31 protein-coding genes are annotated in these 45,854 nt (G+C 39.3%); 8 read left to right on the top strand and 23 right to left on the bottom strand.

Features of this window, described 5'->3' with window-relative positions:
* The first annotated feature begins 971 nt into the window (after positions 1–971).
* The gene (locus FJR37_RS03520; protein ID WP_168465312.1) at positions 972–2,138 is read left to right on the top strand and encodes a pyridoxal phosphate-dependent aminotransferase; all 1,167 of its coding nucleotides are present in this window, start codon (positions 972–974) and stop codon (positions 2,136–2,138) included.
* A 3-nt stretch (positions 2,139–2,141) separates the two neighbouring features.
* Here the strand turns inward: FJR37_RS03520 and FJR37_RS03525 are convergent, their stop codons facing one another.
* From FJR37_RS03525 to FJR37_RS03570, 10 genes are all read right to left on the bottom strand, one after another.
* Entirely contained in the window at positions 2,142–3,416 is a 1,275-nt protein-coding gene (locus FJR37_RS03525; RefSeq protein WP_168465313.1) for a glycosyltransferase, read from the bottom strand.
* A 279-nt stretch (positions 3,417–3,695) separates the two neighbouring features.
* Positions 3,696–5,573 (bottom strand): excinuclease ABC subunit UvrC, encoded by a 1,878-nt coding sequence (gene uvrC / locus FJR37_RS03530; RefSeq protein WP_053539485.1) that lies wholly within the window; start codon positions 5,571–5,573, stop codon positions 3,696–3,698.
* A gap of 256 nt (positions 5,574–5,829) precedes the next feature.
* Positions 5,830–6,585, bottom strand: a complete 756-nt coding sequence (locus tag FJR37_RS03535) for a YebC/PmpR family DNA-binding transcriptional regulator (protein ID WP_039200743.1) — start codon at positions 6,583–6,585, stop codon at positions 5,830–5,832.
* Between the two features lie 298 nt (positions 6,586–6,883).
* Positions 6,884–7,138 (bottom strand): type II toxin-antitoxin system VapC family toxin, encoded by a 255-nt coding sequence (locus FJR37_RS03540; RefSeq protein ID WP_039200744.1) that lies wholly within the window; start codon positions 7,136–7,138, stop codon positions 6,884–6,886.
* The gene (locus tag FJR37_RS03545; protein WP_039200745.1) at positions 7,135–7,443 is read right to left on the bottom strand and encodes a hypothetical protein; all 309 of its coding nucleotides are present in this window, start codon (positions 7,441–7,443) and stop codon (positions 7,135–7,137) included. The genes FJR37_RS03540 and FJR37_RS03545 overlap by 4 nt, the downstream gene beginning before the upstream one ends.
* Before the next feature lie 701 nt (positions 7,444–8,144).
* Entirely contained in the window at positions 8,145–8,792 is a 648-nt protein-coding gene (locus FJR37_RS03550; RefSeq protein WP_039203310.1) for a Uma2 family endonuclease, read from the bottom strand.
* A gap of 44 nt (positions 8,793–8,836) precedes the next feature.
* Entirely contained in the window at positions 8,837–9,439 is a 603-nt protein-coding gene (locus FJR37_RS03555; protein WP_027401100.1) for a hypothetical protein, read from the bottom strand.
* 406 nt (positions 9,440–9,845) lie between these two features.
* Complete coding sequence (locus tag FJR37_RS03560; protein ID WP_039203311.1) at positions 9,846–10,871, bottom strand: glucokinase; 1,026 nt, start codon at positions 10,869–10,871, stop codon at positions 9,846–9,848.
* A gap of 75 nt (positions 10,872–10,946) precedes the next feature.
* Positions 10,947–11,594 carry a histidine phosphatase family protein gene (locus FJR37_RS03565; RefSeq protein ID WP_168465314.1) on the bottom strand — a complete coding sequence of 216 codons (648 nt, stop codon included), beginning with the start codon at positions 11,592–11,594 and terminating at the stop codon, positions 10,947–10,949.
* A 33-nt stretch (positions 11,595–11,627) separates the two neighbouring features.
* Complete coding sequence (locus FJR37_RS03570) at positions 11,628–12,794, bottom strand: pyridoxal phosphate-dependent aminotransferase (RefSeq protein ID WP_168465315.1); 1,167 nt, start codon at positions 12,792–12,794, stop codon at positions 11,628–11,630.
* 815 nt (positions 12,795–13,609) lie between these two features.
* Between FJR37_RS03570 and gntT the strand changes: the two genes are divergently transcribed.
* Positions 13,610–15,067, top strand: a complete 1,458-nt coding sequence (gene gntT / locus FJR37_RS03575; RefSeq protein ID WP_217355177.1) for a guanitoxin biosynthesis MATE family efflux transporter GntT — start codon at positions 13,610–13,612, stop codon at positions 15,065–15,067.
* Positions 15,068–15,142: 75 nt separating this feature from the next.
* Here gntT and FJR37_RS03580 read toward each other — a convergent pair whose 3' ends face one another.
* From FJR37_RS03580 to FJR37_RS03620, 9 genes are all read right to left on the bottom strand, one after another.
* The gene (locus FJR37_RS03580) at positions 15,143–16,114 is read right to left on the bottom strand and encodes a hypothetical protein (protein ID WP_168465316.1); all 972 of its coding nucleotides are present in this window, start codon (positions 16,112–16,114) and stop codon (positions 15,143–15,145) included.
* Positions 16,115–16,142: 28 nt separating this feature from the next.
* Entirely contained in the window at positions 16,143–17,159 is a 1,017-nt protein-coding gene (locus FJR37_RS03585) for a methyltransferase (RefSeq protein WP_148760636.1), read from the bottom strand.
* A 34-nt stretch (positions 17,160–17,193) separates the two neighbouring features.
* The gene (locus tag FJR37_RS03590; protein WP_168465317.1) at positions 17,194–18,624 is read right to left on the bottom strand and encodes a GNAT family N-acetyltransferase; all 1,431 of its coding nucleotides are present in this window, start codon (positions 18,622–18,624) and stop codon (positions 17,194–17,196) included.
* A 164-nt stretch (positions 18,625–18,788) separates the two neighbouring features.
* The gene (locus FJR37_RS03595; protein WP_039203516.1) at positions 18,789–19,070 is read right to left on the bottom strand and encodes a chorismate mutase; all 282 of its coding nucleotides are present in this window, start codon (positions 19,068–19,070) and stop codon (positions 18,789–18,791) included.
* A gap of 357 nt (positions 19,071–19,427) precedes the next feature.
* Positions 19,428–20,072: a cupin domain-containing protein gene (locus tag FJR37_RS03600; RefSeq protein ID WP_039203518.1), complete on the bottom strand. Its 645-nt coding sequence runs from the start codon at positions 20,070–20,072 to the stop codon at positions 19,428–19,430.
* A 55-nt stretch (positions 20,073–20,127) separates the two neighbouring features.
* Complete coding sequence (locus tag FJR37_RS03605) at positions 20,128–20,706, bottom strand: hypothetical protein (RefSeq protein ID WP_039203520.1); 579 nt, start codon at positions 20,704–20,706, stop codon at positions 20,128–20,130.
* Positions 20,707–20,709: 3 nt separating this feature from the next.
* Positions 20,710–22,875 carry an aminodeoxychorismate synthase component I gene (gene pabB / locus FJR37_RS03610; RefSeq protein WP_168465318.1) on the bottom strand — a complete coding sequence of 722 codons (2,166 nt, stop codon included), beginning with the start codon at positions 22,873–22,875 and terminating at the stop codon, positions 20,710–20,712.
* Positions 22,876–23,123: 248 nt separating this feature from the next.
* The gene (locus FJR37_RS03615) at positions 23,124–32,504 is read right to left on the bottom strand and encodes a non-ribosomal peptide synthetase (protein WP_168465319.1); all 9,381 of its coding nucleotides are present in this window, start codon (positions 32,502–32,504) and stop codon (positions 23,124–23,126) included.
* 341 nt (positions 32,505–32,845) lie between these two features.
* The gene (locus FJR37_RS03620) at positions 32,846–33,448 is read right to left on the bottom strand and encodes a DUF3318 domain-containing protein (protein ID WP_053541292.1); all 603 of its coding nucleotides are present in this window, start codon (positions 33,446–33,448) and stop codon (positions 32,846–32,848) included.
* 74 nt (positions 33,449–33,522) lie between these two features.
* Between FJR37_RS03620 and FJR37_RS03625 the strand changes: the two genes are divergently transcribed.
* Complete coding sequence (locus FJR37_RS03625) at positions 33,523–33,777, top strand: hypothetical protein (RefSeq protein ID WP_039203522.1); 255 nt, start codon at positions 33,523–33,525, stop codon at positions 33,775–33,777.
* A gap of 502 nt (positions 33,778–34,279) precedes the next feature.
* Here the strand turns inward: FJR37_RS03625 and FJR37_RS03630 are convergent.
* The 3 genes from FJR37_RS03630 to FJR37_RS03640 all read right to left on the bottom strand — a co-directional run bounded on the left by FJR37_RS03630 (position 34,280) and on the right by FJR37_RS03640 (position 39,292).
* Positions 34,280–35,089, bottom strand: a complete 810-nt coding sequence (locus FJR37_RS03630; protein WP_039203524.1) for a DUF874 family protein — start codon at positions 35,087–35,089, stop codon at positions 34,280–34,282.
* Positions 35,090–35,765: 676 nt separating this feature from the next.
* Complete coding sequence (locus FJR37_RS03635; RefSeq protein WP_039201042.1) at positions 35,766–36,170, bottom strand: hypothetical protein; 405 nt, start codon at positions 36,168–36,170, stop codon at positions 35,766–35,768.
* Between the two features lie 95 nt (positions 36,171–36,265).
* Positions 36,266–39,292 carry a valine--tRNA ligase gene (locus FJR37_RS03640; protein WP_168465320.1) on the bottom strand — a complete coding sequence of 1,009 codons (3,027 nt, stop codon included), beginning with the start codon at positions 39,290–39,292 and terminating at the stop codon, positions 36,266–36,268.
* 323 nt (positions 39,293–39,615) lie between these two features.
* Here FJR37_RS03640 and FJR37_RS03645 point away from each other — a divergent pair, with 323 nt between their 5' ends.
* The 5 genes from FJR37_RS03645 to FJR37_RS03665 all read left to right on the top strand — a co-directional run bounded on the left by FJR37_RS03645 (position 39,616) and on the right by FJR37_RS03665 (position 44,282).
* Complete coding sequence (locus FJR37_RS03645; RefSeq protein WP_168465321.1) at positions 39,616–41,862, top strand: DUF1796 family putative cysteine peptidase; 2,247 nt, start codon at positions 39,616–39,618, stop codon at positions 41,860–41,862.
* Between the two features lie 179 nt (positions 41,863–42,041).
* On the top strand, positions 42,042–43,214 hold the full coding sequence (locus tag FJR37_RS26795; RefSeq protein WP_168465322.1) for a TRM11 family methyltransferase: 1,173 nt from the start codon (positions 42,042–42,044) through the stop codon (positions 43,212–43,214).
* A 20-nt stretch (positions 43,215–43,234) separates the two neighbouring features.
* Complete coding sequence (locus FJR37_RS26800; protein ID WP_254434499.1) at positions 43,235–43,426, top strand: Bpu10I family restriction endonuclease; 192 nt, start codon at positions 43,235–43,237, stop codon at positions 43,424–43,426.
* Between the two features lie 201 nt (positions 43,427–43,627).
* Positions 43,628–43,852 (top strand): hypothetical protein, encoded by a 225-nt coding sequence (locus FJR37_RS03660; protein ID WP_168465323.1) that lies wholly within the window; start codon positions 43,628–43,630, stop codon positions 43,850–43,852.
* On the top strand, positions 43,845–44,282 hold the full coding sequence (locus tag FJR37_RS03665) for a putative toxin-antitoxin system toxin component, PIN family (RefSeq protein WP_168465324.1): 438 nt from the start codon (positions 43,845–43,847) through the stop codon (positions 44,280–44,282). The genes FJR37_RS03660 and FJR37_RS03665 overlap by 8 nt, the downstream gene beginning before the upstream one ends.
* Before the next feature lie 36 nt (positions 44,283–44,318).
* Here the strand turns inward: FJR37_RS03665 and FJR37_RS03670 are convergent, their stop codons facing one another.
* A complete protein-coding gene (locus tag FJR37_RS03670; protein WP_168465325.1) occupies positions 44,319–45,815 on the bottom strand; it encodes an acyl-CoA synthetase in 1,497 nt (498 codons plus the stop codon).
* Positions 45,816–45,854: the final 39 nt, after the last annotated feature.

A 45,854-nucleotide genomic window follows, 5' to 3' on the forward strand; every position in this document is an offset into this window, starting at 1 on the left:
TTTTTATTTGTCTGAATCAGGATTTCCAGGATATTCAGGTAATGATAATATCATAATCTTGTATATCCTTTAATCCTGTACTTCTACTTCGCTCAGTATATAACCAGATATCCTGATTCTGACAATCCAAAAATTTACTATAGTGACATACTCAACACACTTCCTTTCAGGTGAGTGTGGGCAACGAGCGCGACTCTTCTATGAAGACATTAACTGAGCTTTAAGACCGTGTGTCCCACGGTTCTTTGGTTAAGCCAAACAATTAGCTTTTATTTTGATAGGCTGCTTTTGGTGCATTTAATTGAGTTACACCTAGTGTTGGAAATTATATCAAATATTTGAAAAAAAATCAAGAAAGTGTTCATTCCGCACTTCGTGCCGCTTCGCTAACATCGCCCAACAACACTGATTAAGCGCAGCTTAATCAGTGTTGTTGGGCAATTCCTGACTCGCGCGTATTGTATTCATCTCATCACTTCCCTATCGGGTAGGTGAGAGGCTTCTACTGTTTAAGCTAAACACGGTTCAGACATGGACTTTTACAAAATTACGAAAAACCTCAAGTCGTCTCATTCCCAGTCTCTGACTGGGAATGAATTCTAGAAGGCTCTGCCTTCAATGATATTAGAGGCAGAGCCTCATCAACTGCATTCCTAGTCAGAGACTAGGAACGAGATGTGGTAGGGATTTGAGCTTAAGTTGACACATATCAGCTTTTGCTTTACCCCTACTACACATCTGGGTTCTTTGTCATTTGGCAAAAGTTTAAATCTCACCCGTGTTTAGTATATATATGCGCGGACAGATTTCTACTAATAACATAAGTGTAAACCAAAATTTTCGTCTTGTCAAGTCTTGAAGTAAATTAAATTGTCCCCATCTGGGAGAGAAAAGAATTTAGAAAGGGCAAATCTCGGATATGATTCTGGGATATCCTTAGATAGAAAGGATATTGGCGAAATTAAAGTAGAATGAAGCTGGCAGCAAGAGTAAGTCAGGTAACACCCTCCATCACTTTAGCCATCGCAGCTAAAGCTAAGGCTATGAAGGCCGAGGGGATAGATGTTTGTAGTTTTAGCGCTGGTGAACCGGATTTTGACACCCCGGCGCATATCAAAGCCGCAGCCGCAAAGGCTTTGGATGAAGGTAAAACCAAGTATGGTCCAGCCGCTGGTGAACCAAAATTACGGGAAGCGATCGCACACAAGCTGAAAAATGATAATGGTCTTAATTATAAGTCAGAGAATGTCCTTGTCACCAATGGCGGTAAGCATTCTCTGTATAATTTGATTGTGGCACTGATTGACCCAGGTGATGAGGTGATTATTCCTTCACCCTACTGGTTAAGTTATCCCGAAATGGTGACATTAGTTGGTGGTAAGTCGGTGATTGTGGAAACAGATGCTTCCACTGGCTACAAAATCACCCCAGAACAGCTAAAAAAAGCTATTACCCCAAAAACAAAGTTGTTTGTCCTTAACTCCCCTTCTAACCCTACGGGAATGGTCTACACGCCGGGGGAAATCAAAGCCTTGGCGCAGGTAATAGTTGATGCAGATATCTATGTTGTGTCTGACGAGATTTATGAAAAGATTCTCTATGATGGTGTAGAACATATCAGCATAGGTTCTTTAGGTGAGGAAATCTTTTCTCGCACCTTAATTAGTAACGGTTTTGCTAAAGGTTACTCCATGACCGGTTGGCGTTTGGGTTATTTAGCTGGACCTGTGGAAATTATCAAAGCCGCCAGCAATATCCAAGGACATAGTACATCAAATGTGTGTACTTTTGCTCAATATGGAGCGATCGCTGCTTTGGAAAATTCCCAAGACTGTGTAGAGGAAATGCGTCAAGCTTTTGCTAAACGTCGTCAGGTGATGTTTGAAAGACTCAACGCTATTCCGGGTTTGAGTACAGCTAAACCAGACGGTGCTTTTTACCTCTTCCCGGATATCAGTAAAACTGGTTTGAAATCTCTGGAATTTTGCAACGCTATCCTGGAATCTCATCAAGTTGCACTTATTCCCGGTGTTGCTTTCGGCGCTGATAAAAATGTTCGTCTTTCCTATGCTACGGATATGGCGACAATTGAAAAGGGAATGGATAGATTAGAGAAATTTGTCCGTTCTCGAATTTAGAAATTACAACAAACCCATTTCCTTTAAACCCTGATAAAGTCTTTGTGCTTCTTCAGGGTTGTTTAATTCATGGAGAGAAATGGCATATTCAAAAGCTTCTAAACTACCTTGAACATCGCCAATTTTCAAGAGTACAACCCCTAAATTTTGATAAGCTTCTGCATAATCAGGATTCAAATTAATGGCGTTATTATAGGCATCAATAGCTTCACGAAATAACCCCATTGCTTTGCATACCATGCCTAAATTATAATAACCCGTTACAAAATTAGGATCAATTTTTATGGCTGTTTCATAAGCAATTTTTGCTCCTGGTAAATCTCCTACATTTTTGAGTAAATTTCCTAAATTATTATATCCTCCTAATTTCAAAAGGGGATAGATAGGCAATTTCACCGCAGCTTGATAATGAGAAATAGCTGGGGATAAATTTTGTAAATTCGTGTAGGCAATTCCTAAATGGTAATGTAATTCATATAAAATATCGTAATTTATATCTTCATCAAAATCAACTGCAAATTTCTGTGACTGCGAATGTTTAAATTTACTTAACGTTTTTTTTTCTTCATTAACCTGATTACCAATTAATTGATTTAATCCTCGATTTAATAACTCCATACCCGCATCAATTTTCCCCATTTGCATATACAAAGCTCCTAATTTACTGCATACATAAGCATCATTGGGGTGACTGGCAAAAAACTCTTCCATTGCGGCTGCGGCTTTAGCATATTTATTCTGTTCATTAATTACAGCTTTTTGATAACCTGTATGGAGAATTGCTACTCCTGGTAAATAACCAATTTGCCAATGTGGTTCTTGAGTGAGAATTGCGGTGACACTATCATCAATTAAAGCATGATAAGGGCGATCAAAAGATATATTAGGATGATAACGAAATAGTCGAGAAACCAGAGAATAAGGTGATTGTGTTGAACCGACTTCTTGACGTACTAAATTAATTACCAAATATTCTTCTTTGCTAATAACTGTTTTAAGTAAGGGGATAATTTCATCTGTCAAAGTTTCATCAGCATCTAAAACTAAAATCCAATCACCTGTCACATATTTTAAAGCTTCATTTCGAGCCGAACTAAAGTTATTATTCCAGGGGAAATAATACACTTTAGCCCCAAATTGTTGGGCGATTTGTGGGGTTTTGTCAGTTGAACCCGTATCAAGAACTACAATTTCATCAACGAAATTATTAACACTTCCTAGACATTTTGGTAAGCTAGTTTCTTCATTTTTTACAATCATGCACAGACTAACTTTCATCTGGTAACACTATGGTATTTACAACTATGGTTAATAATACAGCAGAAGTCAAGAACCAATACAATTCAATTAACAATACCTCTAGGTTGAGGTACGTTCACGAAGTGTGGCGATAGCTTGCGTGGCGACGTAGAAGCCATAGCCATAACCCAACAAATGCGTCGGGTTGCGCTGTCGCTTAACCCGACCTACAAAAAATGGAGAAGGTATTGATTAAGAAATTGTTTTACCTCTGTGTCCTCTGTGTCCTCTGTGGTTCGTATCTCTGAAAAAATATATTTAAACAGGATGGAAATAATCATAAATATCTTGCGCTAACCGTGAACCAATTCCGGGAACTTCAGTTAATTGTGTAGTTGTAGCTTGACGAATATAATCAAGAGAGCGAAAATGCGCTAATAACAACTTTTGCCGATTTTGTCCTAAACCGGGAATTTCATCTAAATGCGATCGCTTTAGTTTATCACTTCTTTGTTGACGATGAAAACTGACAGCAAATCTATGAGCTTCATCTCGCAATCTTCGTAATAACTGGACTCCTGGTTGTTCTGAGTCTGTTTCTAAAGGTTTTGATGAGTGGGGTAAAAAGATTTCTTCTCGTTTTTTGGCTAAACTGAGAACCCGCAAATCTGCGAATAGATTCATTTCCGTTAAAATCCCCACAACGGCAGATAGTTGACCTTTACCACCATCAATCATAATTAAATCAGGCCAGTCAGTATTACCTAATCTTGCTAATTTCGGATCTTCAATATATTTACGAAATCTTCTCTTAATAACTTCTGCTAAACTGGCAAAATCATCGGAATGACCAATTGTGATATCAGGATTTTTAATTTTATAATGTCGGTAATATTGTTTGGCTGGTAAACCATCAATAAATACGACTTGAGAACCTACTGCATTAGTTCCTTGAATATGAGAAATATCATATCCTTCAATGCGTTTGGGTAAATCTGGTAAGTCGAGAATAGCGGCTAAATCTTGGGTTGCTTGCAAATTACTATCACCCAATTTTTGCATTCTTTGTAATTCATATTGGGCATTTTTTTCGACCATTTCTATTAATTCTGCCTTACTTTGTCGCAAAGGATTGAAAATTGTCACTTTTCTACCTTTGCGTTCTGTTAGAATAGCGGACAAAATTTCACTATCTGGTAAATCATGCTGTACTAAGACTTCGCTGGGAATTTCTACACTTTCTGCTGTTTGATAATGTTCCTCTAAAACTCGTTGTAAAATTGCTCCCGGTTCAGGGTGGGAGTCAGCAACAAAAGCCAAGCGTCCCACTAATTGACCGGCGCGAATTTGGAATAATTGAATGTAGGCGTGTTGATCATCGGCGGCTAAAGCGATCGCATCTCGTGATACTGTATCATCAGGTAAGGATACTTTTTGAGCAGCATGGAGGGATTTTAATGCTCCAATTTGATCACGAATTTTTGCCGCAGTTTCAAAATTCAATTCTGCTGCTGCTGTTTCCATTTGTGCTGTTAAAATATCAATTAGTTCCTGAGTTCTGCCTTGAAAAACCATCGCTACTTTTTGGACAATTTTTGCATATTCAACCGGGGAAACTAATTTTTGACAAACACCAGGACAACGACCAATATCATAATTCAAACAGGGACGATCTTTAAATAAAGGTTGTGGTCTTTGTCGTAAAGGGAAAATCTTTTTACACAAATGGACAATTTCTCGTAATAAGCCGGAATCTGTATAGGGACCGTAATATTTATCTTTTGCTTTTCCTAATTGACGTTTGCGGGTAATGAAAATGCGCGGATATTCATCTGACCAAGTAATGCACAGATAGGGATATTTTTTATCGTCTTTGAGTAAGACGTTAAAATATGGCTGATGCTGTTTAATTAAATTGGCTTCTAGGGCTAATGCTTCGGCTTCGGTATCAGTGACAATGAATTCAATTTCTGTCACTAATTTAACCATTGTGTTAATCCGTTCCGTCTTGTTAGTGGAGTCCCGGAAATAAGAACGGACACGAGAACGCAATTTACGAGATTTACCTATATATATTAGGCGATCGCTGCCATCCCGCAACAAATAAACCCCCGGTTCTGGGGGAATTTCTCCCAGCCGATTTTCTAACCGTTCTGGGTTTTTATACAGTGGTAAGATTTGCTCAGATATAGTCACAAATGTATTTTACAGGAATATCCGGTAAGGGTAAAGCTCAGTGGCTAAAGCCGCTGAGAGTGTCAACTTGAGTTTAGATTTAATGTAGGGGTAGGCCCTGTGCCTACCCCGGTATTTAGGGCAACCACAGGGGGTTATTGATACACTACCATAGATAGATGAATTTCAGCATTAATTCAGGTACATTAAGCGACTATAGTAAACACTTGGTATATATGGGCTTGGCGATTTACCAAGCCTTTTTATTGATTTAGTGCTAGATTATACTAAGTTCCATTAAACCATCTGCCATTTCAAAATTAGCTGTCACACTTTGGACATCATCTAACCCTTCTAGAGTATCAATTAATTTGAGGAGAGATTTAGCTTGATCTGCATCTGTAACTTCTACTTGATTACCAGGAAGCCAACGCAATTCTATATCTGTGACTTTAAAACCTTTTGCTTTTAAGGTTTGGCTGAGTTTCTCCAAATTTGCTATTTCTGTAAATACCTCAACTGTTTCCTCTGCCATGATTTCATAAGATTCGGCATTTCCTTCTAAGGAAGCTTCTAAAAGCTTGTCTTCATCAATTACACCTTCGACGACACAAACTCCTTTTTGGGAAAACATCCAACTTACACAACCTGTTTCTCCCAAGTTTCCGCCATTTTTGCTAAAAGAGACGCGCAAATCTGCCGCAGTTCGATTCCGGTTATCTGTGAGGGCTTCAATTAAAATAGCGACACCACCGGGACCGTAACCTTCGTAGCGAATTTCTTCAAGGATGCTGTGATCACTGAAAGTACCTGCACCTTTAGCAACGGCTCTATCAATATTATCATTGGGAATCCCCGCTGCTTTGGCTTTATCAATGGCTGTCCGTAGTTGAAAATTACCTGCTGGATCTGGTACACCGTTTCTCGCAGCCACAATTATTGCCCGTGATAGTTGGGTAAATATACTTCCCCTTTTTGCATCTACTACGGCTTTTTGACGTTTAATATTTGCCCATTTACTATGTCCTGCCATAATCACCAAAATTATTAATACTCTGCTCACAAATAGGAAACCCCTCTGGTAAACCTCTCCCCGCACCCCTCCCTGACCCTCCCCTACAAGGGAGGGAAAAGGAGCAGCTTTTATAATTGGAGAGGCTTTGAACCTTGTTCTTTGTATGATAAAAAAGCCCAGCTTCTACCCGTTTTGAGTATATATAATAATCCAGCCGATTAACAACAAAAATACATAAAAAGCAAACCTGCTTATCACACCACAGAAACAATTATGGGAGAGGTTGAATATAGATAATCTATTTTGCACAACTAATTTATGATTCAGTTATTAACAACGGGACATCATAAAATTTAAACTTTTGATCTACCGTAATTATGGTTAGCCCTTCTACCAAAGCCTGAGCTATTAACTTTCCTAAAGACTGTTTAATAGAAATTTCCCAAGCACTAATAGCACTAACAACAATTAAATTCTCACGATTAATAATTACTTCTCGTACCTGATTTGACAACTTAGAATCATTTTCTAAAAACCATAACAGAATATGAGTATCTAGCAGAAAACTCATTGTTCTTCTCCATAAAAAGCAGCAATCACTTCTTCTGAAGTGTCATCAAAATTATCAGAAATCTTAACCTGTCCTTGCCAAAAACCTGCAACCCTTGGTTCTAAAGTACCTTCATTACTCATCACTATCGAACTATGATTTAAACCCGCTTTTTCAATTGTAGGTTCTGCTTGAGACAGAGGCAAAACTTTTGCCCAGGGAACTCCCTGACGAGTTAGCGTAATTTCCACATGATTTTGGATATCTGATAATAAATCAAGTAAATTATCTGATAAGTAAGCAATATCGAAAGTTTTTTCTGACATTGTTATTTCTGTCCGTCCTACTGACTATAAATATTATATATACTCAAAACGGCTTGATTGTTTGATTCTAAACGTAGGGGTAAAGCAAAAGCTCATTGGTGTCAACTTAGGTTACAGATGGCTTATTTGTTTGGCTTCCACACCCGCCAGGGAATAAATTCCCTGTCTCATAGCTCAAGTCCGTTAAAACGGACTAATGAATTTTCCTAGTATTTAGTCATCTTTTAGATGACTTTCGCTATTAGCAAGGAACTTGAGTTCCTTGCGGGATGAAGATTTTGCGTTAAGTTGACACCATTAAGCTTTTGCTTTACCCCTACACATCTGGGTTCTTTGTCACTTGGCAAAAGTTTAAATCTCACCCGTGTTTAGTATAGCAATCTGGTTTTCTTACTCACAATCTCATTTTAGCATAAAATACCACTGCGGTTAAAACCGTGGTCAGTGAGCTTGTCGAACTGCTCGTGTCGCTTATATCTCAGGTGGCGTTAGCCATATGGAACGAAGTGAAATGAAGCAATCGCCAGGGTTGTGATTGCTTCCCTTCGCTCGCAATGACTGTAAATATTTTTGTCCAATTAAGTGGGTTGGCGTTGAAAATTGTCGTTATGGCAAGGCAAGAGGCAAGAGTGAAGAGGGTTTGGGCGATTTTACGTTTCTTTACACAGTTTGGTTTTATTGTGTTAACTTACTTACCAAAATTATTGGTGAAATTGGCTTAACAACCAAGCACAAACTTGACTATGATCCATTTGTCGAGTTTTTCTTAATGCTTCATTTAGTAGAGAAATTTGTAACCCTGGTAAGACTTGAGATTCACTAATTCTTTTACTGCCACCATTTTCAATCATAAAAGGGATAACTTGGACATTCTGCACATCAAGTACCCAGTATTCGGCTACACCTAAATCTTCATACATCAGGCGTTTTTCCCCTTTATCATCAGCTAGGGAACTACTCGCAACTTCAATTACTAAATCTGGTATGGGATAAATATCTAAATTAACAATGGAAGTTCCATAGGGAATAGCATTTGCTTTTTCAGCAATGTAATAAGAAACATCGGGTTGGACTTCTTGAAATCCTATTTTTCTGTATGTACAATTATCTTTGCTATTAAATTTAATTCCTTTAATAGTCGCAAATAGGTTAACAGCAAAAATAATAATACTATGGTCACTGGCATGATCATTTCCGATTGGTGGCATTTCTATCCTCATTTTTCCATTGTGATAATAGCCTTTGGCTTTTTGATCAGGATAATTTTCAATAACCTGAATATATTCATCCCAAGTTGCTGTTATCCAAGTGTTAGTTAGTAATTGCGTTGGCATTTCAGTGATGATCATTTTTTCGGACTCCTGAATATTTCACCGATATTACTCATTCTCAATTAAGGTTTAACAACTAAGCTGAAGGAATTTAAATAGCCTGTAATAGTTTTATTTAAAGTTTCATGCTGTTTTTTGGAGACGATAGCCATAACTTTATATAATCTACCATGAGCAACAAACATTCTGGTTTTAGTAATTTTACCGATAGCATTAACATATTCAATTTCTTTGCCGGGATGAAAGTTAGAACTGCGAATATTGCGCTGATTTAGTAATCTACTTTTGGTGGTTGTTAGTTCTACATATTGGGCTTGATCCATGATTGTTTGGGGGTTAGTCATCTGGACATAGCTATCAGGAAATTCATTGTATGTGACTATATATGCAGCTTCTTGTTGCGGTGGTTGGATTAAAAATATTTCTAATTTTATTTTTCCCATGTAGGTTTTTTGGATTTGGGTTTTTCGCTTGGGCATTCCTGGCATTAATACGGTGAAATATCCATCAGGGGATGTAAATGTTCGCCATTTGGGCTGTATTACTGCGGGAACAATAGGTTTTTTTTCGGCAACTTTGGGTTTGGATAAATGGACTTCGGCGACGGCGTAATTGCTAGATAAAAAGGTGGCAGCAATCAAAGATAGTAAAATTTTGCTATTCATAATTTATAAAATTTGTAGATGCAGATTTCACTGTTATTAAGAAATAAGGGCGTTGCTGATTAAGGGTATGAATTTTAGTCTCACGCAAAGGCGCAATCACGCTTCGTGATCTCGAAGAGTAGACGCACTGAGGTTTGAGTTTTAAAGGTTCAATTTGGGAATTTCATACCTCAATTCAGCAACGCCGAAATAAGCATTCAGCCATCACTGTTCAGCAATTACTATTTAATTAATAATTTACCGATTTATCAAACTTTCTGACTCCTGACGTTGCTAGTAGTTCGTCAAATTTATTTTGACGGGTAATAATCGGAAAAAACTTCTGTTCTTCTCTCCCCTACCCCTGGTGCCTCTCTTCTCCCCCTGCTTGCCTTCACCCGTCATTTTCGGGTTGACAGACTACTAGTTATAACCTAGAGGCAGACAAAGCTGCACCAATTAATCCCACTTGTTGATTAAGAATTATATGCACGGGGATTTCTTCGAGAAGAGAACGCATTCTGCCTTTTTGGATAAAATTCAAGAGGAAACTACCATTTTCCATTAAGGGGAGGATTTTGGGGGCGATACCACCGGCAATGTATAGTCCGCCATAGGGGAGGAGTTTTAAGGCTAGATTGCCGGCTTCTGCACCGTAGGCTTTTATAAATAATTGCATGGTTTGTTCGGAAAGGCGATCGCTTTTTTGCAGTGCAGCAGCGCCAATAAGGGCCCCTGGATCAACGGTTTTTTCGGTTGTCTGTGCTTCTTGTTCCCATGTTCTGACTGCTTGGGCAATTTCTGGTGATTCGGTGGCTATTTTTCTATCTCGTAAAAATTGGTAAATGGAGGTAATTCCTAACCCGGAAACTACTCTTTCTACGGAGACTCGTGGAATATCATGTTTATCTACTAGATATTTCAACAGTTGAAATTCTAATTCATTGCGTGGTGCAAAATCTGCGTGTCCACCCTCGGAAGGAAAGACTTGATATTGATGGTCTTGTTTAATCAAAAATCCTTGTCCTAACCCAGTTCCTGCACCGATTACAGCCATTGGTGCTGCTGGTTGGTATTTACCAACTTGTAAAGTTAGTAAATCCTGTTTTGTTAATCCAAAAATGCCGTAACCAACAGCCGCAAAGTCATTAATCAGGGAAATTGATAGAATACCCAATTCTTGAGTTAAACGATTTGTATCGAGAAACCAGGCTAAATTGGTCAACTTGGCGGTGTTTTCCACTACTGGTCCTGCGATCGCAAAACAAGCCTTTTCTGGTGTGCTAGAGTTAGCTGTAGTCAAAAACCTTTGGACGATGGGGACTAAATCAGGAAAATCCCCACTGCGAAAACTCTCTTCGTGCAGAGTTTTTAATCCCAGTGTTTCTGAAAATTCCACTAAACGCAAAATAGTTTTTGTTCCGCCTATGTCTCCGGCCAGTAGCAATGTCATAAAATTTATCAGTTAGTAAGTTACTTTTGCTGAGTCAGCGTTAGTTGTGATTTAGAGAAAATCCTCATTAAATATTTACACAAATCTCACCAATTCTTCAACTTTCGTCAAATGGGACGTATCACCCTTTAGTGCTAACAACCATTCTGAATCTTGGCGGACAACTTTTACTAAAGAACATAGAGAAGCTTTGACTTCATTTTTGGCTATGTCCCCTACAAATCCCATTGCTGCACCCAAGACAGACGCGCCATGTGCCACCAATAGGATATCATGGGGGGAAAATTCAGTAGATAAACACCTGGCAGTTTGCGCCGAACGTTCCCGCACCTGTTGATGAGTTTCCGGGTATTTTGCGGCTATGCGTGATGTGTAACTGGTATCAATTCTGGGAAATAATTTGACTAAAGTTGAAGTTGGGAGTTTTTCCGGTTCTTCAGTCATCCATTCGGGATTAAGCCATTCACTCAAACCTACTTCCAGTTTAATAGATAAATCCAAAACTTCAGCGATCGCATTTGCCGTTTGGATAGTTCGCAAAAATGGAGAAGCAAAAATATGGGCGATTTTTTCCCCTTTAAGTCGCTTTGCTAACTGCTGCGCCTGAATCATACCATCATCTGATAAAGGTGGATCATACCGTCTTTCGGCGGTTAGAAACCAATCGGGATATACGAAATCAAGGCGGTTAGCGTGTCTTGCTATCCAAACTATTTGACTCATGGGAAAATCCGAATATTAATTTTTGTTATGTGGCTATAATACGATACTTTGCAAACCTTTGACTAATCTTTCTATACCTGCTTTAGCTGTATCTGCTGGTAACGCACCATAAGCAACCCGCAAATAACAACCATCTTCCATCCCAAAGGTTGTTCCCGGAATCACTGCTATTTTGTGTTCTTGAATCAGTTTTTTCACTAATTCCAAATCATTCATTTTTGTCTGCACTTTCAAGAAAAAGTAAAATGCACCATTAGCTGGTGTAATTGTACATAAATCCTGAAGCGATCGCAATGAATTAATTACTATTTCTCGAACTTTAGCAATAGTCCCAATATTATCTTTTAAATAATCATCTTTTACTTGTAAAGCCCCCAAAGCTGCATATTGAGAAACCACAGGTGGACAAATTAAAATGGTATCCTGGACTTTTTTCACAGCAATTAATAGATGTTGAGGAATTACCATATAACCAATTCGCCAACTAGCAAAACCATAAGCTTTCGACAAACTAAACAGAGAAATTGTATATTGATGACTGCCCGCAAATGCCCCCGGAGAAATATGTTTTACACCGTCATAAGTAAAATATTCATAAGCCTCATCACTAATATGATAAATTCCCCTTTCTCGACAAATTTCATTAACTTGTTTTAATGCTGTTTCTGAATAAACAACACCTGTAGGATTATTCGGAGAAATCGTCACTACCGCACGGGTTTTATCTGTAATTGCGGCGGCTATGGCTTCAGGAATTAATTGATAATTTGTATCTGTGGCAACTAATACCGGATGACAACCTGCCATTTTAATCGCCATTTCATGATTAAAATAGTAAGGAGTATTCAAAATAATCTCATCACCAGGAGAAGTAATTGCTAAAATAGCATTTACAAACCCCATATTACTACCTGCTGTCACCACAATAGCATTTTCTTCATTGATATCAAGACCATTAAATATTGATAACTTTGCTACTAATACTGTTAATAATTCAGGAATCCCGATAACGGGTTGATAAAGATGATTTTTAGGTTCAGCCAGGAACTTTGGTAATAATTCCATTGCGGTATCTGGTGGTTGATAGTGAACCACACCTTGTCCTAAAGAAATTGTCCCAGGAGAGTTTTTTATTAATTCTCCCACCACCGGAATAATGGGCGATTGAATCGCTGCCATTCGTGATAATTTATAATTCATAACTCTTAAAAATGTATATGTAGGATTCTATTCCAGAGTATCACCATTTATCTAATTTTTTAAAGTAAGTAGGTGAACACAATAAAACCAAACTGTGTAAGAGGATGTTTGAAAAGTATCAGAATTAATCGAGATCCCCCCAACCCCCCTTACAAAGGGGGGGCTAAATTCCTCAAAGTCCCCCTTTTTAAGGGGGATTTAGGGGGATCTGCGGGTGTCAGATCCCACACGAAAAAGTTTTCAAACAACCTCTAAAGAAACGTAAAATCGCCCAAACCCTCTTCACTCTTGCCTATTGCCTATTGCCTTTTGCCTTGCCATAACGACAATTTTCAACACCAACTTACTTAGTATGGATTAAGACTTTTTAAACACCCTCTTAGAGGATGTTTGAAAAGTGGTATTCCGTAATTTTCATCACATTGCTACCCCCCTTTCCCCTTGTAAAAGGGGAAACAATAAAAATCCAGTTCCCTCCCCTTTACAAGGGGAGGGTTAGGGTGGGGTAAAAAATATTTGATACATTGACCATAACTTTTCAAACATCCTCTAAGGGGAGATATACTGAAAACGGTTCATAGTTTAACCAAATATGAAACCCCTCCCCGCACCTCTCCCTAACCCTCTCCTAAGAGGAGAGGGAAAAGGAACAATATTTAATACTGGAGAGGCTTTGAACTTGTTCTTTGTATGATAAAAAAGTCCAGCTTCCAGCCGTTTTGAGTATAGAGGATGAAGACAAGTAGAGGGAGCAGAGGAGGAATAGAACCATTACCCGTTAAAATATCTTTGACAGACTACTACTTACTTAAAAAATGAACCCGACACTCAAAAAAAAGTATGATTTCATACCTCGCTATTTCCAATTAGCTCTAGCCAACGTCCTATCGAATATTATGATCCCGGTAGCTAATTTAGTCAGTGTCATATTTTTGGGTCATCTTGAAGAAATCAACAACTTCGCCGGAGTCATCCTTGCTGGCAACTTGCTCAACTTTCTCTACTTCGTTTTACTCTTTTTACGAATGGGGACTACTGGAGTCACAGCGCAAGCGGTTGGACGAGATGACAGGGAAGAAATGTTATTGATAGGATTGCGTAATGGTTTAATAGCTTTGGTGCTGGGTATTGCCCTCATACTTTTACAATACCCTTTGGGAGAGCTTGGGTTTACCATCCTCAATGTCCCCCTAGAAATCAAATCTTCAGGTCTTGCCTATTTCAACACCCAAATTTGGGGAGCGCCTGCGGTTTTGCTCAATTTTGTTCTGATAGGTTGGTTTCTAGGGCGAGAAAAAAATGGCTTAGTTGTGCTGTTATCAGTAGTTGGTAATGGTGTGAAAATTGGACTTGACTATCTGTTTATTATCAACTTAGGGTGGGAAAGTATGGGAGCAGGAGTTTCTTCTGCTGCCAGCCAATATATATTGTTGTTGGTAGGATTGATATTTTTTTGTAGAGAATTCCAGTGGTTGGAAGTGATATCTGTAGCGTTTAAAATATGGGACATCTCAGCTATAAAATCTAACTTAACTCTCAATGGCAACATCTTTATTAGCAATTTAGTTCTTCTGTTTATCTCCTTAACATTTAGTTATCAAGGAGTACAGATGGGAATGCTAGTTTACGCACAGAATTCTTTGTTGTGGCAGATAATCAGCTTTAATACATATTTTATTGAAGGAATCGGATTCGGTACAGAAAGTTTGGTCGGAAACTTTAAAGGAAAAGGAGATTCACACCAGTTAGCACCTCTAGTTAGTTTTTCTGTCTTAACTGCTCTGACTGTAGGAATATTTTTCGGTGGAATATGTATATTATTTCCCGATAGTGTTTTTAGATTATTCACTAACCACACCGAAATCATCTCTAAGATAGATACTTTTGTTCCCTGGTTGGTACTGGCCTTGGTACTTAGTTCTATAGATTTTACACTGGAAGGATACTTCTTAGGTTTAGCACAAGGACATACCCTCCGTAATGTTAGCTTAGTCGCTCTTTTTATCGGATTTGCACCTGTGAATTTTGCTGCCGTTAAGTTTTCCAGTAACCATATCTTGTGGTTGAGTCTATCTTTGTTCTATGCAATAAGAACGATGATGTTTATGGTAAAGTTGCCCAGTACATTTAGAAATGATCTTGATAATATTAGTGCTACTCTCCCGGCTTTAGAAGCAAATCCCCTGTTGACTTTAGCTTTTGGAGAAACTCGTGAACAAATAATGGTGGAAAAGTTGGGAGTAGGGGAAGATGTTGAAAACGGGCGCATATAGCAACTATTATTCTTGAACAATCTGCTCTTCATAGTCCCCCCAATTATTGAGGGGAATACAAATCGCACTTGTTTATTACCTGCCCAATAATCCTAATCCAAATTTATAGGCACATTCGTCTAAGGCATTTAACAGATAGCCGCCCTCTTGGACTAAACAAAGTGGTATAGATGCTTGGGTGAGAATCTGACCAATTTCCTCGAAAATAGCAGGTGGTAGATGCCAACCGCCATGAGGATCATTGATAATAATGTCATAGCCAACAGAAACAACCATAGCTGCACAACCAAATTCAATTTTGGACTTTTTAACTAGCTGCTTAACTTCAGCTAAAAATTCCTCTGAACTAGGTGAATGGGAAAAAGGAATGAAAGTTTGACTATCATTAGCTGGTTGAACTTCTTTGTAAGGATAACTAAGGATTGTAGAACTGTGAATAGAACCGAACCAAACATCTGGTCGTGATGCTAATAAAGCAGCAGAACCATTGCCAAAATGAAAGTCAATATCAATCAATCCTACTGGACCTATTCCCGATTCCAGAAGTGTAACTACAGCCGCAACTGCATTATTTAAAAAGCAATATCCTCCTAACCAACCAGGCCCAGCATGGTGTCCGGGAGGTCTACACAAAGCATAGGACAAAGAAGCACCATTGACAATTTTCTGTGCGGCGGCGATCGCAGTTCTAGCCCCTTCACGAGACAAGTCGTAGACTCCCGCAAATAGAGGAGTATCTGCGGCAATTCCCTGGTCAACAAACGGATAATCAAACAGTAAGTCTTCTCCTAGCAATGTTCCATTCCAATGAGCTAAAAAGTCAAGATAGGACTGTTCATGAATTTGTTGGAGAATGTTATCAAGATAGCGATCGCTAACCTCAGCCGTGGAAAAATTGCATTCAGGAAGACGCTGTAGACCTTGAATAATCCTCTGGCTACGTTCTTCAACTTCTTGTCCAGCCTTGTTTCCCTCAGAAGTCACAATGATAGGAGATGCTCCTTGCATTTCTGTTTGTAAGACCACCTCAAGGGACAAATTACTCATACAATCACCTCCCGCATTTCAAAAGTTATCAAACACGTACCAGTTCCATCAGGCTCAGGGGCTTTTCTGGAGAGAAAATATTCACTAATTCAAAACCTGATTTTCGGAAAATAGCCTTAAATTCTGCCTGGGTACGCACTAGTCCATGTCCCATACACATCGGATATAAATCTTCCCATTTACTCCAATGGTACTGATTGTCAACGGGAATTACTGGATCGATAACAAGCAGTTTGCCATTTTTAGGCATAGCATAGTTAATGTTTTCCAAAAATTTGACTATACTATCATCATCCCAATCAATCATGATATATGACATAAGATAAATATCACCCCCACTAGGAATGGACTTAAACATATCTCCACCGACTACTTCACATCGTTCATCTACTCCCTCCGCTTTCAGAAACTTAACGGCATCAAAAACTGTCTCAGGCATATCAAAAAGGAGTCCTTGTAAGTGGGGATTATGCTTGAGAATGGCAGAAATAATTAGACCTTGACCGCCTGCTATATCTACGACTTTGCCAACTTTAGAAAAATCATAAGATTTAAGAAGTTGGATTTGACAGTTTTGAGCAATACCAAACATTGATTGACTAAAAATCAAATTAGGTTCAGTATTTTTTTCTAAATACTGCCAGTAATTGTTAACCGAATAAACTGATTTGATAGCTGGCTCACCTGTTTTGACAGTATGGTACATATCTCCAAAAACACGCCAACGCCACTCGTCAATATTAGTTATAGCCAAATATTTTAAAGAGTAAGGATTATCACTTTGAAGATATTCAGCTAGCGGAGTAAGAGCAAAATGACGTGGTTCAACCTCATGGAAAACCCCTACGGTACTAAGACATCGAAGGATGCGATAGAGGGAGGGAGCATGACTTTCAGTAGCTTGTGCCAACTCTTCAACACTTTTTGCTCCTTCTGCCAACAAGTCAGCAATGCTCAACTTCGCAGCAATCCCCAAAGCCTGACTAATCCAAGATGCACAAGTTAACTTGAAAAAATCATCAGGACGTATATCTGTAGTCATCATGTCGCTCCTTATTACTTTAATTGACTTTCACGGGTTATATTGTTATGCTAGATCCGAGGAGTTTCCGCATTCTAGGACCGAAATCTTCAAAGCCACTCTTTTGATAAAAATGGTGGGTATTAGAAAATCTGGGGAATTCATGGGTTGGCAAACATACTTCTAAACGAGAAATTCCCTGTTCATGAGCATAGGTTTCCACAGCTTGAATGAGATTTTCACCGATATTTTGACTGCGATGATCTGGATGAACCCATAGTTCCTGAATCAGTACAAATTGACCTGCCACATGAATCGCTTCTTGCACAGTTAAAGTAATTAAACCAAGGATAGAATCATTGTCTCCTTCTGGATTAGCAATGAAAATAGCACCAGGATATTTCCCTTCAATTACACGCTGACAAATTGCTGTGGCTTCAGCAGGAAGTTGAAATTCTGGAATACCTTTTAATTCTGCTAACAGAGAACCAATACCTGCAAGGACAGCAGGAACGTCAGCCAATTCAGCAGAACGAATCTGGTATGCTTGTTGAGAAATAGCCTTGGGTGTGGACTTTTGTAAAACCGTTCCTGATAGCCAACGAGATGCCATTTCATCTTCTGGGTTATTCAGCATTTCCTGGAAACGCTCTTGCAGCAGTTGGGTAACAGGTCCAGGAAATTGGCTACCGAGAATCTGTCTATCTACCGCAGAAACAGGACGGATCTCATGATAAGTTCCGCTCACAAATACTTCATCTGCCACCATTAAATCGCCCAAAGGCAGAGGTACTTCTCTGACAGGGATATTCAATCTATTTGCAAACTCAATCACTAAACGCCTTGTGACTCCATCAATACTTTGAGGAAGAATAGGAGTATATAAAACAGAGTTTTTGACGATGAAAATATTTGCTCCTGTCATTTCGCAGATAGTTCCATCTGGATTTAACATCAGATTACCGTCAAATCCCATTTTTTTAGCATTGCGATCAGCCGCAGCTTCCACAGCATAGAAGCCACTAATTTTACCTCTAGCGAGGGTAGAACCGGCTTCGGGACGACGGATATGACTAATGCCTAAAGTCAATGGTGGTAAAAATCCTGAACTGTCAGAACGCCAAGCCATAACCAATGCAGCCGAAGGGAATGGGGAAGGATCTAACCCCAAACAATTGCCGTTTGGATATACTAGCAAACGCACATATCCCTGTTGTAAATTGTTCGCACTTACGGCTTGCCACAATGCTTTGATAATTGCTTCGGGTTCCACAGGGGACAATCCCAAAGATAACATTGACAATCGTAATCGGTTGAGATGTAAATCTAATCCTAATATCTTTGAGCCATTGACAGTGGGATAAAGTCGAAATGCTTCAAAGGCAGCAGTTCCAAAATTGAGGGCATGATTATCTACTGGCAAACGTGCTAATTCAGTAGGTACGATGCGTCCATCAAGGTAAGTCCAAGAGCAAAATTCTAAGGCCATATAACAATCCTAAATTTGTTGCAAAAAAATTGTACTCTTTAGAGGGAACAGAAAAAACTCATCTTTAAAAACATGAGATTGGAATAATGAAACTGCTTTTTTGACTGAAGCTCTAAACTCAGAACTAAAGTTTCTTATCTGTTCCCTGTTCCCTTTTTTAGTAATTAACCTTGCGCTTCTATAATCTCATCTTCCATCCGGCAAGTTTCTTGAATGATGAGGCTGTATAATGCGACCATAAAATCTCCATCTAACCCATACTGCATACCCAATTCTCGACGACGCTGTTTCACTGCTTCCACTCGTTCGGGTTGCATCATCGCAATTCCGTGTTGCTTTTTAAAGTTAGCCACCCGCTGACAAATTTCAAATCGCTTGGCTAATGCCTCAACAATCTGAGAATCTACAGCATCAATTTCTGCTCTAAAACCTTCCAATCCACTCATTTTCAGATTCCCAAATTTTCTTACCAATCTTCTCATTTATTCAATACCTTTGCCATTTTTTGTAGGTTGGGTCAAGCGACAGCGCAACCCAACGCTCATGTTGGGTTTCATGCTAATTGCTCCGCGTTCACGCAGTGTCCCGCAGGGATACGTTCACGTTCCACAACCCAACCTACCAATCAAGGCTTTTTTTACAGCAGTTTTCATGTATTTGTACCACACGCTAATTTTTCTATTCCTTTCTTCCTTTGCGTCTTTGCGCCTTTGCGTGAGATATAAAATGTGGTTCATTTACCCGAAAATCGCTGTAATTTGGCTAAGGTATTATTAGCATCAATTTTCTTAGAAGTTGGGTATCTATAGTGAAACCTTAACTAAAGAAATCGTTTGATCTGAAGTATTATACCCACTATGGGAAACACCAGGGGGAGCATAATAAATGCTACCATATCCTAAAAGTTTTTCTTCTTCCCCTACTTTCATCATCATTTGCTCATTAACAATAATGCCAATTTCTTCTTTGGTACTTGTATATATGGGTAATTTTGCATGGGCAGGAATTTCCCAAACAGCTATTTGAAACCATGAACAAGCACCGAATTTACAAGAAAAACCTGTTGTTTTATCTATTGTAGGTTGGAAAGTGAGGATAGGTTCATCAATGACCTGATCTGATTTATCTGATTGAGATCCTATTAAATATTTCATCTCAAATCCCAGAACATTTTCTTGAGAAAGAATCGTAGAACCATGAGGAATATTACTTCCGGCAATATAAGCTTGTTGGAATGGCTCTAAAATTGCTTTCTGATCATTGACATTAATTTCCACAGAACCAGAAAAAAGCATCCCCATTTGGCTTTCTGGATGTTGGTGAGGTTCAAAAATTGCTCCTGGTAAGATATTAGCTAATTGAATAACTATTTCTTGACAATGAAAAAGTGTCAACTCTAAATCTGGGCGCGGCTTGATAGTTTGAGGAACTGGGAAAAATGTTGACATTTTCTAATTATGTAAATTGATATAAATGGGAAGAGAATCAGACACCAGAAAGTTCTCATTGGAAAAGTTGAGGATTTTTGATCCCAATAACTCCCTGCTGTCTATTTTGTTGACGACCATATACGAGCCAAGCTGTTTGCACAGAGCCAATAACTTCATCAACTACTAATACATCAGGATTTTCTTCAGCAAATTGTAAAGCTGCAATACCGCTATCATACTTACCCGCCAGCAAATTTTGACCCACCACGGGCTTGGCCGTTTCATGGATAAAAGTTGAGTAGCGTTCTGTATTGACATAAGCCCGCGTAGCAGGCATTAATCCTAGACTGCGGGGATGTTCTACATCACGACGAGTTAGGAGTCCCATAGCACGAGTTGGACATAAGAAGCTATCAATTACGAATACTTCCCGAAAGTATTTTTCTGTTAATTCATAAACTTTAGGATGAGCAGAGTTTTGGATAATAAAGTCAACTTTACCATCATGTAGTAACTCCAGTGCGTCTAACAGATCATTGAACAGTTCTATTTTGGCATTAGCCACTTCTTGAAACTCAATATAAGATTGAGTCGCTAGTTCATGGCAAGTTCCAGATGGTCCAAGAGTTGCAAAAATTAGTTGTTTATTCATTGCCTACACACCTACTTTTTCATAGTTATCAAAAACCTCTGTTTCTGTTCCCTGGATATAATATTCATCGGGATCAAAACCGCCATTTGTTGTGATCATCAATGCCTGAATCAATGCCTTGGCTTTCAGCATGATTTCTTGAAACTCCATTTGGGGATCAGAAAGTGCCACAATACCACCGCCAACACCAATCGAAGTTTGTTCTGGGGTCAGGACAGCGGTACGAATGACAATATTTAAATCGGCTGAACCATTCAAACCCAAAAAGCCGATTGCCCCTGAGTATACGCCCCGTGCTTCTTGCTCTAATCGATCAATAATTTCCAGGGTTCTAATCTTAGGTGCGCCAGTCATAGAACCCCCAGGAAAGGCATTATGAATGCAGTCTACGGCACTCATATTAGCTCGTAATTGACCGCGAATTGTCGTCACTAATTGATGTACTGTTGCGTAGGTTTCTACATCCATTAATTTGGGTACATGAACCGTTCCCACTGCACAAACCCGTCCCAAATCATTTCTAAGTAAATCCACAATCATCAGATTTTCCGCTCGATCTTTTTCACTGTTCCGCAATTGTTCACAGAGGATAAAATCTTCTTCAGGTGTTTTTCCTCGTGGTAATGTTCCCTTGATAGGTTTTGTTTCTGCCCAACCTTGGCGATCAATTTGCAGAAATCGTTCTGGAGATGAACAGGCAATTCCCACATCACCAAAGCGCAAAAATGCAGCATAAGGAGCAGGATTGATGCGGCGTAATGAACGATAGAACTCTAGCGGATCAGGTGTTGTATCTGTGTAAATCTGGTTTGTTAAACAAACTTGATAAGTTTCTCCTTCGTGAATTTCTTGTAAGCATTTTTCAATATCATCAAGATAAGTCTTTTTAGACCTGCTTAATCTAAAAACAACAGGTGTTTTTTCGTTTTGAGGAACAATAGGCGACAGAGGAGGAAGATTGTTAACTTGGTGTGTGATCGCTTCAAACCAATCTTCGGCGGAGGCTGTTTGTCCTTTCTGAATTAGACAAAGCAGATAGATAGTTTGCTCTTGGTGATCAATTGCAATCATTCGATCTGCTAACATAAACATGGCATCAGGTAAGGCAGATGTGTGATTGAATTTTCCTCCAGATTCTGCCTTTAATTCATAGCCAAAATAACCCACAAACCCGCAGTTAAAATCAAAAGGTAAATGCTCAGATGAGCAATGTCGTCGTTGAATTTCCCGCTGGAGATAATCAAAAATCCCCTCTGTTTTGAAACTGACAGTATCGGACTGTGTAATTGTCAGTTCTTGCCCTTGCGTCCGATAATGAATTAGGAGACTGTTTTCACCACTGTTATCTCCCATGAAAGAAAAGCGAGAAAGACCAGGTTCAACCCGACTGCTATCTAACCAAAATGCACTGGCTGATTTACTAAACAAATGTACAAACATCTGTTCTGTATCGGGACACAAATTCAATTTGCGCGTACAAAGTTCAAATTCCTGTTGCTGTTTTTTGTTAGTAGAATTTGTGGGTAAAGTCTCATTCCCGTTATTTCCTGTCCAATAATGTTTTTTCGGACTTTTATCTCGTTCCTGGGCAAATTTTTGGGTAATCTCTTTAAAATTCTCAAACAAAGTATGTCCATACTCAGTACAGATGGACTCTGGATGAAACTGCACACCCCACATTGGTAAAGAGCGATGGCGCATTCCCATGATCAGGTTGTCCTCTGTCCACGCTATTTTTTCTAAACAGTCCGGTAGGTCATCTGCAACCAGCAAAGAATGGTAGCGCACCACAGAAAAAGGAGAAGGTATTCCCGCAAACAAATCAGTAGCAGTATGATAAACCTCACTGAGCCGACCATGTCGAACTTCAGGCGCGTGAATAACTTTTCCTCCATAGCTAAATCCTAGTCCCTGATGTCCCAAGCAAACGCCTAGAAGTGGTACTTGGGCATTTTCAATCATTTGACGACAAATACCAAAATCTTTTGATTTTTCTGGACGACCAGGACCTGGTGAAATCACGATGTTATCAAATTCCCACTGTTTGAGTTCATCCCATATAACTTGATCGTTACAAATCACAGTGGGATACTCTCCATTGACTTCTGCAATCAATTGGTAAAGGTTAAAAGTATAAGAATCGTAGTTGTCAATAATCAGGGTTTTCATGTTTAAATCCTCTTAATTAACTCGTCAAAAGGGCTAAAGCCCAACTACATACAAAAGTGGCTCTTGCGTCTCTTTTATGGTGATTGAGGATTGATGATAACAAAACCCTTACGGGACAAGGGTTATAAACAATTATTTCCATATTTTCAATGAAATGCCTACACAATAGGGCTTTCAATGATTTTGAACCAGGTTTTCCATAAAAATAACCGAAGAACCACAAAAGTTTGATAGGTTTCCAGCAATTTTTATCCATAAACTCTATCTTTTAAGATTTCAACATAATTTTGCAGCATTAATTGAATATCTTTGTAACTAAAATATGTCTGATCGTATTCTACATGAATGCTGACATTTCCTGATAATGATTCCATGGAAATAGCATAATTTAAAGGAAAGTTAAACTTGTCATAAATCATTTTTCTCTGTACCTTTAAGCTAGTATGCTTGTCCACAGTTTTGGTATTATGGAAATTTACAAAATTAAACGTAGCCAAAAATAATTCCGTTGTTTTTTGATCTGACAAAATTTCCAGCAGTGGATATCTCACACAAGGTTCAATATCAATTAGGGTTTGCTGGACATTTTTAATTTGCACACTTTTATCTTCTGTAATTGTTTGACAAAATGGCACAATATTCCAGAACAAACCCAAAGCTCCGAAGGGATCAGATAATCTTTCTATCCTACCATTAGAAATAACTCCTACAGAAACCTGATTTTCTTTCATGACAATACTAATGAGATCCAGGTATGTACTCAAGAAAATTGCTTTTGGTGAAACTTTTAATTTCCGACAGTATTCACGTAAATCAACAATTATTTCTGCGTTAAAGTTTTCTTCTATGGCTTTCTGGCTATCGGAAGCAGATTTTACTTGAAATACGGTCGTCTTTAACGGCTGCAATGGTTTATATTTGTAATTTTGCAAATGAAGTTTCCAGAAATTTGATGCTTCTGTTGAGCTAATGATTTCTTTCTCTAAAGCGACAAATTCCTGATGCACATTATTTGCAGGAATCACGGTTATTTCTTCTCCTTGCTTGAGAGCAGAATATAATTCCTCTAGTTGATTTACAAATTCAATACTACTCCAACCATCTGTAATTGCATGGTGCATTGACATGAAGAATTCAATGTGATTTTCAGCTTTAGCAAAAATCCATAATCTAAAAAGTGCTTCATTGCAATTCTCAACGTTGAATAAATTTTGCCTATCTTGCTTTATGATTGCATCAATGTAATTTTCCTGTTCGTCTGATTTGATGTGACTAATATCTTGTTCATTGATGGAAAAATTCAGATTTTTTCTAACCACTTGACATACTGGTTTTCCGTTCTGAAAAATAAACACCGTTCTCAAAGTTGGATGTTTTTCTACTAGAATTTGTAGAGCTTTTTTGAAGGCATTTATAGCAAGATTTTCATCATATATATCTAATGATTCCTGTCCGTGGTAAACCCCCATTTTTTGATGATCATTCGCGTAATGATGCAACATAAACTCCTGCATTTTGGCAAGAGGATATGCGAATTGTGTATCATCAGGTAATAACTCAGAGATATCTTGAGTCAGTTCTAATAAATGTAGGGGGACAGGAACATTATTTTCCTGATGCTGATAATTATTTATTGGTTGAGAAAAGCCGTAAATTTCCTGGTTTGCAGATACATCAATAGATAAACAATGAGTAATTAGAAACCGCAAATTTGCTGCAAAATCTTCAGCGAGATTTTCAATAGTGTCTCGGTGGTGAAAATTTTCGCTGTAAGTCCAATCTAGTTTTAACTGACCATCTACTACGAGTCCATTAATATCTAGTAAATGACTGCAATTCTCTTGCTGGCTATGTTCCACTCCCACTGATTCAGAAGCTAGTTTAAAGAAGGAATTTTCTTGTCTTCCCCAATCGAATTGTCCCAAATAATTGAAACTAACTTCAGCTTTTGGCATTGTTGAAAGTTGAGAGATAATATCTTTATCCCCACTCAAATAGCGCAGCAAACCGTAGCCAATACCTCGGTTGGGAACAGCACGCAGTTGTTCTTTGATCGACTTAATAGCATCTCCCAGATTATCTGTTGCTTTTAACTCTAAAAGTACGGGAAAGATGGTCGTAAACCAACCGACTGTCCTCGATAAGTCTACATCTTCAAAAATATCTTCTCGTCCATGACCTTCAAGATCAAGTAACACAGAATTACTACCAATCCAACTACCTAAAGTCTGCAATAAAGCAGTTAGCAAGATATCATTAATCTGGGTTTTATAAGCTTTAGGAACTTCCTGCAATAAAGCGCGGGTTTCCTCAGGTGAGAGTGAGACTGATATGATCTGATTGAATGCTACAGTATTAGCACCCAAGGCATGATCAACTGGTATACGGGTTATCTGTGTACGTGAAATACCTTGCCAATTAGTTAGTTTTTGCTTTACAATATCGGACTGTGCGTAAGAATTCAGTTTCTCAGCCCAATATTTAAAAGAGGTCGTTTTAGGACGAAACTGAATTTTTTCACCGCGACTAATCTGTTGGTAAGCTGTTTCTAAGTCTTCTAACAAAATTCGCCAAGAAACGCCGTCTACTGCTAGGTGATGAATAATTATTAATAATCGGCTGGACTTGTTAGTACCTAGACCAAAAAACCCTACTTGCACTATTGGACCAGAAGCAAGATTTAAGCTAGTTTGTAGGGAACTAGCAGTGGCTTCAATAGCCGCTTTTTGTTCTGCATCTGGTATGTCCGATAAATCTACATAAGAAAAAGGAATAGTATCATCAGGGGTAATATTAATCTGTTCCTCATCGGCAGGACAACGTAAACGCAGAGTATCATGATGTAATAATAATTGTCGCAGCACTTCCGGGAATAAAGTCCAGTCAACTACCCCAGATAATTCCAGCAGCAATGACTGATTAAAGTGGTGAGGTTCTGGGAAATTTTGCTCTTTGAACCAGTGTTGAATAGGTGTCAGCGGTAATAATCCTGTTACCAAACCTTGTTCTGCTTTCACCGTCTGAGTGATGTTAGTTACTGCCGCCAATTCAGCAATCGTCTGGTTTTGAAATATCTGTTTAGCCGTTAATTGTAATCCAGCTTGTTTAGCTTTAAAAATAATCTGAATACTGAGAATAGAATCTCCACCCAACTCAAAGAAATTGTCATGGATACCAACTTGTTTAAGATGCAGAACTTCACACCATATTTTTGCTAGTATTTCTTCAGACTCCGTGCGCGGTGCTGCTAGATCCGTTTCTATTTTATGGCTTGTTGTATCAGGTTTAGGTAAACCACGCCGATCTACCTTACCATTAGGGGTAAGAGGCAGAGCATCCAAAACCACAAAAGCAGAAGGTATCATGTAATCTGGTAACTTCTGTTTCAGGAAAGAGCGCAATTGCGACTGGGGTAAAGACGTTTCACTCAACGTCCCTACTATGTATGCAACTAAGCGTTTAGAACCAGGAATATCATCAGAATCAATCACTACCGCTTCTGATATTTGGGGGTGTGTAATCAGTAAAGTTTCAATTTCCCCCAGTTCAATGCGAAAACCGCGTATTTTCACCTGATTATCAATGCGACCCAAAAACTCAATATTCCCGTCGGGTAAATAACGAGCTAAATCCCCTGTTTTGTAAATACGTTCTAATGGATTAAAAGGATGAGGAATAAATTTTGCATCTGTTAAATCTGGACGGTGGAGATAACCTCTAGCTAAACCCATACCACCAATATGCAACTCCCCTGGTACACCCATAGGAACTGGTTGTAAATAGCTATCAAGAATATAAATCTGCACATTATCAAAAGCATTGCCAATTACTTGTTTTGGCTGTGTATCCTCTGTTGCTAACTTTGATAAGTCGTATACTGTTGACAATACCGTTGCTTCTGTTGGTCCGTAGCCGTTCATTAATAGCGGTGGTGCTTTTAAATTCTGAATACTTGACCTCTCCTCCATGCACTTTTGCCACAACTTTAATTTTTCTGGTAGCCATTGTTCTCCCCCAGTTGATAACAATCTTACTGATGGTGGTAGGGTTTCATTTGTTGTTGCTAATTCCGCAGTTAACTGCTGCCAGTAGGCTGTTCCCACCGTTAATACTGTTAATTTCCATTCCCAGCACTTCTGTACAAATGTGGAGACAGCACCCAACATTTCGGCAGTCCGTAGCACTAAAGTTCCACCACATATTAAACAGGGATAGATTTCTTCTGCGGCTGCGTCAAAACTAATAGATGCTGCTTGAAGAACTCTGTCTTTATTGTTCATCCCATACTTATCTCTTACGGTTTGGGTTAAATTCACTAAAGACCGATGTTCAATCATTACTCCTTTCGGCTTTCCTGTGGAGCCAGAGGTATAAATTACATAGGCTAAATTATTGGCTTTAACTTGAGTTTGTGGGTTTTTGTCGCTTTGAGTGCTGATTAATTCCCAATCGGTATCTAAACAGATCACCTCTAAGCCAGTATTTGGTATTGAGTTCACTAACTGCTGTTGAGTTAGTAGCACTTTTGCCTGAGAATCATCTAACATATAAGCTAAACGCTCGGCTGGATAAGCTGGATCTAAAGGAACATAAGCACCACCAGCTTTGAGAATCCCTAATAATCCTACTACCATTAACAGCGATCGCTCTACACATATTCCTACTAAAACTTCTGGATTCACACCCAGTTTTTGCAAATAATTTGCCAGTTGATTTGCCTGTTGATTTAATTCCTGATAAGTTAGTTTTTCCCCTTCAATCTCTACTGCTACAGAGTCGGGGGTTTTGATTACCTGTTCTTCAAATAATTGATGGATACATTTATCTAATGGATAATCTTTTTTAGTATTATTCCAATCAACTAATAATTGATATTGCTCAATTTCTGTTAACAATGGTAATTGGGAAATAGGTTGCTGTGGATTGGCGACAATTCCCGTTACTAAAGTGTGGAAATTTCCTGCCATGCGAGCAATTGTTGAATCATCAAACAAGTCGCTATTATATTCCCATTCGGCTATCAATCCAGAAGATGTATTCTCAATTGAGAGAGCTAAATCGAACTTCGCTATTCCCGTTTCCACAGGAAATGAACTTATACTTAACCCTGGCAAATCTAAACTTGATATAGGAACATTCTGGAGATCAAACATCACCTGAAACAGAGGCAAGTGACTCAAAGAACGCTCAGGTTGCAAAGCATCAACTAATTTCTCAAAGGGCAGGTCTTGATGACTGTATGCTTGCAGAGATACCTCCCGCACCCTCATTAGTAACTGCTCAAAACTGGGGTTGTCTGACAAATCAGTTCGCAGCACTAAAGTATTCACAAAAAGACCAATTATCCCTTCTATTTCCGGGCGATTACGTCCAGCAATGGGTGTACCAATTACAATATCCTTTTCCCCTGTGTAACGATAAAGCAAGGTAACAAAAGCCGCAAAAAACGTCATGAACGGGGTAACTCCTGCACTCTTGCTAAGTAGGTTCATAGCCTCACCTAGGGACAGAGGAAGTGTAAATTGTTGATGTTTTCCCCGGTTTGTTTGAATAGCAGGTCTGGGTCTATCGGTAGGAAGTTCTAATAAGGTGGGAGCGCCTTGAAGTTGTTTCTGCCAATAGGATAACTGCTCTGTAATTCTCCCTTGTTCCCACCACTGTCGCTGCCAAACGGCAAAGTCTGCATACTGTATGGGTAATTCAGGCAGTTCAACAACTTTTTGAGGGGTTTTGTCATTACAGAATGCAGTGTAGAGTGTTGCTAATTCTTGGACAAATACCCCCGTTGACCAACCATCAAAAATAATGTGGTGTGCTGTGAGGATAAAAACGTACTCTGTTGAGGTAAGCTGTAAGAGAGTGGCACGTATTAAAGGTTCTCTTTCTAGATCAAAAGATCGCACTGCCTCATTTTGAACTAATCGCTGCATTTCCACTTCTCGTTCCTCGGTCGGCATATACAGCAAATCTACAATTTCTAGTGGCAAAAAAAGAGTTTCAGCGATAACCTGAATAGGTTGATCTTCTTGTGTGACAAAGTTTGTCCGTAACGCTTCATGTCGGCGGGTAATTTCGTTCAGGCTCGATTGTAGCGCAGTTACATTAAGTTTCCCGCTAAACCGCCAAAGAATAGGGATGTTATAAAACGCACTATTGGGATCTAATTTGTCTAAAAACCACAATCTCGCTTGTGCAAAGGAGAGCGGGAGGTTTTCTGTCCTACCAACTGGTTTAATTGCAGAAAGATCGTCCTTGTGTAGAAATACCGAAATCTCTGCTTTATGTTCAGCCTGGAGTTGTGGTGTCAAACTTTTTGTTTGCAGTTCTGGCAATTTCCCCTGAATTGTCTCACAATACTCGGCAAAACTAGCTATAGTTGGTGCTGTAAATAAAGTGCGGACGGACAAATCCATCTGCAAGATTTGACGTAGCCGAGATATGATTTGGGTAGCGAGCAGGGAATGACCACCGATTTCAAAGAAGTTATCGTGTATACCTATATTTTCTAAATGAAGCACCTCTTCCCAAACAGTAGCAATTGTTCGCTCGACATCCGTTTGGGGTGCAACGTAATTTGCTGCTGAGTCAGGTCTATTTTGGTCAGGTTTCGGTAAATTGCGCCGATCTAACTTACCATTCGGAGTTAGAGGTAAAGCATCTAAAACCACAAAAGCAGAAGGTATCATGTAATCTGGTAACTTCTGTTTCAGGAAAGAGCGCAATTGCGACTGGGGCAAAGAGGTTCCAGAGGAAGTTTCTACGATATATGCAACCAATCGTTTAGAACCAGGAATATCATCAGAATCAATCACTACCGCTTCTGATATTTGAGGATGTGTAATTAGTAAAGTTTCAATTTCCCCCAGTTCAATGCGAAAACCGCGTATTTTCACCTGATTGTCAATGCGACCCAGAAACTCAATGTTACCGTTAGGTAAATAGCGAGCTAAGTCTCCTGTTTTGTAAATACGTTCTGATTGCTTAAAGGGATGAGCAATAAATTTTGCATCTGTTAGATCTGGATGGTGGAGATAGCCTCTAGCTAAACCCATACCACCAATATGCAATTCCCCTGGTACACCAATAGGAACGGGCTGGAGGAAGCTATCAAGAATATAAGTCTGGACATTATCAAAAGGAGTGCCAATGATTTGCTGTCCCTGTGTATTCTCTAGGCGCAACTCCGATAAATTGTATATCGTTGATAATACGGTTGCTTCTGTTGGTCCATAGCCGTTCATTAACATCGGTGGCGCTTTTAAATTCTGAACGCGCGATCTATATTCCATGCTCTTTTGCCACAGGTTCAATTTTTCTGGCAGCCATTGTTCTCCACCATTAGCTAACAACCTTACTGATGGTGGTAGGGTTTCATTGGTTGTTGCTAATTCTGCCGTTAGCTGGTGCCAGTATGCTGTTCCCATCATTAATACTGTTAATTCCCATTCCCAGCACTTCTGGATAAATGTGGAGACAGTACCCAACATTTCAGCAGTCCGTAGCACTAAGGTTGCACCAGAGACTAGACAGGGATAGATTTCTTCTGCGGCTGCGTCAAAACTGATCGATGCAGCTTGCAGAACTCTGTCTCTATTGCTTATCTCATATTTGTCTTTTACCGTTTGGGCAAAGTTCGCTAAAGACCGATGTTCAATCATTACTCCTTTCGGCTTTCCTGTGGAGCCAGAGGTATAAATTACATAGGCTAAATTATTGGCTTTAACTTGAGTTTGTGGGTTTTTATCGCTTTGAGTGCTGATTAATTCCCAATTGGTATCTAAACAGATCACCTCTAAGCCAGTATTCGGTATTGAGTTCACTAACTGCTGTTGAGTTAATAGCACTTTTGCCTGAGAATCATCCAACATATAGGCTAAACGTTCTGCTGGATAAGCTGGATCTAAAGGAACATAAGCACCACCAGCTTTAAGAATTCCCAATAATCCGATGAGCATTAAGGGCGATCGCTCTACACAAATTCCTACTAAAACCTCTGGATTTACACCCAGTTTTTGCAGATAATTTGCTAGTTGATTTGCCCGTTGATTTAATTCCTGATAAGTTAATTTTTCCCCTTCCAACTCTACCGCTATAGCGTCGGGTGTTTTGATTACCTGTTCTTCAAACAATTGATGGATACATTTATCTAATGGATAATCTTTTTTAGTATTATTCCAATCAAATAATAATTGATATTGCTCAATTTCTGTTAACAATGGTAATTGGGAAATAGGTTGCTGTGGATTAATTAAAATACTTTCTAGTAAGGTTTGATAATTTCCTGCTATTCTTTCTACAGTGGAAATATTAAACAGATCAGTGTTGTATTGCCAGCAAAAATTAAACTCACTACCAGTTTTAATAATCGCCAAATCTATATCAAATGCTGATCCTCGTTGATGTCCTTCTATTAAGAATGGCGACATCACTAAAGATGATTTTTGGCTATTATCATACCAGCGATGCTCTTGCCAAGTTAAAGAAACTTGAAACAGAGGAGGACGACTAGAATCTCTTTCATGAATAAGCTGTTTTACTAATAGGGGAAAGGGATAATCTTCATGCTTCTTAGCCTCAGAAACTGTGCGACGGATTTGAGCAAGAAAATCTCTGAAGGTGGGATTTTCCCCTAGATTTGCACGTAATACTATGGGGTCTGTAAAGTAGCCAATAATACTTTCAAATTCCTTTTTACCTGACCGACCTGCAACTGGACAACCTACTAGGATGTCTTCTTGTCCTGATAAGCGGTAAAATAGGATAAAAAATGCAGCCAGGAAAATTCTATACAGGCTTGTTTTTTCTAATTCTGACAACTTTCTCAGCCTGGAAAGCAATTCTTCATCTAACTTGATGATGTGTGTGCTACCAGAGTAGGTTTGCACATTTGGTCTAAGTTTATCTACGGGCAAGTCTAAGACTGGCAACTCACCTATTAATTGTTTATGCCAGTATGCTGAAATTTGTTCACCTTGAGAACTTGACAACATCTCGGTCTGCCAACTTACATAATCTGTGTATGATAGCTTTGGAAGAGAGAGACTATTATCTGTTTGAGAATTATAAATATCTGAATTTTCAATAATTTGTAAGTCAGCTTGAGACGATGTTTTTACTTCTGTAGCATACAGAATTTGCAGTTCATTTAATAATATGTCAAAAGACCACATATCTCCAGCAATGTGGTGCATTGCCAGTAATTGGATATGTTCTTCTGATGATCTTGTAAATAGATGTACCCGCAATACTGGACCTGTTTCCAAGTTGTAGGGACGCTCGGTTTCTGTCAGAATTTGTTTTTTCAAGTAGTCTAAATTCCAAGCAGAAGCATCTGTTATTTTAATATCTATCTCTTGGTATGGGTGAATTACTTGAATAGGTTGATCTTCATACTGTGCATAAGTAGTTCGTAGGATAGGATGACGTTCTACAATCTGAAGCCACGCTCTGTGCCATGCCTCCAAGTGTAAATCTGAGTTTATCCGTACTGTTGTATAGATATTGTATGCGATACTCTGGGGTGCTATCTGGTCAAGAAACCACATCGCTTGTTGACCGTAGGAGAGGGGAAATGATTTTGCTTCCTCTGTAAGTTGTGGCTGCCTTTCCAAAGAAGAATTGCTCTGCATTGCTAATTTATAACCTTGTTATCCGTGAGTTTAATTGTAGTCGTTAGAGGATGTTTGAAAAGTGGTATTCCGTAATTTTCATCACATTGCTACCCCCCCTTAGTCCCCCCTTGTAAAGGGGGGAAACAATAAAAATCCAGTTCCCTCCCCGTTACAAGGGGAGGGTTAGGGTGGGGTAAAAAATATTTGATACATCAACCATAACTTTTCGAACACCCTCTTAGGGAGGTACAGAAAATATCACAACCATAATAACAGAAATTCGTACTATGATTCTTCGATTTCTAACGGGTAAATGGGTATCCTGGTATCTACGTTCCCTGTTCCCTTTGAATGTACATCTATTGATAATTTTTAGGAATACCAACTTGTGATAAACCAGCAATTACTTTCAAGTTTTGACAACGAATTAATTCACTAAAATTTAAACCAGAACGCCCTTCTATTGTTCCTACGGCTTCAATAGCTGTTAACAAATGTTGGGCGGCTTCAGTTTCTGAATAACCCCGTCTTTGGGCGATTCTAATAGCGACTGTATCAGCAGTTAATTCTGACTCCTGGGATTTATTCGTGCGCCAAATCCGGATAGCCGCTACAGCACTTAATCCCCCGGCTATTACCACACCTACCACATCCGCCTGGACTGCTTCGAGTATTCCCCCTACAAGCCCTGCTAACACCACACCTTGATAAACATTAGGTTGCAGCCATTTCACCCCTATTAACCAGCTTACCTTCTGTAATAGGAGTAAATCTCGTTGAGGTTTTGTCAACCGTCTCCATAAGTCGAAATTAATATATATTGGTCTTGCTTGACTTAAGGGCAGGGGAAAAGCCGCATCTATTACCTGTTTTTGTTCTGGTTTACTGACGATTTTGGTCATCATTCGCCCAGAAGCAGGCATTACATCCAACAACCGACGAATTTCAATATTTGGTTCCATAACACCCATTATTAGTCATAATTATGTATATTCAATGACTACTAAGATTACACTCTATTCCACTTTATATTTATATGGACGCTTTTGATCCCAATCCGCCAGAATGGACTAATCAAGCCGTACACGCCTACCAGTTTCATTGTCCCAAATGCCATGCTGGTAGTCGAGATGCTGTTAATGTGTGGTTAAATAGAAGGTCTCCTGTAAGTACCCCAGATCGTCGTCGGAAGTGGCAAGAATTCTATCATTGTCAATGCAGTTATGTCTGGTGGGCTTGGAGTAATGACAGACCACCGACGGATTTATCTAAGCAAAATCAAAATAATTAACTGCTTTGAGGCAGAGCCTCTATATGGCATTCCCAGTCGGAGACTGGGAACGAGAGATTTTGTTTATAAGGAAGAACGCCGAAAACCCTTGAAAATGTGGCTGACTCAGGAAGCCACATTTGGGCTTTAGACAAGGGATGAAGGCTAGTACCGCAAGGCGGAAGTCAAAAGTCAAAAGTCAAAAGTCAAAATGAAGACAGTATAGGCTTTTGGAGGATTTAGAATGGTTGGTTTATTTACGCCGTTTTGTACTAGAGGCAGGATAGATCCTGCATTGATTTTAATCCATATTCGTGATACAACTATATTGTCACTAAAGACATAAAAAGCTACCGAGGGACTCTCGGAAAGTTACGCTTGTCAGATATGATTTCGCCCGCCAGGGCCAACGAAATCAGGGCAAGAACCCAAATATTTAAGGAACCCTGCCTGAAACTGGGATAACTGAGGGATATAGACTGAAACTCTCTATAGAATCTCTGCGTCTTTAGACCGGAGAGTGTCAATCTAAATCTGGTTCAACACCAAGCGCACGAAGTTGGGCAATTAATCTTTCGGTTTTTTGCCTTTCTTGTTCTAACTTTTGTCTTTCTTGTTCAGCTTTTTGTCTTTCCTGTTCAGCTTTCTGTCTTTCTTGTTCAGCTTTCTGTCTTTCCTCCTCTGTGCTGGTTAATATCCAATTACCGTCTTTGTCGTACCAACGTAACCAAGGCATTTCGACGTTTTTATAACTTCCTTGCCACACTCCTAAACCTAATTCTATTTCGGGAATCCAAAACCGAAAATCTGATAATTTTACTTCAGCATAACGAGCGCCTGTTAACTGAAACATTCTAAATTCAGATTTATAACGATCAAAGATGGCGTAATAGGGTACTCTTAAAATTTGTTCGTAAACTTCCCATTTACCAGGAGGTTTTTCTACATCTCTTAATATTGTCCCTAAGTCTTCTTTCTCTGTTCCTGGTGAGAGTAATTCAACAATAATATGAGGATTAACCGCTTCTTGCCAAACCACATAACTTAACCGCAAATCTCTTTTGTCATAAAGAGAGGGAACACCTAACACTGCAAACCAATCAGGGCGTTTATACCATGAAGGATGACGCAAATCATAGTAAAGATTCAGATCACTTCCTGTAAATATTTGGTCGCTAGGATAGTCAGGGGGACGGAATGTTTCTGCTAATAATTGTGGTTGGAATAAATGAAATTGATCTGGCAAACCAGGTTCCTCCGGGTCTTCGCTAGGAAGATCATACATTGTCGGTAATGTTTCTTTAGGGGAAAGTGGCGGATCTGTTTGATACATTCTTAACAATCCTAAAGATAGAATTTCTATTTCTAAAATGTAGCAATAATTCAGAAGTTGTGGTTTTATTTTAGCATTATATTAAGACAGATAAGGCAGAGCCTCTAAAATAACATTCCCAGTCAGAGACTGGGAACGATTTAGAGGGTGTTTGAAAAGTTATGGTTGATGTACCAAATATTTTTTACCCCACCCTAACCCTCCCCTTACTAAGGGGAGGGAACTGGATTTTTATTTTATTGTTTCCTCCCTTTATAAGGCTATCATGTACACACAAGTTAAATTACCCCCTTAATCCCCCCAATGCTTTGGGGAGAAACCGAAAAATCTAGTCCCCTCCCCTTTGCAAGGGGAGGGTTAGGGTGGGGTAATTTGAGGAATAATGGTGATTCGATAACTTGTGTGTACACCGTAGCTTTATAAGGGGAAAGGGGGGTAACAATGTGATGAAAATTACGGGATACGACTTTTCAAACATCCTCTTATACAGGTGATCAAGCTTCACAAAACACATGATAGCGGCTGCGTCCCATTGTATTTCTTTGATTGATATTGGTATGGAGGTTGAGGCAGAGCCTCTATGATGGCATTCCCAGTCGGAGACTGGGAACGAGAAATGGCACGCTACGCTATCAGCAAGCCCTATTTATGCTTCAGTTTGTTTACGATTATTTCCTTAACGGTTGAGACTTTCTTTTAAAGCTTCAATTTGTTCACGACGGGCTTCTAATTCTAAACTACGACGGGCTAAATCTTGATTTTGTAAAGTTAAACTTTGTTGCCAATTCTCCATTTTTACCGCTTCTTGTTTGAGAAATTCAGGAGTAACTCCTGTAGAAAGATAGGTTTGCACTAAATTAATTACCCAGTCAGTGGCATCTTTAATTGTTTCAATTTCACCTTGAGGAGATAGTTCAACTAATACTAATAATTTATTAATTTTAGTGTTTCCCTTTCCTAAGAGAATTAACATTTCTTCCGAAATTGTCAGCCAAAAGTTTTTTGATTCTTGACGTGCTAATAAACGTAATTGATACTGATCTAAAAAATCATTTTTATGTATTTGGGCAAGATATAACATAATTGCTAAGGAATAGGTAATGGGTAATGGGTAATAGCGAATCTTTCCAATCACCAATTACCCATTATACTTATACTAAACTCAGGAAGCGATATCTACGATAATGTTTCCAACCGTATACGTAAAATTTCTGCTTGTTTTTGTGCTTCTGCTAAAGTCTCTCTTGCAGTCTGTACTACATCTGCGGGGGCTTTATCCACAAACTTAGAATTGCTTAATCTTGCACTTAAAGATTGGGCTTCTGCTTCGGCTTTTTGTAAGCTTTTCTCCAGTTTTGCACGCACAACTTCAACATCTACAACTCCTTTTAAAGGAATAACTACCTGTACAGTCCCGACAACACCAGCAATGGAATTTTCTTTTTCCGGGGGTGCAGTTGGTGGTAATTCTGGTGCAGTTGGTGTTTCACTGGGTGGAAAGTATTTTGCAAATAACTCTTCTCTTGCTTGGGCATTGAGTAAATAGCGGAAAGCAAACCAAACTACATAACCCAAACCAACTATTTCAAAGTCAGTTCCAAATATGGGAATATCTAAGGCAGTATTTCCCACAAATATAGCTACTTTCAAGCCGATAAGGGCGACAATTGTTAAACCAATTATCTTTAATCCACCCCAATATTTATTATTTTCAACTTGTGCAATCTCTTGGGGAACAACAACAGGATTAGTATCAACAATTGTTAAATTTTCTACCTTGGCTAAATCTTGAATATAAGCCTGTCCAGCAGTGAGAATAAATCTTTCACTTGCGCTTTCAGTTTGTAAATTGGCGGTAATTTTTACCCCTGGTTTAATATCTGCTTCTGCCCGTAAATTACGAATTGTGCGAATTGTGCCAATTAATAAATCAAACTGTGTCTCTAAAGCTGAATCAATGAAATTTTCATCGGCTTCAGGATAGGATTGCAAAGGTAAAAGTTGGGGATTTTCGGCAGGTTGTTGGGTGAGAGTTTGCCAAATTTCTTCAGTAATATGAGGCATAAAGGGATGGAGTAATTTTAAAATCCCTTCGAGAATGTAAGCAATGATTTGTTGGGCTACTTTGCGAGATGCGGGTTCTGCATCTTTCTGTAATCTAGATTTAACTAATTCAATATACCAATCACAGAAATCACCCCAAATAAATTCATAAAGTCCCTTTGCTGCTTCACCTAAACCATAATTATCAATGTCATGATTAGTTTGTTTAACAACTTGGTTGAACCGGGAAACAATCCACTTATCACTTAATTCTGTGGGAATTGGTTGACCTAATTGGGCTGGGGTTTGTCCATCCAAATTCATCATGACAAATCGGGCAGCATTCCACAACTTATTGGCAAAATTGCGAGAAGCTTCGACAGAGATAGATTCATCTTTTTTGCGGTCATATTCTAAACGAATATCTTGACCTGCGCCCGCAACTTCCTTAATTAAGGTATAGCGTAAAGCATCAGTTCCATATTTGGCAATCAACAATAAAGGATCAATACCATTATTTGCTGATTTGGACATTTTCTTATTATTTTCATCCCTGACCAAACCATGAATGTACACAGTTTTAAACGGCATTTTTCCGGTAAAATGTGTTCCCATCATCGTCATTCTAGCTACCCAGAAAAAGATAATATCAAAACCAGTAACTAGGGTTGCTGTGGGGTAATATGCCGCTAAATCTGCTGTTTCTTCTGGCCAACCTAAAGTAGAAAATGGCCACAGTCCCGAAGAAAACCAAGTATCTAAAACATCGGGGTCTTGAACTAATTTCACATCTTCCCCAAATTGCACTTTGGCTTTTTGTAGCGCTTCTGCTTCATTGCGGGCGACAAAATAAGGTGTGGAGTCGGTAATTTCTCCTTCAGTTTCGCTGACAGCATACCAAGCGGGGATTTGATGCCCCCACCACAACTGGCGAGAAATACACCAGTCACGCAGATTTACTAACCAATCACGATAAACTTTAGACCAGCGTTGGGGGACAATTTCGGGGGAATCTTGGTTATCGAGGAAATCTAAAGTTTTATCAGCCAGAGGGCGGATTTTTACAAACCATTGGGTAGAAAGCAGAGGTTCAACAGGGACTTTTCCGCGATCGCTATAAGGTACTGTATGTTTATATTCCTCAACCTTGACCAAAACGCCTTCAGCATCTAAACGGGCTACCAAATTTTTCCGCGCCACAAAGCGGTCTTGACCTTGAAAATCACCGGCATTTTCATTGAGTGTGCCGTCCTTATTCATAATATTAATGAAGGGCAAATCATGACGTTTACCCATTTCAAAATCATTGGGGTCATGGGCTGGAGTCACCTTCACGCAACCTGTTCCAAAGGTCGCGTCCACCAATTCATCACCAATAATCGGGATTTCCCGGTTCATAATTGGTAAAGTTACGGTTTTCCCAATCAGGTGTTTATATCTGTCGTCATGGGGGTTAACAGCCACACCTGTATCACCTAACATAGTTTCGGGGCGAGTTGTCGCCACTTCCAGAAAGCCAGAACCGTCGCTGAGAGGATAACGGAAATACCACAGATTCCCATTTACCTCCTTGGGTTCTACTTCCAAATCAGACACCGCCGAACCAGAAGCGGGACACCAATTGACTAAATAGTTACTACGATGAATTAATCCCTCTTCATGAAGGCGAATAAATGCTTCTAAAACAGATTTTGATAAACCTTCATCTAAAGTAAAGCGTTCCCGCGTCCAGTCCACAGACACGCCTAACCGTTTTAACTGATTAATAATTGTCCCACCAGATTCCGCCTTCCATTGCCAAGCCCGTTCTAGGAACTTTTCTCGCCCTAAATCATGGCGAGTTTTGCCCTCGGCTTTGAGTTGCTTTTCTAAAATCGTTTGTACAGCAATGCTGGCGTGGTCAGTTCCCGGTAGCCATAGGGTGTTCCGTCCCTTCATGCGGTGGTAACGTACCAGGGTGTCAATGATAGCCCCTTCAAAGGCGTGACCCATGTGCAAACTGCCAGTTACGTTAGGTGGAGGGATAACGATGCAGTAGGGTTCGCCTTTGTGGTTGGGGTCAGCTTTGTAAACTTGGTTGTCTTCCCAGAATTTTTGCCATTTGGCTTCTGTGGAGAAGGCTTCGTAAAGACTGGGGAGATTAGGAATAGTTACAGTCATGCTGGGAATATTAATTTTATTACAACTTTACTAAATTTTGCCACAGGCTTGGAAAACCTTGGTCATCTGTTGGCAATTTTAGATTTTAGATTACCGTAGTTTTCATGTATTTAGACCACACTCTTGATTCCTCTTTGCGCCTTTGCGCCTCTGCGTGAGACAAAAAAATGTGGTTCATTTACCCGAAAATCGCTGTAAAAAAATTTGGTACAAATGCACATATTTTTTATCCTCACTAGGTATTCTATGTGATAGTCTGTCAAGGTATTTGCCAGGATTCCGCCTTTACGCATAGCATTGTACACCTAAACCAGCAGAAACATATGTATCAATTCCAGGTTAGTGCTTCCACACAAACTGGTGAATCCATTGGTATCGTCGGTTCTACTCCCGAATTGGGATTGTGGGATATTACCAAATGTGTTCATCTTCGGACAAGTGGCGATTGCTATCCTTTATGGTGGACAGATCAAGAAATTGACATCCAATCGTCTGATAATTGCCAAAGAGTTGAATACAAGTATGTACGCATTGATGCCAAAGGACGGGGACAATGGGAAGCTATAGGTGCAAACCGTTGGCTACCAATTAACAGTGAAGAACAATCCCGGACTATTGTTGTGGATGATGGTGCTTATGGTTATTTACAGCCCTATCCCTTTGGATATTTTCGGGATGTTACTGACAATAAACCCATTGCAAAAGAGTCAGACGGTCTGAAAATTGTCGTGATTGGCAGTTCTGTGTCCTTGGGCTATAAAGCTTGGTTATTGAGAGGTTGGGCTTGGTTGTTGGCAGAGGATTTGCAGCAAAAATATGGACATCAAGTAATTAATTTATCAGAATCGGGCGCAAATGTCAGCAGAACGATCGCTCGATTCGCCTCAGTTGTCACCCCAGAACAACCGGATATAGTAATTATTGCCTTATCTTTGGGTAACGAAGGGTTAGCTTATTGCCCTCCTCACGAACGCCGCGCAGTACAGCGACGTTTTGAAAGTGGCTTGCAGCAGTTGGTAAAAATGACCCGGAAACTGGGCGCACGTCCAATTTTAGGAGGAGTCTATCCCAATGGCGATTTTTCCCCTGAACATCATTGGTTGTTGAAAGATACACACAACCGAATGTTGAATTGGGGTGTGCCGGTTTTGGATTGGTTAGCACCATTAGATAATGGTCAGGGACGCTGGCAAGAGGGAATATCCTTTGACCCATCTCACCCTAACACCATCGGTCACAACCTGATGTATGAGGCCATAGACCTGCGCCTCTTCCAAATTGAAAAAGACGAATTAGCAAAAGAAAAACAACGCTTCTGGCAACCGAACGAAGTTCCCATCTATCTTGATAATGCAGGTTTCTATATCTGTGCATCTATCGAAGACAAGAGTTTGCGGATTAAAAATCCATCAAAATATAGTTATACCATTGCTGCTTATTGGCAAGAATTACAAACTGTTCTACAAAATAAGGCAGGATTAATCCCCGGTATTTACATTGCCAAAAATACCGAACCAGGAATACTCCCCTTCTTTGCTGTGCAAGAGAATGGAACTATCTCCACAACCCTAAATATTCCCCCTGGCGCTGACTTGGAATATAGTGCGGCTTTCAATCTTTTTGCACCGAATAACTCCCAGGTTTTATTCTATGATGGGCATCTGGGGATTTTACAAAAAGATGAACATCACATCTGGATTATCAACGAATCAGATAATGAGTACAATATCCAGCCGATGTGGACGGAGATCCGCAAAGCATTAAAAGCTATACCATCGGGTGTATATGAAGATCCCCTTCAACCCGATGCACCTTTTCGCACCATGATGATTGGTAAGGATGGGTTAGAAAGTCGGGTGAAAGCGCCACCGAAATCAGCAGTATTTTTGGAATACAAATGCAAATTATCGGATATTAGCCGTGTGGCTATTTTGCCGTTGGGCGATCGCTGTGCCGTCCGCATGATGTTGTATAAGATGGAATACGATGGTCCAGCTTTTCCCTTTGATTTGACCCGCACGACCAAGATAGCAGATATTGCAGATATCATCGAAAACCGTTTTTATGATATGTGGAATCCTCATTTGCTGCATTACAATTCCGAGGAACACAGAATTTATCATAGCAAATGGGGCGGTCTATCCTTTGCCCATGAAGTTGAGGATACGGAAGACCCTGTTAACGATATGTCTCCCATCCATGAACGGATGCGAGTGCGGTATACGGCACGTTCGGAAAGGTTTTGGTATGCCCTCGATCATTGTGACGAGGTGCTGTTTATTCGCACAGGAATCGCTGACCGAGGTGGAGTAATTGATCTGTTGAATAAGTTGGAAAAACAATGTCAAGGTAAGCCTTTTCAACTGTTGATTCTTTCTCCCCAATCCTCCGATGAGTTCTCAAATCTGCCTAATGTATTGCATTACAATTTCGAGTTTAATCCTGATCGAATGTATGACGATTTAGAACATTGGATGTATTGTACAGATGTGATGAAAGGGATTTTAGAATCTCTGGAAGTGTCCAGTAAAAACCTGTTTTGGTGTCCACCAAACCCACAGAAGAAGTAAATAAATATTTGGCGTTGTATTTTGAAGTTTGAGATTTTGAATTTTCCAATTTCATGTTCAATGTAGCAACGCCAAATATCCAAATCTCTATGTTATAATGGTGAGTGATAGTTCCAAAAATGTTCAACTAAATTGATGAGTTTACGAAGATACGCTGATAAACAGAGGAAGGTTAGGAATTGAAAGAGTTTGATAAACCCATCCCCAAAGAAAAACTTGATATCGTCGAGAAAACTAGATCTAATCTATTTGCTTGGCGCGGTCAGTTTTCACCGCAACTTGTTGAAGTTATATTAAATGCATATTGCCTATCTAATTCAGTCATTCTCGATCCTTTTGCAGGTAGTGGAACTGTTTTGCTAGAAGCTGGTATTTTGGAATTTGAAGCATATGGCTTTGAAATTAATCCAGCCGCTTGGATTCTCAGTAAAACCTATGAATTTATCAATGATATCGAAAAGAAGAAATCTGTCAATGCTATTAGAAGTTTAATAGATAAGGAATTTCCTTTCAGAATTTTTGAAAATGGCAGTGAAGTACAAAATCTGCCAGTGAAGTTGAAAGAAATTAGAAATGAGCTAGATAAAGAAACAGCAAAAATATTTGATGCTTTGGTGATTCTACTTGATGTTGCAAACAATAAAGTAACTAATGAATTTATACAATCAAAATTTGCCGATTTAGCAAGTTTGATTGAAAAGCTTCCCTACTCTAAGAAGCAAATAAATGTAAGTCTATCAGATGCTCGATCTCTGCCATTGAAAAATGATCAGATAGATTTTGTAGTCACGTCTCCACCGTATATAAATGTATTTAATTGTCATCAAAATTACCGTAGATCAGCTGAAATATTAGGGTGGGACTTATTAAAGATAGCTAAGTCAGAAATTGGATCTAACAGGGCAAACAGAGGCAACCGATTTTACACAGTAATTCAATACTGCTTGGATATGGCTGATACTATGCAAGAGCTTTCCAGAGTGAGCAAAAATGAAGCTCGCATTGTATTCGTGGTCGGACATGAATCTAATGTCCTTGGAGTGCCTTTTTATAATGCTGACATCATCGAAAAAATTGGATTAAGGGCTAATCTTTTCAATAAAACTTTAAGGCAAAAGAGAGAGTTCAAGAATAAGTTCGGGAAAATTATCAGGGAAGACCTGATCAATTTTTCAAATTTAAATAACAAGAATTGCAAGGACATAGTTGAGCAAGTTGCGAGAGAGGTAGCATTCGATGTTTTGAAAAGCGGTCTTCCTTTGGTATCCTCAAAAAATCTCAAATCATTAGAAGATGCAATCAATAAAGTTGAAGATATTGGCAGAACTCCAACTTTAGATAAAAAGTTTTAATCGTGCGAAAAACAAAGCGTATGTCTTCCAATATTCGTCAGGAGTATCGAACACCAGAAGAAAGGCAGATCCATAGACCGGAATACGTAGATTTTTTGGATTCCTCTAAATATTATGCCGATGTATTTCAAAGGATGATTGACAAGATCCAGGCTCTAATTGATGATACAAGCCCATCAATGGAAAATGTTCTCAATCAAGGGCATTTTTAATACTCCTGGCGAGAACGCGCACCTGAAAAGCAACAAAAAGTTTTAGAGTTTACGAAAATTCAGGTTATTTCAATCTAATGGCGATCGCGTAGCAATGCTGTAAGCGATCGCTCATCGTACTAAATTGGAAGCGATCGGGCTTTTGGATATAATGAGGTGAGGTAGCGATACCCTTAGAGTTTTCTTTGGAGTCTAAAACCGATGGAAGTTAAAGAGATTAAAATTTATGTTGATGCAGAAGCCGCAAAGGTTTATGAATCAGCCGTATTTGATGAGCGTCAAAAAATCAATGTTATCCTTAGCTTAAGACTGAAAGAACTCGCCAGACAGCGCCGACCACTTGAAGAAGTGATGAGTGATATCAGTCGCAAGGCAAAAGCCAGAGGACTAACCCCAGAAATTTTGAATAACTTGTTAAATGAATAACGTGCGATACGTTTTGGATACAAATGTGATTATTAGTGCTTTATTATTTGAAGGCAGCAAGCCTGACTTAGCACTCAAATTTGTGCTGCAAAATGGCAGTATTTTACTATCACTAGAATTAATTGTAGAAATTGATGAAGTTTTAAGTCGTACAAAATTTAGAAAATACATTACAGATGAGGAAAAAGAAGAGTTTTTGGAAGGTTTGCTAGATAGGGGAATATTGATTGAAGTAGTTGATGTTGTCAAAGAATGTCGTGATCCTAAAGATGATAAAATTTTAGAATTATCGCTGAGTGGCAAAGCTGACTTGATCATTAGTGGAGATAAGGATCTATTGGTTCTCAATCCATTTCGCTCAATAGAAATACTATCTGTTGAGCAGTTCTTGAAAGGCATTGATGACTATCTACCAAACAATCAGGCATAATCAATCACTGCATCCAACCGCATGATAGACTAAACTCTAGCCTGAAGATGAGCAAAATAGTTCAAACACCTGCGGCTTAGTTACTTTCCCCATAGCATTACGGGGTAATTCATCAACTATCAAAATGCGAGTGGGAATCTTATAAACTGCCAATTGCCCCTTTGCCCAACTCCTCAAAGATTCTAATGTCAATTGACGTTCTGGTAGTAATACTAACGCCGCACAAACTCGCTCACCCCATTCTAAATCTGTCACCCCAACCACTGCACATTCTTGAATATCTGGATGAGTTCTTAACACTTCCTCAATTTCTAAAGCTGAAACCTTATACCCTCCTGTTTTAATGATATCAACGCTCATTCGACCTAAAATACGATAGTTGTCATTCTCGACTATTGCCGTATCTCCAGTACAAAACCACCCATCTCTAAATGCCTTTTCTGTTGCTTGGGGGTTTTGCCAATATTCTAAAAACACTCCAGGGCTTTTAACTTGAATTTCTCCTGGTATTCCTAGTGGCACTAATTCTCCATTTTCATCTACTAATCTAACTTCAACTTGTGGTAAAGGTTGACCCACATATCCTGCGTATCGTTGACCATGTAAAGAGTTGGATAGCGCCATACCAATTTCCGTCATTCCATAGCGTTCTAGGAGAAAATGACCGCTAATATTCTGCCACTTTGCTAATACTTGCACTGGTAAAGCTGCTGAACCAGAAACCATCAGACGCATTTTTTCACATCCTGCGGTCATGGTTTTTTGGCGTTCCTGAGTATCATTTTCCCAAGCAGCAATTAATTTTACATAAATTGTTGGTACTGCCATAAATAGGGTTAAGTTACCCTCACAAATCCGATTCCATACAGTTTCAGCATCAAATTTGCTTAATATATGACATTCCGCACCAGCCCATAAAGCACAGGTCAGGACGTTGATAATCCCATGAATATGATGTAATGGTAATATATTTAGGATGCGGTCATCTGATGTCCATTCCCAAGCAGTAATTAAGCTAGTTACTTGCGCTTGAATATTGTCATGAGTTATCACCACACCCTTGGGTTTACCTGTTGTTCCACTGGTATAGAGAATTAATGCCCGTCTTTGAATATCTATATTTGGTAGGGTAGTAACATGATCTGGGAGTGTTGCTGAGGTGAGAATAAAGCGTAAATTTTTTTCAGTAGCAAGCGATAGCAGTATATCCTCAAATTGGGGATGGACAACAATAATTGATGCTCCCGAATTAGTAATCACATACTCCAATTCTGGACGGGGGTGAGAAACACATAACGGTACCGCTATTCCCCCAGCCCGCCAAATTCCCCACTGAGTGGCTACATACTCAAACCCAGGGGGGATAAGAAAAGCAACTCTCTGTTCTTGTAAGTCTTCTGTATCCTTCAGCAGACCTGTGGCAATTAGCCCAGAGATGTGGAGTAAATCACTATAGCTAAATACGTCTTCACCTGTAACAATTGCTATTTTTTTGTTATGCTTTTTAGCATGAGTAATCAAAGGGAGATTCACTTTTCTTTACCAATTTATCTATGATTGTTTACTTAGGGA

This window comes from Aphanizomenon sp. UHCC 0183, from assembly GCF_009712065.1.
Lineage (GTDB): Bacteria > Cyanobacteriota > Cyanobacteriia > Cyanobacteriales > Nostocaceae > Dolichospermum > Dolichospermum heterosporum.

What these genes read in the sequence shown, in the direction of transcription:
- FJR37_RS03520 (WP_168465312.1), top strand. Translation starts at nt 972, where the DNA reads ATGAAGCTGGCAGCAAGAGTAAGTCAGGTAACACCCTCCATCACTTTA.
- FJR37_RS03525 (WP_168465313.1), bottom strand. Translation starts at nt 3,416, where the DNA reads ATGAAAGTTAGTCTGTGCATGATTGTAAAAAATGAAGAAACTAGCTTA.
- FJR37_RS03535 (WP_039200743.1), bottom strand. Translation starts at nt 6,585, where the DNA reads ATGGCAGGACATAGTAAATGGGCAAATATTAAACGTCAAAAAGCCGTA.
- FJR37_RS03540 (WP_039200744.1), bottom strand. Translation starts at nt 7,138, where the DNA reads ATGAGTTTTCTGCTAGATACTCATATTCTGTTATGGTTTTTAGAAAAT.
- FJR37_RS03545 (WP_039200745.1), bottom strand. Translation starts at nt 7,443, where the DNA reads ATGTCAGAAAAAACTTTCGATATTGCTTACTTATCAGATAATTTACTT.
- FJR37_RS03550 (WP_039203310.1), bottom strand. Translation starts at nt 8,792, where the DNA reads ATGATCATCACTGAAATGCCAACGCAATTACTAACTAACACTTGGATA.
- FJR37_RS03555 (WP_027401100.1), bottom strand. Translation starts at nt 9,439, where the DNA reads ATGAATAGCAAAATTTTACTATCTTTGATTGCTGCCACCTTTTTATCT.
- FJR37_RS03560 (WP_039203311.1), bottom strand. Translation starts at nt 10,871, where the DNA reads ATGACATTGCTACTGGCCGGAGACATAGGCGGAACAAAAACTATTTTG.
- FJR37_RS03565 (WP_168465314.1), bottom strand. Translation starts at nt 11,594, where the DNA reads ATGAGTCAAATAGTTTGGATAGCAAGACACGCTAACCGCCTTGATTTC.
- FJR37_RS03570 (WP_168465315.1), bottom strand. Translation starts at nt 12,794, where the DNA reads ATGAATTATAAATTATCACGAATGGCAGCGATTCAATCGCCCATTATT.
- gntT (WP_217355177.1), top strand. Translation starts at nt 13,610, where the DNA reads ATGAACCCGACACTCAAAAAAAAGTATGATTTCATACCTCGCTATTTC.
- FJR37_RS03580 (WP_168465316.1), bottom strand. Translation starts at nt 16,114, where the DNA reads ATGAGTAATTTGTCCCTTGAGGTGGTCTTACAAACAGAAATGCAAGGA.
- FJR37_RS03585 (WP_148760636.1), bottom strand. Translation starts at nt 17,159, where the DNA reads ATGATGACTACAGATATACGTCCTGATGATTTTTTCAAGTTAACTTGT.
- FJR37_RS03590 (WP_168465317.1), bottom strand. Translation starts at nt 18,624, where the DNA reads ATGGCCTTAGAATTTTGCTCTTGGACTTACCTTGATGGACGCATCGTA.
- FJR37_RS03595 (WP_039203516.1), bottom strand. Translation starts at nt 19,070, where the DNA reads ATGAGTGGATTGGAAGGTTTTAGAGCAGAAATTGATGCTGTAGATTCT.
- FJR37_RS03600 (WP_039203518.1), bottom strand. Translation starts at nt 20,072, where the DNA reads ATGTCAACATTTTTCCCAGTTCCTCAAACTATCAAGCCGCGCCCAGAT.
- FJR37_RS03605 (WP_039203520.1), bottom strand. Translation starts at nt 20,706, where the DNA reads ATGAATAAACAACTAATTTTTGCAACTCTTGGACCATCTGGAACTTGC.
- pabB (WP_168465318.1), bottom strand. Translation starts at nt 22,875, where the DNA reads ATGAAAACCCTGATTATTGACAACTACGATTCTTATACTTTTAACCTT.
- FJR37_RS03615 (WP_168465319.1), bottom strand. Translation starts at nt 32,504, where the DNA reads ATGCAGAGCAATTCTTCTTTGGAAAGGCAGCCACAACTTACAGAGGAA.
- FJR37_RS03620 (WP_053541292.1), bottom strand. Translation starts at nt 33,448, where the DNA reads ATGGAACCAAATATTGAAATTCGTCGGTTGTTGGATGTAATGCCTGCT.
- FJR37_RS03625 (WP_039203522.1), top strand. Translation starts at nt 33,523, where the DNA reads ATGGACGCTTTTGATCCCAATCCGCCAGAATGGACTAATCAAGCCGTA.
- FJR37_RS03630 (WP_039203524.1), bottom strand. Translation starts at nt 35,089, where the DNA reads ATGTATCAAACAGATCCGCCACTTTCCCCTAAAGAAACATTACCGACA.
- FJR37_RS03635 (WP_039201042.1), bottom strand. Translation starts at nt 36,170, where the DNA reads ATGTTATATCTTGCCCAAATACATAAAAATGATTTTTTAGATCAGTAT.
- FJR37_RS03640 (WP_168465320.1), bottom strand. Translation starts at nt 39,292, where the DNA reads ATGACTGTAACTATTCCTAATCTCCCCAGTCTTTACGAAGCCTTCTCC.
- FJR37_RS03645 (WP_168465321.1), top strand. Translation starts at nt 39,616, where the DNA reads ATGTATCAATTCCAGGTTAGTGCTTCCACACAAACTGGTGAATCCATT.
- FJR37_RS26800 (WP_254434499.1), top strand. Translation starts at nt 43,235, where the DNA reads ATGTCTTCCAATATTCGTCAGGAGTATCGAACACCAGAAGAAAGGCAG.
- FJR37_RS03660 (WP_168465323.1), top strand. Translation starts at nt 43,628, where the DNA reads ATGGAAGTTAAAGAGATTAAAATTTATGTTGATGCAGAAGCCGCAAAG.
- FJR37_RS03665 (WP_168465324.1), top strand. Translation starts at nt 43,845, where the DNA reads ATGAATAACGTGCGATACGTTTTGGATACAAATGTGATTATTAGTGCT.